Raw genomic sequence first — 56,223 nt, 5'->3', positions numbered from 1 at the left:
GACCGCCCTCCCCTCGAAGACGCCCTCGCGGCCCGGCTCGCTGAGGTAGCGCGCGTGGAACTCCGGCGAGACGACGGAGGTCTTCATGATGGCGAAATCGAAGAGGTTGCCCTTGAGGACGAGGAAGCCGGCCCGTTCCTTCAGCGGTTCGCCATAGGGGCGGATGACCTCGCGGTCGCTGGCCGCGCGTCCTTCGAGGTTTTCCGCCATGCTGCGGCCCGTCACGGTCGGACAGTCGCCGTCGAGCTTACCGGCGTCGAGCAGTTCGCGCATGATCGCCGGCACGCCGCCGGCCCGGTGGAAGCGTTCGCCGAGGAAGCGGCCGGCCGGCTGCACGTCGGCGAGCAGCGGGATGTCGTAGCCGTGCACCTGCCAGTCCTCCGGCGCCATCTCCACGCCGGCATGCTTGGCCATGGCCACCAGGTGCGGCTGGGCGTTGGTCGACCCGCCGATGGCCGAATTGACGCGGATGGCGTTGAGGAAGGCCTTTCGCGTCAGGATCGACGAGGGGCGGATATCCTCCAGCACCAGTTCCACCGCGCGCCGGCCGGTGCGGTAGGCCATCTGGCCGCGCTCGCGATAGGCGGCCGGAATGGCCGCGCAGCCGGTCAGCGACATGCCGAGCGCTTCGGCGAGCGCGTTCATGGTGGAGGCGGTGCCCATCGTGTTGCAATGGCCGATGGAGGGCGCCGAGCCCATCGCGGCCTGGAGGAATTCCTCTTCGTCGATTTCCCCGGCGGCGAGCTTGCGGCGCGACCGCCAGATCACCGTGCCGGAGCCGGCGAGCTCGCCGTCGTGCCAGCCGTCGAGCATCGGCCCGCCGGAAAGCACGATCGCGGGAATGTCGACCGTGGAGGCGGCCATCAGCGCCGAGGGTGTGGTCTTGTCGCAGCCCGTCGTCAGCACGACGCCGTCGAGCGGGTAGCCGTAGAGGATCTCGACGAGGCCGAGATAGGCGAGGTTGCGGTCGAGCGCCGCCGTCGGCCGCTTGCAGTTCTCGAAGATCGGATGGGTCGGGAACTCGATCGGGATGCCGCCGGCATCGCGGATGCCGTCGCGCACGCGCTCGGCGAGATCGACATGGTGGCGGTTGCACGGGGTCAGGTCGCTGCCGCTCTGGGCGATGCCGATCACCGGCTTGCCGGCGCGCAGCTCCTCCGGCGTGATGCCGTAGTTCATGAAACGCTCGAGATAGAGCGCCGCCATGTCGACATGCTCGCGGTTGTCGAACCAGTCCTGGGAGCGCAGCCGCCGCCCGCCCGTCTTTTCGTCCGTCATGAGATGAACCTCGTCACAAAAATGCCCGGCCGCACTCTTCCATTGTCGCCCCGCGCAATCAACCGGCCGGCGAGGTTGCGCGCCGCTTATGCAGCTATCAAAATTGCTGACTGGATCGGCCGGGCGGAATGTGTCACAGCGCATCCATCCCTGCTCTTCGAGTTCGCGCCATGACAGACATCACCGCCTCCTCCCCCGCCACGGGCGCCGCCCGCCTCGGGGTGCTCCTGATGCTGCTCGGCATGGTGATGTTCTCGCTGAACGACGTGCTCGGCAAATGGCTCGTCTCGACCTATTCCGTCGGCCAGCTCATGCTGATCCGCAGCCTTGCCGCGGCGGTGGTGCTCGCCCCCTTCTTCTGGAAGGTCGGCTGGCACCGGCTCGTCGATGTCGAGCGGCCGAAGCTGCACCTGCTGCGCTCCGCCCTCTTCGCCCTCGAGGCCTCCGGCTTCTACTTCGCCGTCGCCTACATGCCGCTCGCCGACGCCATGACCTACTGGCTCGCCGCGCCGATCTACGTTGCGGCCATGTCGCCGCTGCTGCTCGGCGAGAAGGTCGGCTGGCGGCGCTGGACGGCGATCATCGTCGGCTTCGTCGGCGTGGTGATCGCGCTGGAGCCCTCGAAGGACACGTTCACCCTGCCGGCCCTCGTCGCGCTTGCCGGCAGCCTCGCCTTCAGCCTCGCCATGGTGCTCGGCCGGACGCTGCGCGCGGCGCCGGACACGACGCTGGTGTTCTGGCAGGTGGCGGGCGCGGCGATCTTCGCCGGCATCTGGTGCCTTGTCGACCCCGCCGGCTGGGCACCGGTCAGCGGCGTCGACTTCGGCCTGCTCAGCCTGCTCGGCATCGTGGCGATGAGCGCGCACATGCTGGTCAACCGCTCGCTGAAGCTGGCGGACGCGGCGACCGTCGTGCCGCTGCAATATTCGCTGCTGCTCTGGGCCGTCGTCTTCGGCTGGGTGTTCTTCGGCGATGCGCCGCGCCCGGCCATGCTGGTCGGCGCGGGGTTCATCGTCGCCTCCGGCCTCTTCATCTTCTTCCGCGAGCAGAAGCTGAAGCGCCGCGCCTGAGCGGCCACCCGGGCCACTGTTTTCGCGAGGCGACCGCCGCCGCGGCGCGGCCGGACGGCGGGTCGGCACGCGAAAAACAATCTATACAATCTTTATAGAATGTGATCTTTTTAGCCGGTTAAGCCTGCACACCCTGAAACGCCAATCCGCGAGGAGCAGACGACATGGGTATGATTTCATCAGCGCTCGACCGTCCGCCGCGAACCGCCGCCGTCATCGGCAGCGAGGACGAGGCGTTGACCGTCGCCGGCACGCTTGCCGGCTTTTTTTCGAACGGCGATGCCGCGCAAACGGCGCAGGCCCGTCTCGATCTCCTGTCCCGTTCCGGCCTGTTCGGCATTTCCGTGCCGACCGAGCACGGCGGCATCGACGTGTCCAACACCGTGCTGGCGGATGTCTGTGCGGCCGCCGCCGCGCAGTCGGCGACGCTTGCCGATATCCTGGCCGCCCATTTCGTGGCGCTGGAGCACCTGCGCAGCGACGGCACGGACGGCCATCGCACGGTGGTGTTCTCCGCCGCGCTGGCCGGCGCCCGGCTCTGCCGCGCGACCGCCCGGCGCAACGGGCAGGATGCCGATGCGCTGCCGCTGGCGTCGAGCGGCCTTGGCTGGCGCCTAAGCGGCGAAGCGCTCTGTACGCCCTGCACGCGCCATGCGGACTGGCTGCTGGTGCCGGCGCGCGGCGATGGCGGCCGGGCGGCGGGCGTGCTTCTGGCGACGCGCGTCGAGGGCCTGCACTATGTCGCCAACAGTTGCGAGCCGGCGGACAGGGCGGCCCCGTCGGTCGAGCATGTTCTATTCAAGGATGTGGCCGTCGATGCCGACGCCGTGCTGCCGCTTTCCGCCGAGGCGGCGGTGCCGCAATCGCTCGACCTGCTTCTGGAGGCCGCCCGGCAGATCGGCGCCGGTCGGCGCCTCCTGTCGCGCCTGCTGGCGGCGGAGGCGGACGATCTCCTCGATGCCGGTCTGCTGGCCGCCCGGCTCGCGGCCGCCCAGGCCATGACGGCCGAGGCGGGCCGCGCCATCGACGCCGCCCAGATCGGCCTTGCCGAGCAGCACCGCACGAATGCCTTCCTTGCCGCCGCGGCCGCGCTCGCCGTGGCGCACGAGGCCGCAAGCCACCTGCGCCTTGCGACCGACCGCACAACGCAGCCGCTGCCGCCTGCACTGGCGGCAGCCCTAAGGGAAAGCGGCCGGCTGCGGCGCGAGGGGCACCCGCATCCGCCGGAGGAGGACGGTTAGGCGCATCTGCGAAGGCGGCCGGACTATCCGACGCGCTTTTTCAGTTCGTCCTCTTCGATCATCGCGCTGGCACCGGGCACGGCGACGAACTGTTCGAGCGTCATCGTGTCGAGGATGGCGGCGATGGCGTCGCGCACGTCGGTCATGGCGCGGCGGACCTGACAGGCTTCCGGATCGGCGCAGTCCTCGCAGGCCTCGTAGGCGGTGCGGCTGGCGCAGCGGATCGGCGCCAGCGGGCCGTCGAGCACGCGGATGGCGTGGCCGATGCGGATCTCGGACGCGGCATGCGACAGCGAATAGCCGCCGCCCGGCCCCTTCTTGGAGCGCAGCATGCCGGCATTGCGCAGTTCCAGGAGGATCGTGTCGAGAAACTTCTTCGGTATGTTGTTGCGAAGCGCGATCTCGCTGACGAAGGCGGTTTCGCCAGGCGCCAGCCGGGCCAGGTCCACCAGGGCCTTCAGTCCGTATTTTCCCTTTTTCGTCAGCATGTCGGCCTGCTTTCCATCAGCATATGTGCATCGCCGGATATGCCCGGCGGCGCGGACGCGCAGATCGCGTCCCGCTCGGTTTTCGTCCGTCGTCCTCGGGAAGATCGATCGGTGCACCCATGACGGGTGATTCTGGCTCATTCTTGGCACGGAAGTGCGAAAAACATATAAAAACAATATAATTTATTTTTCAGCGATCCGGCAAGGAAATTGGCATTTTTGCCAAATGCTTATGCGGATTTTCCAGCCATGCGTGCCCATTTGGCATCATTTTCCGCCATGGGGGCTTCTCGCCCCCTTCAGCCGCGATGGTCGAGGCGGGCGGTCAGGCGGTCGCCCAGCCACTGGATGCCGCAGACGAGGACGATCAGCACGGCGACCACCGCCACCATGACCGAGGTCTCGAAGCGCTGGTAGCCGTAGCGGATGGCGAGGTCGCCGAGCCCGCCCGCGCCGATCGCGCCGGCCATGGCGGAGGCGCCGATCAGCGTGACGAGCGTGACGGTGAAGCCCGTGACGATGCCGGGCAGCGCCTCGGGGATCAGCACCTCGCGCACGATCGTCCAGCGGTTGCCGCCCATCGCCCGCACCGCCTCGATCAGGCCGCGGTCGACCTCGCGCAGCGACACCTCGGCGATGCGCGCATAGTAGGGCGTCGCGGCGATGGCGAGCGGCACGATGGCCGCCCAGGTGCCGATCGACGTGCCGACGATGAAGCGCGTGACCGGAATGAGCGCGACGAGCAGGATGATGAAGGGCACGGAGCGGAAGCCGTTGATGACGGCGCCGAGCGCCCGGTTGATCCACAGGTTCTCCGCGATGCCGCCGCGCGCGGTCGCGACCAGCGCAAGGCCGAGCGGCAGGCCGAAGACGAGCGAGATGACGCCGGAGGCCGCCGTCATCACGATGGTCTCCCACAGCGAGCGGACGAGAAGTTCAAGCATGACCGGCGACATGGCCGAGGACCTCCACCTGCGCGCCGAAGCGCTCTGCCAGGGTTGTGAAGCGCGCGGCGGCCTCGGCCGGCACGGCGATGAAGAAACGGCCGACCGCCTGTTCCTGGATATGGTCGACGCCGCCGTGGACCAGCCGGTAGCCTTCCGGGAATTCGGCGGAAAGCTGCTGGAAGAGCGGCCCCGTGGCGGCCGGGCCGGCGATGTCGAGGCCGAGGATGGCCTCGCCCGTCACATCGGCCACGAGTTTTCGCGCGATGTGGCCGGGAAGCTGCGGGCGGATGCCGCTGAGCAGGCTTTTGGTCGTCTGCGCACGAGGCGTGGCGAAGACCTGCCAGACCGGCCCCTCCTCCACGATGCGGCCCGCATCGAGCACCGTCACGCGGTCGGCCACCGAGCGCACCACCTCCATCTCGTGGGTGATGAGGAGGATGGTGAGGCCGAGCTTGCGGTTGATGTCCTTCAAAAGGGCGAGGATCGCGCGGGTGGTCTCCGGGTCGAGCGCCGAGGTCGCCTCGTCGGACAGCAGCAGCGCCGGCTTGGCGGCAAGCGCCCGGGCGATGCCGACGCGCTGCTTCTGCCCGCCGGACAGTTCGGACGGATAGGCCTTCGCCCTGCCCGAAAGGCCGACGAGGTCGATGAGTTCGGCCGCGCGCGCCAGCCGTTCGGCCTTCGGCCAGCCCTCGATCTTCAGCGGCAGGGCGACATTCTCCTCGACGGTCTTGGCCGAGAGCAGGTTGAAATGCTGGAAGATCATGCCGATGCGCCGGCGCAGCGGCTGCAGCTCCGCCTCGCTGAGGCCGGTGATCTCGCGGCCTTCGATCGCGATGCTGCCGCTGTCCGGCCGTTCGAGGCCGTTGAGGCAGCGGATGAGCGTCGACTTGCCCGCGCCGCTGCGGCCAATGATGCCGAGGACCTCGCCGCGGCGCACCGTGAGCGAAACGCCGTCGAGCGCCGCGGTCGCGCCGAAGCGGCGGCGAACGTCCGCAAGGCGGATGACGTCGTCCTTAAGGGCGTCGGCCTCTCCTGTCACATGGGTATTCATCTGCGGTTCCCTTCCGGAAACGACGAGACAGCCCGCGACGGCCGAAGGCGCATCGCGAGCTGTCCTGGTGGTTGGATGGCGGCCCTTAGTAGGCGCTGATGCCGGTGCCCTTGTAAACCCGGTCGAACTCCGCCTTCACGGCATCGTTCTGGTAGGCCTCGACCAGCGGCTTGACCCAGGGCTCGTCCTTGGATTCCTCGCGCACGGCGATGAAGTTGCGGTACGGGTTGTCGTCGACCGGCTCCTGCGCGATGCGGTTTTCCGGGGTGAGGCCGCTCTTCAGCGCCCAGTCGGTGTTGACGATCGCCGCGTCGAGGTCGTCGACCGAGCGGCCGACGATGCCGGCGTCGAGTTCCTTGATTTCCAGGTTCTTCGGGTTTTCCGCGATATCGGCGATCGTGGCGAGGATGCCGGTGCCGTCCTTCAGCTTGATCAGGCCTTCGTTCTGGAGCACGCGCAACGCCCGGCCCTCGTTGGACGGGTCGTTCGGCACGCCGACGACGGCGCCGTCCGGAAGGTCGGCGACCTTGGCGTGCTTCCTGGAATAGAGGCCGATCGGCCAGACGGCGGTATAGCCGACCGGGACGATCTTGTAGCCGTGCTGGGCGACCTGGCTTTCCAGATAGGGAAGGTGCTGGAAGGCGTTCGCGTCGATCTCGCCGCGGGCGAGCGCCTCGTTCGGCTGGGTGTAGTCGTTGAAGACGACCGCCTCGATGGTGAGGCCCTTCTTGGCGGCTTCCGCCGTCACGACGCGCCAGACGTCCTCGTCCTCGCCCGAGATGATGCCGACCTTCAGCTCCTTCTTGTCCTCGGCAAGGCCGGGCGCGGGAAGCGAGACGGTGGAGACGGCGGCGGCTGCCACCGCGAGCGCCGCCAGGGCGGCGCGGCGGGTGAGGAGCTTCTTGCTGATCTTGGTCATGCGGGCCTGCTTTCGCGATTGGGAGGATCGACTGCGAAACATCGTTGTTTCTGCCCGTAAAATCGCAAATGCCGCTTGTCTGGACAACGAATGGCGGTTCATCGGCGAGGGGAAACGGGGATTTTCGCTCCCGGATATCCCATTCGGGCGGAAAATATTTTCTACTTAAATTGTGAACTATGCCCGCCCTAGAAGGTCGGCGGCGTGTTGATCCAGATCAGCACGGTCTCGCCGTCGTGGCGGTTGCGCCAGGCGTGGCGCCGGCAGCTTTCGAAATAGAGGCTGTCGCCGGGGCCGAGATCGTGGAATTCGTGGCCGTCGAGCACCATCTCGATGCGGCCGGCAAGGACGTGGACGAATTCCTCGCCCTCGTGCTTGTAGGCGCCGTCGGAGGAGGCGCCCGGCGCGAGCACGAAGCGGTGGCAATCCATCATGTTGCGCCCGTCGGCCAGCACCTGGACGGTGACGCCCGGCGAGGTCTCCGGCCAGAACTTCCACTCCCCCGCCCGCACGAGCGAGCGGTTCTGCTGCTCTTCCTCGCCGGAGAGTTTCGAGACGGTGGTGCCGTAATAGTCGGCAAGGTCGTGCAGCACGCGGAAGGTGACGCCCTGGGAGGTGCGCTCGAAGGTGGAGAGCACGGAGGTGGCGATGCCGATATCGCCCGCCACCTGGTCGAGCGTCTTGCCGGCGGCATGGCGCAGGCTCCGCAGCTTGCGCCCGACGCCCTGATGCGCCTCGCCCTCGGCGGGCGCGGTGTCGCCGGTGGGCTCCTCGGCTTCGAGCGCCTCGCGGATGGCGGCCGGGTTCAGGCCGCGCTCGGTCCTGTACCAGGCGATGCGCTTCAGGCGCGCGACGTCCTCAGTGCTGTACTGGCGGTGGCCGGTTTCCGAGCGGCCCGGCACGACGAGCCCCTGCGTTTCCCAAAGCCTGAGCGTGGAGGCCGAAACGCCGGCAAGCCGCGCGGCCTCCGCCACTTTATAGTGCACCGGTTCTTGCGAACCCATCGCGCCGATCCCTGATTCTGTGTAGGGTTCTTCTATAGCATCCCGGCCGCATCGCCGCCGTAAAATGCCCGTTGCATTCTTGCAGAAAAAATGTAGGAATTCCACTTGAGACTTGCAGAAAAAATGCAAGTTAATGCGGTTCCGGCAAAGGCGCGCAGCGGCTCTGCCTTGGCGGCCGCGTGAATGCCCCACCGATCGAAGCCTCCAGATTCAGGATAGCGCCATGACCGCAACGCCCCTCACAGACCGCAAGAACGCCGCCATCTCGCGCGGCGTCGGCATGACCACGCAGATCTACGCCGACCGGGCGGAGAATGCGGAGATCTGGGACAAGGAAGGCAATCGCTATATCGATTTCGCCGCCGGCATCGCCGTCGTCAACACCGGCCACCGCCATCCGCGCGTCATCGAGGCCGTCAAGAACCAGCTCGACCGTTTCACCCACACCTGCCACCAGGTCGTGCCCTACGAGAACTATGTCGAACTCGCCGAGCGCCTGAACGCCATCACCCCCGGCAACTTCGCCAAGAAGACGATCTTCGTGACGACCGGCGCCGAGGCCGTCGAGAACGCCGTGAAGATCGCCCGTGCCGCCACCGGCCGGCAGGCCGTCATCGCGTTTTCCGGCGGTTTCCACGGCCGCACCTTCATGGGCATGGCGCTGACCGGCAAGGTGGTTCCCTACAAGGTCGGCTTCGGCGCCATGCCGGGCGACGTCTTCCATGCGCCCTTCCCGGTCGAGATGCACGGCACGACGGTCGAGCAGTCGCTCTCCGTCCTGAAGAAGCTTTTCGCCGCCGACGTCGATCCGGGCCGCGTCGCCGCGATCATCATCGAGCCGGTGCAGGGCGAAGGCGGCTTCTATCCGGTTCCGGTCAATTTCATGAAGGCGCTGCGCGAGATCTGCGACCAGCACGGCATCCTGCTGATCGCCGACGAGGTGCAGACCGGTTTCGCCCGCACCGGCAAGCTCTTCGCCATGGAGCACTACGGCATCGCCGCCGACCTGACGACCATGGCCAAGGGTCTTGGCGGCGGCTTCCCGATCGCCGCCGTCACCGGCCGCGCCGAGATCATGGACGCGCCCGGCCCGGGCGGCCTCGGCGGCACCTATGCCGGCAGCCCGATCGGCGTTGCGGCGGCCCATGCCGTTCTCGACGTCATCAAGGACGAGGACCTGTGCAACCGTGCGGAAAACCTCGGCGCCCGCCTCAAGCAGCGCCTTGCCGCCCTGCAGGACAAGGTTCCGGAAATCGTCGACATTCGCGGCCCCGGCTTCATGAACGCCGTCGAGTTCAACGACGTTTCGACCAGGCAGCCAAGCGCCGACTTTGCCAACAAGGTGCGCCTGAAAGCCCTCGAAAAGGGCCTGATCCTCTTGACCTGCGGCGTGTACGGCAACGTCATCCGCTTCCTCGCGCCGATCACCATCCAGGACGAGGTGTTCGCAGAGGCGCTCGACATCCTCGAAAGCGCGATGATCGAAGCCCGCGCCGCCTGACACCGAAACACATCCCCTCAAGGCGACACCCGGAGCGAAAGCTCCGGGTGAACGGCCTTCCATGTCCGAAAGGAAGGACAGCATGGCTTTCTACGATGCCCTCACCCGGCACCTGACCTCGACGGCGTTCCTGCGCGATGCGGGCTATGTCAACGGCAACTGGATCGGCGGGAACGGCGCCGAAACCTTCGATGTCTTCAACCCCGCGACCGGCGAGAAGCTGGCGACGCTGCCGGAAATGGGCGCGGCCGAGACCGCCGCCGCCATCGACGCCGCCCATGCGGTCCAGCCGCTCTGGGCCGCCCGCCCCGCCAGGGAGCGCAGCGTGCTGCTGCGCAAATGGTTCGATCTCATGGTGGCGAATGCCGACGAACTGGCCGCGATCCTGACCGCCGAAATGGGCAAGCCGCTGCCGGAAGCCAGGGGCGAGATCCTCTATGCCGCCTCCTATGTCGAATGGTATGCGGAAGAGGCAAAACGCATCAACGGCGAGACGATCCCTGCCCCCTCGGCCGACAAGCGCATGCTCGTCATCAAGCAGCCGGTCGGCGTCGTCGGCACGATCACGCCGTGGAATTTCCCGGCCGCGATGATCGCCCGCAAGGTGGCGCCGGCGCTTGCCGTCGGCTGCACGGTGGTCTCCAAGCCGGCCGAGCAGACGCCGCTTTCGGCCATCGCCCTTGCGGTTCTCGCCGAAAAGGCCGGCCTTCCCGCCGGCGTCTTCAACATCGTCCTCGGCACGGACGGCCCGGCTATCGGCAAGGAGCTCTGCTCCAATCCGAAGGTCCGCAAGATCTCGTTCACGGGCTCGACCGAGGTCGGCCGCATCCTGATGCGCCAGTGCTCCGACCAGATCAAGAAGGTGAGCCTGGAACTCGGCGGCAACGCGCCCTTCATCGTCTTCGACGACGCGAATATCGACGCGGCCGTGGAAGGGGCCATGGCCTCGAAGTATCGCAATGCGGGCCAGACCTGCGTGTGCGCCAACCGCCTCTACGTGCAGTCGAACGTCTATGACGCCTTTGCCGAGAAGCTGGCGAAGAAGGTCGCCGAGCTTTCGGTCGGCGACGGCTTCGCCGAGGGCACGACCATCGGCCCGCTGATCGAGGAGGCCGCGATCGACAAGGTGGAGGCGCATATCGCCGACGCCGTCTCCAAGGGCGCCTCGGTGGTGGCCGGCGGCAAGCGCGTCGAGGGCAAGGGCACGTTCTTCCAGCCGACCGTACTGAAGGACGTCGCGCGCGGCATGACGGTGGCGAGGGAGGAGACGTTCGGCCCGGTCGCCCCCCTCTTCCGCTTCGACACCGTCGAGGACGTGATCGCGCAGGCGAACGACACCGAGTTCGGCCTTGCCGCCTATTTCTTCGCCGGCGATCTCAAGAAGGTCTGGAAGGTGGCGGAGGCGCTGGAATACGGCATGGTCGGCGTCAATACCGGGATCATCTCCTCCGAGGCCGCGCCCTTCGGCGGCATCAAGCAGTCCGGTCTCGGCCGCGAAGGCTCCGCCCACGGTGCCGACGACTATCTGGAACTGAAATATGTCTGCATGGGCGACGTCGCTTGACGATGAAATCGCCCCGCTCGGGCGGGGCGGTCCTCAGGCGGTCTCGATATCCGTCTGCGGAAAGTCGTCGCCCTTGTAGAGCAGGGGCATGGCAAGCTCTCTTGCACAGGCATAGGCAAAGCAGTCGCCGAAATTGAGGCCGGCGGGATGGCGGCCTTTGCCGAAACGCTGGTGGGCATCGACGGCCGCTGCTGCGATTGTCGGCTCGATGGCAATGACCTGGACGTCAAACAGCCGGATATAGGCCTCGACCTCGCGCAGCGCGGCATTGGGTTCAAGCCGGAAAATCCGGCTATACGCAACGGACGCTTCCCAAAGCGCCATGGCCGAGGTTGCCCGCGAACGCGCGGTCGCAAGGCGCGCGGAAAGCGATTTAGCATCGCTCTCGTCTGTCATCATGGCGACGATGGCTGACGCGTCGAGAAACATCAGTCCTCGTAAAGGCTGTCGATGAAGGCCTTGTCAGCCTTGAGGCCGGTGGGGGCGTATTTCCTGTTGAGTTCCCGCGTCATGGCGACGGCCTTCTCGACCAATGTCGGCTCGCTTTCCGCGCGCTGCAATTCATGCGCCAGCGCCTGCCGCACCGCCTCGGTCTTGCTGACCTTGCGCAGCGTGGACAGCCGTTCGGCAAGCCGGTCCACCTCCTGGTCCTTTACATAGAGCGGCATGGTATATCCTTCCTCGTTCGAAGGTATATATACCATGCCTGCGGCCTGCCTGAAAGATCAGGTCGGCTTCACCGCTTCCGGATGCGCCGCCTGGAAGGCGGGACGCGCGCGGCAGGTTTCGGCGATGCGCCGCACCCGTTCGAGGCCCGACAGATCGACCCCCCAGCGTTCCGCATTGTAGACCTGCGGCACGAGGCAGAAATCCGCCATGCCGGGCGCATCGCCATGGCAGAAGGCGCCGGTCGCCGGGTTGTCGAGCAGCTTTTCGACGGCGAGAAGACCCTCGCCGATGTATTTCTTCATCCAGTCGACGCGGACCTCCTCCCCTCCCCCGGTGATGGCCAGGACATGGTTGATGACGCCGGTGTTGCAGACGGGATGGATTTCCATGGCGATGGCGTAGGAAAGCGTGCGCACCCGCTGCCGGCCGAGCGGGTCGGCCGGCAGGAAACGCGCCTGCGGGCGCGTTTCCGCCAGATACTCGATGATGGCGAGCGACTGCGTCAGCATGTGCCCCTCGATCAGCAGGGCCGGGATGAGGCCCTGCGGATTGCGGGCACGGTGTTCCGGCGCGCGCTGTGCGCCGTCCAGAAGGTCGACGGATTCGCGCCGGTAGGCGAGGCCGAGGCTTTCCAGCGCGATGCGCACGCGATAGCTGGCGGACGAGCGCCAATAGTCGAAGAGGATGATCCCGTCGCCCATCATCGGCTCAGTCCTTGTCCTGCCGTTCCACGGTCTGCTCGATCGCCCCGAAGATGGAATGGCCCGTCTTGTCCTTCATCTCGATGCGCACGGTGTCGCCGAATTTCAGGAAGGGCGTTTTCGGCGCGCCGGAGGTGATCGTCTCGATGGTGCGGATCTCGGCGATGCAGGAATAGCCGGCCCCGCCTTCGGCGACCGGCTTGCCGGGGCCGCCGTCGAGCTTGTTGGAGACGGTGCCGGAACCGATGATCGAGCCGGCGACGAGCGGCCGGGTCTTCGCCGCATGGGCGACGAGCTGGGCGAAGTCGAAGGTCATGTCGACGCCGGCATCGGCCCTGCCGAAGGGCTTGCCGTTCAGCGAGACGAGGAGCGGCAGGTGCAGCCTGCCGCCGTCCCAGGCCCCGCCCAGTTCGTCGGGCGTGACCGCGACCGGCGAGAAGGCGGACGACGGCTTCGACTGGAAGAAGCCAAAGCCCTTGGCAAGCTCGCCCGGGATGAGGCCGCGCAGCGACACGTCGTTGACGAGCATGACGAGCCTGATCGCCTGCCGCGCCTCCTCGACGCTCGCGCCCATCGGCACGTCGTCGACGATGACGGCGATCTCGCCCTCCATGTCGATGCCGAAGGCCTCGTCGGCCGCACGGATCGGATCACGCGGGCCGAGGAAGCTGTCGGAGCCGCCCTGGTACATCAGCGGATCGGTCCAGAAGCTCTCGGGCATCTCGGCATTGCGCGCCTTGCGCACCAGTTCGACATGGTTGACATAGGCCGAGCCGTCCGCCCACTGGTAGGCGCGCGGCAGCGGCGAGGCGGCATCGTGCTCGTGGAAGCGGGCGGCGGGCTGCGAACCGGTTTCCAGCCCCTCGGCGACCCGTTCCAGCCGCGGGGCGACATGTTCCCAGTCGTCCAGCGCATCCTGCAGGGTGCGGGCGATATGCCCCACTTCCGAGCAGCGCGTCAGGTCGCGCGAGACGACGACCAGGCGGCCGTCGCGGGTGGAATTCTTCAGTGTCGCAAGCTTCATGCGTCCTACTCCCGATCTTGTTTGCGGCCGTGCGATCGTGTCATCTTCCGGCCACCTGTCTCCACCCTCGTGCGCCGGTCGTGCCGGCGCATCGCATTTTCGAGGAAATCCCGTCTTGAACCGTACGGTGCTGAATTCCCTGCTCCTGGCCGCCGGCTTCGTCGGCGCCACGGCCATCATCCTTTATACGATGGGTCAGCCACTCATCTGCAAGTGCGGATATGTCAAACTCTGGCATGGCGTGGTGATTTCCTCGGAAAACTCGCAGCACCTGTCCGACTGGTACACGCCGAGCCACATCATCCACGGCATCCTGTTCTTCGGTCTCTTCACGCTCCTCCTGAAGAAGGCGAGCCTCAACCTGCGGCTCGCCCTCTCGCTGACGCTGGAATGCGCCTGGGAAATCCTCGAAAACACCGACATGATCATCAACCGCTATCGCGAATCGACGATCTCGCTCGACTATTTCGGCGACAGCGTGATCAATTCGAGCGCGGATATCCTCGCCATGGTGGTCGGCTTCTTCCTTGCGGCGCGCCTGCCCGTCCGGGCCAGCGTCGCGATCATCGTCGTCTTCGAGGCGACGACGACCTGGCTCATCCGCGATGGTCTTGCGCTCAACATCCTGATGCTCGCCTGGCCGCTGGAGGCGGTGAAGGCCTGGCAGGGCGGCTGACATCCCCCGACGCCCGCGGCGGCAGATTCGGTCTCCTTCGGAAAAATGCGAACTTTCCGACTTTTCCCCAGCCGAATCGAGCGAGGCCGATAGGCGGCGAATGGTCAATAGGCTAAAGTCCGGTTTATCTGGTGGTAGCCCCGTCCCGCGGCCGGCGCGTTAACCCTTTTGGCCTTGCCCTCGAATCAGAATCGCGTCTAAATGCGGTTTAAACCTGCAAATGGGTTTGAAATCGCATTTTGAGATTCTCGATATGAATATGGCCGCAACGTTCGGACGGGCAATTTCCGAGGTCGATCAACTGATCATCGGACAGGCGCACGAACTGTCAGACAAGCTGAAGCAGCACCGGCTGGAGATGTTCCCTCCCGTCGCGCAGAAGAGCCTGCGCCAGTTCCAGCTGAGCGAGGCCGCCCGGTTCCTGGGCGTCACCAGCGGCTACCTGCGCAATCTCTCGCTGGAATCCAAGGGGCCGCTGCCGCAGGTCACCCCGTCCGGCCGCCGGTCCTATTCGGCCGAGCAGTTGCAGGAGATGCGCGAATATCTGGAGCAGAACGGCCGCGGCGGCCAGCGCTACGTGCCGCGCCGGCGCGGCAGCGAGCACCTTCAGGTCATCGCGGTCGTCAACTTCAAGGGCGGCTCCGGCAAGACGACGACGACGGCGCACCTTGCCCAGCATCTCGCGCTGACGGGGCACCGGGTGCTTGCCGTCGATCTCGATCCGCAGGCCAGCCTTTCGGCGGTGCACGGCTTCCAGCCGGAATTCGACGTCGATGAGAACGAGACGCTCTACGGCGCCATCCGCTACGACGACCAGCGACGCCCGCTGAAGGAGATCATCCGCAAGACGAATTTCCCGGGCCTCGACATCGTGCCGGGCAATCTCGAACTGATGGAGTTCGAGCACGACACGCCGCGGGTCCTCGCCCAGGGCGACCGGAGCGACTACGGCCGCATCTTCTTTGCACGGCTCGACGAGGCGCTGTCGTCCGTTGCCGACGACTATGACGTGGTGGTGATCGACTGCCCACCGCAGCTCGGCTTCCTGACGATGAGCGCGATCTGCGGCGCGACGGCGGTGCTGATCACCGTGCACCCGCAGATGCTCGACGTCATGTCCATGTGCCAGTTCCTGCAGATGCTGGGCGAGGTGCTGAACACGCTGAAGAGCGCGGGCGGCAACATGAACCTCGACTGGCTGCGCTACCTCGTCACCCGCTATGACCCGGCCGACGGGCCGCAGACCCAGATGGTCGCCTTCATGCGCTCGCTGTTCAAGCAGCATGTCCTGACCAGTCCGATGGTGCGCAGCGTCGCCATCGCCGATGCGGCGCTGACCAACCAGACGCTCTACGAGGTCGACCGGAGCCAGTTCACGCGGGCCACCTATGACCGGGCGCTCGAATCCCTGGAGGCGGTCAACGCGGAAATCGTCGAACTGATCCACAAGGCATGGGGGCGTTGACCATGGCGCGCAAGAACGTTCTTTCCAACCTGATGTTGCCGGCCTCGGAGAGGTCGACGCCGGTAAACCCCGTCAACGACGAGCCGCGCCAGCATGTGACCTACAAGGGTATCGGCGCGCTCGGCGCCGTCACGCGCAGCATCGATGCGCTGGCCGCCAAGGCGGATGCGGCAAAGGAGATCGAGGCGAAGCTGACGGCCGGCGACGTCGTCATCGAGCTCGAGCCGGACCAGATCGAGGAATCCTTCATTTCCGATCGCCTCGCCCATTCCGACGAGCAGTTCCGCGAACTGGTCGAGGCGATGCGCGTGCGCGGGCAGGACTCGCCCATCCTCGTGCGCCCGCATCCGGCGAAGGACGGCGTCTACCAGATCGCCTTCGGTCATCGCCGCGCCAAGGCGGCGCGCCTGCTCGGCCGGCCCGTCCGCGCCGTCGTCAAGGCGCTCACCGACCGCGACCACGTCATCGCGCAGGGCCAGGAGAACAGCGCGCGCGCCGACCTCTCCTTCCTCGAACGGGCGACCTTCGCCGGCGAGCTGGAGGCGCGCGGCTTCGACCGCGAGACGATCATGGCGGCGCTCAGCGCCGACAAGACGACCGTCTCCAAGATGCTCTCGGTGGTGAACCGCATTCCAAAGACGGTGCGGGCCGGCATCGGCCCGGCGCTCGCCATCGGCCGCGACCGCTGGCACGAACTGGCGACCCGCTTCGACGAGCCCGCCAACGAGGACAAGGCGGTGGAATTCCTGGCGCGCGAACGGGTGAAGGCCCGCGCGCCGGAGGATCGCTTCAACCTCGTCAGCAGCCATCTTGCCCGCAAGGAGGCGCCGGATGCCGTGGCCAGCAAGCCGGCGCCGGCCGAATGGGTGGGCAAGGACGGCCCCGCGCGCGCCAGCATCAAGGCCAGCGGCCGCCAGTACACGATCGCGCTGAAATCCGCCGATGCCACGGCCTTCGGCGCCTACATCACAGAGAACCTGGATCGTCTCTACGAGGCGTTCCGGACGGAAAATGCACGAAAATCAGGAGATTGATCCGCAAAAGAAAAAGGCCCCCTCAACGTTACCGTCGCGGAAGCCCTTCTCATCGTTTAGCAGCCTGAGAGTCGCACTTCCCCGAATCACAGTCAAGCCTTTTTGGCACCGGTTCCGGTGATGGGGTTTCTTTTGCCTGTTGAAAGGTGAAGAGACATGGAGACGGACGGCATAACGACGCCCTTCGGGCGGCGGGCGATGACGCTTGGCATGCTCGCAAGCCAGGCGATCGCAAGGACGGTCCCGCCGGATGCGTGCGTGGACAAATGGAAGCTGTACCGCTGGCTCTGCGAGGCGCGGCCGAAGCTGGGCATCAGCGACCGGGCGCTCTCGGTGCTCAATGCGCTTTTGAGCTTCTATCCGAAGGCCGAGCTTTCGGGGGCCGACGGCATGGTGGTGTTCCCGTCGAACGCCCAGCTTTCCCTGCGCACCCACGGCATGGCGGAGACCACGCTGCGCCGGCATCTCGCCGCACTGGTGGAGGGTGGCCTCCTGACGCGGCGCGACAGCCCGAACGGCAAGCGCTATGTGCGACGCGACCGGCAGGGCGCGATCGGCGAGGCCTTCGGTTTTTCGCTGGCCCCCCTGCTCGCCCGGGCCGAGGAAATCGAGCAGCGTGCCGCCGAGGTGGTCGCCGAGCGCCTGTTGCTGCAACGGCTGCGGGAGCGCGTGACGCTGGTGCGCCGGGATATCGCCAAGCTGATCGAGACCGCACTCGAAGACGGGCTTGCCGGCGACTGGATGCGCCATGAGGCGGATTTCCGCATGCTTGTCGGCGCCCTGCCGCGCGTTCCGACGCCGGAGACCCTGACGCCGGCGCTCGCTGCGCTCGAAGCGCTCCGCTCGCAGATCCTCAAGCATCTGGAACGGCAGATTATTTTTGAAAAATCGGCGGGCAATGCCGGCCAAACTGAGCGGCACAAACAGAATTCAAACCCCGACTCATCTTCTGACTTTGAACCTTGCTTCGAAACGAAGCCGGGCGGCGATGCCGAGCCAGAACAGGAACCCGATAGCGGGGGATACGGCAGGAAGGATGAAACGGCGGGCGGGCGGTATTCGCAATGGCCCGTGGGCACGCCGACCCCGGCAAAGGGGCTTCATCCACAGCCGGCAAACGCGTCGGATGCGCTCAAACCCTATCCGCTGGGGCTCGTGCTGCAGGCCTGCCCGGAAATCGTGGCCTTCGGGCCGGGCGGCGCGATTTCGAGCTGGCGCGATCTGATGACGGCGGCCGTCGTGGTGCGCTCCATGCTGGCGGTGAGTGCCTCGGCCTACGAGGATGCCTGCGCGATCCTCGGGCCGGAAAATGCGGCGACGGTCATTGCCTGCATTCTCGAGCGGGCCGGGCACATCAATTCGGCGGGCGGCTATCTGCGCGATCTCACCCGTCGGGCCGAACGCGGCGAATTCTCGCTCGGGCCGATGCTGATGGCGCTCATGCGGGCAAACGAGAAGCCGGCGCGGCAGGTGGGATGACCATGTCATGACGGCACGGGAAGCGCATTTCGGAAACCGGGCATTAACCATGCTTTCCCTAATCATGGGGGGAAGACAAGGAAGCCCGAATCAATGCCACCCTATGCCGCGATCCAGCCGAACCGCCACGCCGTTGCCAACGAGAACGGACCGGTCGTCCCCTTCCCTGCCGAACGTCGCACGGCCCATGTCCGCCGCTGCGCCGGCGAGCTTTCCGGCCTGCACGGCGACGAGGCGCGGCTTTACTGGCTGAAGGTGTGCCGCGAACTTGCGGCCGAATTGCAGAAGGTCGGTTCTTCCGAGAACCAGGCGCGCGCGGCGGTCTTCGCCTTCCAGGACGAGGTGCAGCAGGAATTGATGCGGCGCCACCAGGCCGAGGAGGCCTGATTTCAGATAAGGCCGGACGCGCTTCCGGCAAGGCCGAGCGAGAAGGCGCCGAGGCAGACCGCCGCGATACGGTAGACCAGTTGCGGCGAGAGCAACTGGGCGCGGCCGATCAGGCTTCCGAGAACCAGGAAGCTCGCGCCGGCGCCGGCGACCAGGAGGCTGAACAGCCCGATGGCCGGGGCGATCTGCGCCAGCGGACCATGCGGCATGATGACGAGACCGATGATCGGCGCCTTCGGATTGAGGAGCGTCGTCACGAAGACCTGGCCGATCGTCACGGACGATGCGCTGTCCGGGTTCTTCTGAACGGCCGAGACATGCCAGAGCCGGATGGCGAGGAACAGCACCCATGATGCGGCCGCAAGGCGAAGGGCGACGGCAAGAGCAGGTCGCCCTTCCAGAAGCGAAGCGGCGACCGTCGCCAGGGGCACGACGACGACGAGATAGCCGGCAAGTTCGCCGAGCAGCAGGGGAAGGCTGGCGCGGAAGCCGCGTGCGGCCGCCCCGACCGTCAGCAAGGTGTTTGTCGGCCCCGGCGTCAGCAGCAGCGCGAGAATGGCGAAGAGAAAAAGGCTGTCCGGCATGAGGATCCCATAGGCGGAATGGTCTGAACGGCTCCACCCTAGAAGCTTCCTGCACCGCGGCCTTGATCTCCGTCAAGGGCGGGCATCTTCCCCCGCGCGCGAAGTCCCGCTAAGGATCGTCCCGGAACCAAGCGCGGGAGAGCACGATGACCGAGATGATTGCGGACGACATTCGCCGGCTGGAGGAGCAGGAGCGTCTTCTGCGGTTCGGCCGGTTCAGCCCGGACGATGCCTGGGCGCTCGGCAACCGGGTGCGCGAAACGGCGCTGGCCCGCGGCGCCGGCGTGGCGATCGACATTTCCCTGCGCGACCGCACGCTGTTTCATTGCGCCCTGCCCGGCACCTCCACCGACAATGTCGAATGGATCCGCCGCAAGCGCAACACCGTGCTGCGGCTGTGGCATTCCTCCTATCTCGTCGGGCGGCGGCTGGCGCTGTCCGGCCGCGACCAGGGGGATGCGCACAATCTTTCCCTCGCCGACTTCGCGGTGCACGGCGGCGGCTTCCCGCTCTTCGTCGCGGACCTCGGCTGCGTGGGGGCGGTCACGGTTTCCGGCGTGCCGCAGCGCATCGACCATGCCATCGTCGCCGATGCGATGGCGTCCTTCCTGAACATCGACCTGGGCGACAGCCGGTTGCCGGACTGACCCCCCTCCCCTGCCCGCCCCTCTAGGAAAGAGGGAGCCGGCCCGGTAGGATGGAAGGCGGCCGGCCGGCCGAAGGAAAGCGGAGAGGAGCCGTCGTTCCCGTGAAATTGCGTCATGCCCTGGCCTTCGTGATGCTGCCGATCGTCGTGGTGCTCATCATCCTGCAGGGCGGCGCGCTGCTGACCCGCAGCTATATGGACGACGCCTCCCTGCAGGCCGGCACGACGCTTCGCCTCGCGGTCGCCGCGCTCGGCGGCCATCTCAGCCGCTACGAGCCCCTGCCCGCGCTGATCGCCGACCACGACGATATCGAGGCGCTGCTGCAATCGCCCTCGGACCCGGGCCTGCGCCGGACGGCCAATCAATATCTGAAAGAAATCAACGGCCTGCTGGAATCGTCCGATATCTATGTGATGACACCGGACGGCAATACGGTCGCAGCCAGCAATTATGAGGTGCCTGGAACCTTCGTCGGGCAGAATTTCGACTACCGCCCCTATTTCAAGGAAGCGATCGCGGGCCGGCAGGCGCGGTTCTATGCGCTCGGCACGACGTCGCTGAAGCGCGGCTATTACTTCTCCTCTCCGGTGGAAGCGGGCGGCGCGATCCTCGGCGTCATCGTCTTCAAGGTGGATATCGACACGATCGAGGCCTCCTGGCGCGGCGGGGAATACGAGATCTTCGTCGCCGATCCCGAGGGGATCATCTTCATGACCGGCAACGCGGCCTGGCTCTATAACGGCATCCTTCCGCTCGACGCCCCTCGCCTTGCCCGCACCCAGGCCTCGCGCCGCTATGCCGAAGCGGAATTGAAGCCCCTCCCCGTCGCCGAGAGTGTTTACCACGGTCAACACCTGATGCGGATCGCCAGCGCCGGCTCGACGCGCGAATATCTCCAGCTTTCGCAATACATGCCGCAGGCGGACTGGACGGTGAACGTTCTGCTCGACACGGCATCGGTGCGCGCGCAGGCCCGCACCACCCTCATCGCCATCCTGCTGTTCATCTGCCTTGCCGGGCTGGGGCTTGCCGTCCTCTGGCAGCGCCGCGCCCGGGTGGTGGAGCGGCTGCGCCTGCAGGAGGAGGCGCGCAACGAGCTGGAACGCCGCGTCGAGGAGCGCACCGCCGACCTTGCCCGGGTGAACGAGCAGATCGAACTGGAGGTCGCCGAGCGGCGGCTGACCGAGCAGGAACTGCGCAAGACCCAGGCCGACCTCATCCAGGCCGGAAAGCTCGCCGGCCTCGGCCAGATGTCGGCCGCCCTCTCCCATGAATTCAACCAGCCGCTCGCCGCCGCCAAGACCTATGCCGACAGCGCGGCCGTCCTGATCGACCGCGGCCGCGTGCCGGAGGCACAGGACAATGTCCGCCGCATCTCCGCCCTCATCGACCGCATGGCCTCGATAAGCCGCCACCTGCGCAACTTCGCCCGCAAGCCGAACGAGAAGCTCGGGGCGGTTCTCCTGTCGGAGGTTCTCGCCGACACGATGGAGATCGTCGCCCCGCGGCTGAAGGCGGCGGCCGCCGACCTTGCGGTCACGCTCGCGGACGAGGCCTTCGTCGTGCGGGCCGGTCCGGTCCGTCTCCAGCAGGTGCTCGTCAACATCATCAGCAACGCGGCCGACGCCGTCGAGGGGCTGGACGACCGGCGGATCCGGCTTTCCGCACGGTGCGAGGGCGATCATGTCGTCATCGAGGTGCGCGACCATGGGCCGGGCGTGCCGGCCGCGATCGCCGACCGTATCTTCGATCCCTTCTTCACGACCAAGGGCGTCGGCAAGGGGTTGGGCCTCGGCCTTTCAATTTCCTATAATATTATCAAGGACTTCGGGGGAAATCTCTCCGTCCGGAACCATCCCGATGGCGGCGCCGTCTTCCGCATCGTGCTCGATGTGGCGAGCCATGCACGGGAGGCGGCGCAATGAGCGGGCCGCGCATCCTGCTGATCGACGACGAGGAGGAGATGCGGCGCTCCTCGGCGCAGGCGCTGGAACTGTTCGACCTGCCGGTCGACACCTTCGCCAGCGCCGAGCCCGTGCTGGAACTCGTCGGCTATGCCTTCGACGGGGTGGTGGTCAGCGATATCCGCATGCCGGGCATGGACGGGATGACGCTTTTGCAGCGCATCCGCGAGGTGGATCCGGAGGTGCCGGTCATCCTGGTCACCGGGCATGCGGATGTGCAGCTGGCGGTCAGCGCCATGCGGGCCGGCGTCTATGACTTCCTGGAGAAACCGTTCACGGCGCAGCATCTCGCCGGCATCATCCGCCGGGCGATGGATCGCCGCAGCCTCGTCCTGGAGAACCGGCGCCTGCGGGCGGTCGCCGGCAAGCGGGACGATATCGAGGCCCGGCTGCCGGGGCGCACGCAGGCCATGGTGGACCTGCGCTACCGGCTGCGGGCCATCGGCGCGAGCGATGCCGATACGCTCGTCATCGGCGAGACGGGGGCGGGCAAGGAGGTGGTGGCGCGCGCGCTGCACGATATCAGCGCCCGGGCGAACCGCCCCTTCATCGCGATCAACTGCGCGGCCCTGCCCGAGACCTTGATCGAGAGCGAGCTGTTCGGCCATGAGGCCGGGGCCTTTCCCGGGGCCCTCAGGCCGCGCTTCGGCAAGTTCGAGCACGGCCGCGGCGGCACGATCCTCCTGGACGAGATCGGCTCCATGCCCTTCGACCTGCAGGCGAAGTTCCTGCGCGTGCTACAGGAGCGCGTCATCACCCGTCTCGGCTCCAACGAGCCCGTGCCGCTCGACCTGCGCTTCATCGCGACCAGCAAGGTGGACCTGGCACTGGAGGTCGCGGCCGGACGGTTCCGGGCCGACCTCCTCTACCGGCTCAATGTCGCGACGCTGCATGTGCCCTCGCTGGCGCAGCGCCGGGCCGACATTCCCCTCCTCTTCCTCCAGCTCGTGCGCGAGGCCGCGGCGCGCTACGGCCGCGCCGATATCGACGTGCCGGCGGAGTTGACGGCGGACATTGCCGGCCGGAGCTGGCCGGGCAATGTGCGGGAGCTGCGCAATTTCGCCGACCGGCTCGTGCTGGGGCTGGACACGGCGCCGGACGAAGCCGCGCCGGACGCCGGCCCGCAACGCCTCGCCGACCGGGTGGCGGCCTATGAGCGGGGCCTGATCGCCTCGGCGCTCGCCGCTCATGGCGGCAGCCTGAAGCCGGTTTACGAGCAGCTCGGCGTCTCCCGCAAGACGCTTTACGAGAAGATGCAGAAGTACGGGCTGGACAAGAATCTGAGGTCCGACCTGCTCCACGACGACGTCTAGCGCCCGGGATGGGTGGATTTCCACCCATCCTTACGTCCGTTTGTTCCCGTCTCCACCCATCCGGACGGGTTTACCGCCGTAAACTCACCCGTAAAGTCCCCTCGCCGCTTGCCTTCCTGCCGTCACGGCGGCCCTTCTAGGCCATCCAGAACCGGCGCGGGAGGAGCCACGCCGGCTGGTCATTTCATCGGGAGGATTTGATGAAGACCTTAAAAGCCATGTTCGGCGTTTCGGCTGCGCTCGCCGTGTCGCTGCTCGCCACCTCTGCGCTCGGCCAGACCTATCCGGAACGGACCATCACCATGGTGGTGCCCTTCTCCGCCGGCGGCCCGACCGACACGGTGACCCGCCTCGTCGCCGAGGCCATGTCGAAGGACCTCGGCCAGCAGATCGTCGTGGAGAATGTCGGCGGCGCCGGCGGCACGCTGGGCGCCGGCCGCGTCGCCAGCGCCGACCCGGACGGCTATACGCTGCTGCTCCACCATATCGGCATGGCGACCAGCGCGACGCTCTACCGCAAGCTCGCCTATGACACGCTGAACGCCTTCGACTATGTCGGCCTCGTCACCGACGTGCCGATGACCATCGTCGCGCGCAAGGACTTCGAGCCGACGGACCTCAAGGGCCTGATCGACTATATGAAGGCCAACAAGGACACGGTGACCGTGGCCAATGCCGGCATCGGCGCGGCCTCGCATCTGTGCGGCATGCTGCTGATGAGCGCCATGGAGACGCAGTTCGTCACCGTTCCCTACAAGGGCACCGGCCCGGCGATGACCGACCTGCTCGGCGGCCAGGTCGACGTGATGTGCGACCAGACCACCAACACGACGAAGCAGATCCAGGGCGGCACGATCAAGGCCTATGCCGTGACGTCCCCTGCCCGCCTCGGCAACCTGCCCGACGTTCCGACGGCGGAAGAAGCCGGCCTGCCCGGCTTCCAGGTCGGCATCTGGCACGGCATCTATGCGCCCATGGGCACGCCGGCAGACGTGACCGAGCGGCTTTCCAAGTCGCTGCAGCTCGCGCTGAAGGACCCGAACGTCGTCGCCCGCTTCGCCGAACTCGGCACGGCGCCCTCCGCCGAGGCCGAAGCGACGCCGGCCGCGCTCAAGGCGAAGCTCGAAAGCGAGATCGCCCGCTGGAAGCCCGTCATCGAGGCCGCCGGCCAGTACGCGGACTGACCGCCGCACGGATCGGCCCGGGACGGTGTTGACCGCCGTCCCGGGCCGTCACCGGCCAGCGCGGCCCGTCCGGCCGCCGGGAGAGGGGATCCCATGAAGCAATTGCAATTCGACCGTACCAACGCCATCTGCGGCCTGGCCTTCATCGCGCTCGGCGGCTTCTTCATCTATCAATGCCTCAACCTGGAACTCGGCACCGCCTTCCGCATGGGGCCGGGCTTCTTCCCGTTGATCCTCGCCGTGATCCTGGCGCTGCTCGGCGTCGTCGTGCTGGTCCAGGCGACGCGGGTGGAGGGCGAGCCCATGGGGCCGCTGGCGCTGCGCGGCATGCTGTTCATCCTGCCTGCGCCCGTCTTCTTCGGGCTCACGGTGCGCGGGCTCGGCTTCGTGCCCTCGCTGTTCTTCGCCGCGCTCATCGCCGCCTTCGCCTCCTCGCGCATGAAGCCGCTGATGGCGGTGCTGCTTGCCGGGGCGATCACGCTCTTCTCCGTCGTGGTGTTCAGCTACGCCCTCGGGCTGCCGTTCGAGCGCTTCGGCCCCTGGACGCGGCTTTAGGAGGCGGATATGGATCTTGTCAGCAATCTTGCCCTCGGCTTCACGACGGCGGCCTCGCCCGCGAACCTTGCCTTCTGCCTTATCGGCGTGCTGCTCGGGACGCTGATCGGCGTGTTGCCCGGCATCGGCGCGACGGCGACCATCGCCATGCTCCTGCCGATCACCTTCCAGCTGGAGCCGGTCTCCTCGCTGATCATGCTCGCCGGCATTTATTACGGCGCGCAATACGGCGGCTCGACCACGGCCATCCTGATCAACATGCCGGGCGAATCCTCGTCCGCCGTGACGGCCATCGACGGCTACCAGATGGCGCGCAAGGGCAGGGCGGGGGCCGCGCTCTCCATCGCCGCGCTCGGCTCGTTCTTCGCGGGCTCCGTCTCCACCTTCCTCGTCGCGATCTTCGCCATACCCCTGACGGGAATCGCGCTGAAGTTCGGCGCCGCCGAATATTTCTCGCTGATGGTCGTCGGCCTGGTCTCGTCCATCGCGCTCGCCCACGGCTCCATCGTCAAGGCGCTGGCCATGGTGGCGCTGGGCCTGCTGCTCGGGCTCGTCGGCACGGATATCTATACCGGCACGCCGCGCTTCAACCTCGGCATCCGCGAATATTCCGACGGGCTCAACTTCGTGGCGGTCGCCGTCGGGGTGTTCGGCATCGCGGAGATCCTGCGCAACCTCGAAGGCGAGAAGACGCGCAGCCTGGTGATGGCCAAGGTCTCCGGCCTGTGGCCGACCCGGGACGATTTCCGGCGCATGGTCGGCCCGGTGCTGCGCGGCACGGCCATCGGCTCGGCGCTCGGCATCCTGCCGGGGGGAGGGGCGATCCTCGCGGCCTTCGCTTCCTATACCGTGGAGAAGCGCGTTTCCGACCACCCGGAAGAATTCGGCCAGGGGGCCGTCGCCGGGGTCGCCGGTCCCGAATCGGCCAACAATGCCGGGGCGCAGACCTCGTTCATCCCGCTGCTGACGCTCGGCATACCGGCCAATCCGGTCATGGCGCTGATGGTCGGGGCGATGATCATCCAGGGCATCGTGCCCGGCCCGAATGTCGCGACCGAGCAGCCGACGCTGTTCTGGGGCATCATCGCCTCCATGTGGATCGGCAACCTGATGCTCGTCGTGCTGAACCTGCCGCTGATCGGCCTCTGGGTGAAGCTGCTGACGGTGCCCTACTACGTGCTCTTCCCGATCATCATGGCCTTCTGCTCAATCGGCGTCTACAGCGTGAACTCGAATGTCTACGACCTCTATGCGGTCGCGCTGTTCGGCCTCGGCGGCTACCTGCTGGTCAAGCTGCGCTGCGAGCCGGCGCCGCTGCTGCTCGGCTTCGTGCTCGGGCCGCTGCTGGAGGAGAACCTGCGCCGCGCCATGATCCTGTCGCGCGGCGACCCGACCACGTTCTTCACGCGCCCGATCAGCGCGATCTTGCTGGCCGTGGCGCTGGCCGTCCTCATCGTCGTCTTCCTGCCTTCGGTCAAGAAGAAGCGTGAGGAGGTTTTCCAGGAAGAAGACTGAAAACGGAAAACCCGGGGGGAGGGGCCGTCATGATCGGGCGGCCCCCGCTGTAACCTGAACTCTTCTCCCGATGTGGTGGGGCTGCTCATGCGCCCTGCCAAGCCCACCGGCATCGACCCGGCGAGGGCGCCTCGCCTGCTCATCGATAGGATGGGAGGAGCGGGTGAGACGCGCATTTCGCCAGCGTCGCGCAGACCAATAGTGACCGATCCGCTGCTACGCAGTTCGGCTGAATATGAACGCTTGACCAATCAGTTCTTGACAGGCCCGGGCTGGATCGCGGACAAAACCCGCCGGAGCGCGAACGCAGTCGCGCTCTGATCGATGCGGTGCTTTCGCGGAATTTGCTGAGCACCAGCGACATCGGGCCATTTGTCTGAAACGGGTAAACAACGGATAAGGCAATCCTATCCTTCTTTATCGTAACCAGACATGCGGTGCGGTTATTGGTATAATCCTGGTCGAAACCGCGCAGAATATGTATGCTTTCCGGCATGGGTTCGCATATCGCCACGGCTCTGCCGACCTCACCGCCGCAGGAGACGATCCCGGTCCCGCCGGGAAGGTGTTCCAGGCCTATAGAAGGCTCGCCGGCCGAAACCCGGCTTCCTTTCGAAAAACCTGGCCGAACTCGCAGACCTCATGGGACTGGCATGGGACGCACGGCTCGCCGCAGCCGTCAACCATGCCGATGCGGCGCTCCAATCCGGCCGGCCCGTGCCTTTCGCCGCGGCCGACCTTGTGGCGCGCATCTGTGCCGAGCGTCCCGTTCCGCTGCTGATGGCCGAGCGTTCCGGTGCGGTCTTCAAGACCCTGGAGGCCGGGGACGTGTCCGCCCGGGCGAGCCGGAATTTCCGCGCGTCGTCTGCCTTGCCCTGGTCGAAGGGGCGGGGGCCGCCTTGCGCTCGGCCGGTGAGATCGCGCGGCGTGCCGATACGCTTCTCGCCGTCGCGCCGAAGCTGCGCACCAAGGGGGCCGGGGCGGTGATGGCGAGGCTGCTCGAGGAGGACGCCGTTGCGGCCACGGCCCCCCGGCAGCAATCTTTCCCGCTGGGCGGCGACCCAGCGGTTCGAGCGGCTGGAGGGTTTTGGCGCCGTGCGGGAACTCTCCGGCCGCGCCTCCTTCCGCATTTTCGGATTGTGACCATGGTCGGATCGACCAGCACATCTGGTGGCCGCAGACCGAAGACGGAGGACGAGGTCCTCTTCGACCGGGAGCTTGCGGACATGCCGCCGGCGCTGCGCTGGCGCGAATGGATGCTGCGCGTCGAGGCGGTGCTGTTCACCGCCGCCGAGCCGGTCGGCCGCGAGGTGCTTGCGCGAGTGGTGGGCCGGGAGTGCAGCATCGACCTCTTGATCGACGACCTCCGGGAAGAGCTGGGCGGCCGTCCTTACGAGATCGTTGCCGTCGCCGGCGGCTGGCAGCATCGGAGCCGCTCGGCTTATGCCTCTGCAATCCGCGCCTCGCAGGTGCCGACGCGGGGCGCTGCGCCCGCGCTGTCGGACTTCGAGACGATGGTGTTGATGGCCGTTGCCTATTTCCAGCCGATCACCCGCGGCGACCTGTCGAAGATCTTCGGCAAGGAGGTCAGCCGCGACACGATCGGCGCGCTCCGCAACGCAGGCTTCCTCGGTTCCGGTCCGCGCAGCCCGACGCCGGGTGCGTCCTATACCTATGTGACGACGAAGCAGTTCCTGTCGGCCTTCGCCATGCAGACGCTGCGCGATCTGCCCGACATCGAGGCGCTGGAAGATGCCGGGCTGCTCAGCCGGCAGGTCGTGCAGGAGGAAGCACTGGCGGCGGCCGAGGGCGAGGAAGAATAGTTTGTGATCAGGACGCACGGACCGCGGATTGCCGAGGCCATCCGTGATGCAAGATTGCGAAACCTGCGATGACGGCGGCCAGTCTAGTAGAAACCTCTGCACGTGGAACCTGCAAACCGGTGCTACAGGCGAAACAGTCGGCGCGCGCCCGCATTTGCAAATACGATCATGCCGGCGGCAGCAAGGGCAAATGCGGCTGTCGGACATGCCTCAAGAGATTCGACCAACTCCGCACCAAGCATCATCACTCCGGCCAGCACAACCTTTTCGAAGGTCGGAAATCTCGCAGTACTTTGGATGGTAAAGAAGACGCTCCAGCGATCGCCGAACCGATGGATTCCGGCGCCTGCTCTCGCTCTCCAACACGCGTGCTGTGGAGACCTTACTTTGTTCGCTCGGGGGAAAATTGGTGTTCGCCGTCGATCAAGCCAATGTGGCGCGAATACCTGTACAATTCCGCAAAACGGTACAGAATCGAATTCTGTGCATCCATTGTATTTGCTGGAAACCTTCGAAGTCGCCAAACTGAAAGGACAACGGTTGGGTTCCGTCCTGTTTCCCACACGCCGATTGTCAACGGAAGATGTTCCGCGCGGAGAACGGCTTGCCTTCGTGCACGATTTCATGGCGCGTCATATCGGCGGGCGCCGGCTTGCCCCGGCCCCGACCGCGACAATGTCCGCATCGACATGGAGGCAATGCCCCTGCCCGGCGGCCTGACGGTGGCCCGGGGGCATTATAACCCGATGGGTGGCGCCCGGACGCGGGAACTGCTACAGGACGGCCGTGAACAATATCTGCTGCTGATCCACAACGAAGAGCATGAGATTTCGATCGACGGCAAGGCGCTGATCAAGATCACCCCGAGCGATATCGTTCTCCTGAACGAGGGAACCTGCCATGAATTCTGGTACGGCAAGCCGACGACCGTCGATCTCGTGTCGCTGGATCGCCAGATGCTTGCCGATCTCGCCCCCCGCATCGAGCTGGAAGCAAGCTACCTGATACCGGCAACGGCCTGCGGCATGCCGCTGCTGGCGAACTATGTCGAGACGCTGCGGCGTCATCCGCCCGCCTCGGCCAGGGACGGCGACATGGCGTCCCGCCATGTCTACGATCTGACGGCACTGGTGCTCGACGGCTTCGTGCGCGGCGGGGCGGAGCGGAACGAGCGCAGCAAGGCGGCCGCGCGTTTCCGGCTGGTGCAGAGGGTCGTTCTGGAGAACCTGTCCGATCCGGGGCTCCATATCGATCTCGTCGCCCAGCGCCAGGGCGTCACTCCGCGCTACATCCAGCGCCTGTTCGAAAGCGAAGGCACGACTTTCACGGAATATGTGCGCGACTGTCGGCTCGATCTCGCCTTCCGCCTGCTCAGGGAGCGCGATGCCGATTCCGGCATGATCACCGCCATCGCCTACGATGTCGGCTTCTCGGACCTGTCGACATTCAGCCGGGCGTTTCGCCGGCGCTTCGCCGCCACGCCTTCCGAGATCCGGCGCTCGTCCTTCTGAGTTCGGGCGGGCGCTTGCCGGCGAGGGCAGCAGCGTCACCGCCTCGCTGCACGATCTCGGGCTTGCCGCGCGCTGGCGCTCGCGGCTGATCCTGCGGGACAAGGGGCGGATCGTGGCCGACGGCCCGCCGAGCGCGGTGCTGATGCGGGAGCGCCTGCGCTCGGTCTACGCCGCCGATGCCCATCTCGGCGAGGCCGGGGGAAACCGATTGTCATGCCGCTCGACCTTGCGGATGGAATGTCTCGCGCTCGGGCGACATAGCCTGAGGCGGGCGAGTTGGTCAGCCAAGTATCCCTATACCGAAGCCTATCCGCGCCTTGAGGGCGCCGCCTCCAGCGGCGCCCTCTACCCTGAAATGGCAGTGCCTCTCAGTCGAGGTTCACCCAGACCGATTTCGTCTGCGTGTATTGCGTCAGGGCTTCCAGGCATTTGTCGCGGCCGTTGCCGGTCTGCTTGTAGCCGCCCCAGATCGAGGTCATGTCGCCGTGGTCGAAGCAGTTGACCCAGACGACGCCCGCCTCGATGTCGCGGGCGAAGCGGTGCGCCCTGGAGACGTCACGCGTCCAGACGGAGGCGGCGAGCCCGTAGATCGTGTCGTTGGCGATCTCGATGGCATCATCGATCCCGTCGACCGGGATGATGGCGGCGACCGGGCCGAAGATCTCCTCGCGGGCGATGCGCATCGTGTTGTCGACGCCGGTGAAGAGCGTCGGCTCGACGAAGGCGCCGGCGGGCGAGGCGGCGAGCGTGCCGCCGCCGAAGCGTAGCGCCGCCCCTTCCTTTCGGCCAATGTCGATATAGTCCAGCACCCGCTTCTGGTGCGAGGCGGTGACGAGCGGGCCGATGGTCGTCGAGGGATCGAGTGGATCGCCGAGTACGAAGTTCTCCCTTGTGCGGGCGGCAAAGCGCTCGACGAAATCGTCGTGGATGCGCTTTTCGACAAGGATGCGCGAGCCGGCGTTGCAGACCTCGCCCTGGTTTCCGTAGATGCCGTTGACCGCATAGGTGACGGCGGTGTCGAGATCGTCATAGTCGCCGAGCACGATCTGCGGTGTCTTGCCGCCGCATTCCGTCGAGATGCGCTTCATGTTCGATTGACCGGCATAGATCATCAGGAGCTTGCCGACCTCGGTGGAGCCGGTGAAGCCGATCTTGTCGACATCGTTGTGCAGCGCCAGCGCCTTGCCGGCCTCTTCCCCGAGCCCATGCACCACGTTGAGGACGCCGGCCGGCCCGCCCGCCTCGATGAAGAGTTCGGCAAGGAGATTGGCCGAGAGCGGCGATTGCTCTGCCGGTTTCAGCACGACGGAATTGCCGGTGGCAAGCGCCGGGCCGAGCTTCCAGGCGGCCATCATCAGCGGATAGTTCCACGGCACGATGAGGCCGACGACGCCGAGCGGCTGGCGCAGGATATAGTGCAGCGCATTCGCCGCGGTGGCGGTCACCGCGCCCTCGATCTTGTCGATCGTCTCGGAGAAGAACTTCAGCGACATGACGGAGCCCGGAATGTCGATGTTCATCATGTCCATCACCGGCTTGCCCATGTCGAGGCTGTCGAGCACGGCGAATTCCTCCGCATGGGCCGCGACGAGGGCGGAGAATTTCTCCAGCACGGCCATGCGGGCGCGCGGATCCATGCGCGACCAGGCGCCGGAGCGGAATGCCTTGCGGGCGACAGTGACGGCCCGGTCGATCTCGGCCGCGCCGCCGCGCGCCACCTCGGCGATGGTGCCGCCCGTCGCGGGGTTGATCGTCGGGAAGGTGCGCCCGTCGGCGGAATCGACATAGGCCCCGTCGATGAAGTGCTTCGTGCGGAATTTCAGCGATCCGGCCTTGTTGCGCCAGAAATCGTGCGTGTAGGTCGAGGCATCCATGCTTGTTCTCCCTTCCATGGATCAGGATTGGTCGCGGTCGCGCAGGAGCGTGACCGAGAGGACGATGAGGACGAAGGACACGGCGACGATCACCGTGCCGATGGCGTTGATTTCCGGCGTGATGCCGCGCCGGAGCGTCGAATAGATGTAGATCGGCAGCGTCACTTCCCGGCCCGTCAGGAAGTAGGTGACGGGGATCTCGTCGAAGGAGAGGGTGAAGCACAGCAGCGCCGAGCCGAGCATGGCGCTGCGGATGGCCGGAAGCGTCACGCGGCGGAAGGTCTCGAAGGGCGTCGCGCCGAGATCGGCGGAGGCCTCGAACTGGCGGCGGTTGATCTTGGCGAGCCGCGCCATGACCTGCGAGACGACGACGCCGAGCAGCGCCGTCGCATGGCCGATCACCACCGCCGTCAGGCTCTGCGGAATGCCGATCTGCTTGTAGAAGTTCAACATGGCGATGCCCGTGACGATGCCCGGCAGACTGAGCGGCAGGAGGATGACATTTTGGAAGAGGCGCTTTCCGGGGAAATCGTAGCGGTCGAGCGCAAGGGCGGCCGTCACGCCGATGACGACGGAAAGCATGGTCGCGAACAGCGCAACCTGAAGACTGTTGGCGAGCGCCCGCAGCATCTGCCCGTTGGAAAGGAAGGCCTCGTACCAGTGCAGCGTGAAGCCGGCGAGGGGGAAGGACGTCACCTTGCTGTCGTTGAAGGAGAACATCACGAGGATGACGATCGGCAGGTAGAGGAAGGCGAGCACGCCGAGGCTGACGCCCACCATGCCCTTCTGCCACCATCTCAAGCGCAGCATGGCGGCCTCCTAGGAAAGGTCGACCCGGCCGGCCCGGTCGAGACGGCTGGAGAGTTGGAGAAGGATGAGGACGAGCGCCAGCACGAGCGTGGCGAGTGCCGAGCCGAGCGGCCAGTTGAGCGCGGCGCCGAACTGGGTCTGGAGCAGGTTCGCCACCATCGTGCCGTCCGGCCCGCCGACGAGCACGGGTGCGACGAAATCGCCGAAGGAAAGGCAGAAGGTCATGGTCGCACCGGCGACGACGCCCCCCAGCGACAGCGGGAAGATCACCTTCCAGAACGTCATGAACGGGCCGACGCCAAGGTCTTCCGAAGCCTCGATCAGCCGGCGCGGGATATTGTCGAGCACGGTGAACAGCGGCATGACCATGAAGGGCACGAAGATATAAACGAGCGTCACCACCATGGCGGTCTGGTTGTAGAGGAAGATGTCGAGCGGGGCCGAGACGATGCCGGTGGAGACCAGGAGCGAGTTCAGCGCGCCGTCCGTGCCGAGGATGATCTTCCACGTATAGGCGCGCAGCAGATAGGACACCCAGAGCGGCACGATCACCGACATGTAGAGCAGGTTGCGCAGCTTGCGCGAGCGGATGGTGAAGACGAGGAAATAGGCGAGCGGATAGCCGAGCAGCAGCGCGGAGACGGTGACGCAGGCGGCGATCTTGAGCGTCCTCAGGATGACGGTTGTATATTGCGGCTCGGCAATGATCTGCGCGTAGTTGCCGAACTGGAAATCCGGGTAGAACAGCGGGAACTGCCGCGACCAGAAGCTCACCGCCACCATGATCGCATAGGGCACGACCATCAGCAACAGAACCCAGGTGAGGGGCAGCGAGAACAGGGCGGCAAAACCGGGGAAGGTGCGGCGGGTGAGGCTCATCGCGTGCCTCCCCCGGCGAAGACCAGCACCTCGTGCGGGTCGATGCCAATCGCCACGCGGCCGCCGGACGCAAGGTCCGCGGGCACGGCGCTGCGCGCCAGCTCCGCGAAGATCGGCCCCTCGATCCCCTCGGCCACGAGTTCGAGGCGCAGCCGGTCGCCGTGGAAGAGGCGCTCCCGTACGGTGCAGGAAAGCGCGTTCTCCGTCTGCGCGGCGGCGACGTGGAGATGTTCCGGGCGCAGGCCAAGCTGGACGCTGCCCTTTGCGGCGGCAGCACCGTCGCGCCGGCTATGCAAGACCTGCCCACCGGCAAGCCGGAAGGCGTCGCCGCCGAGCGCTTCGGCTTCAACGAGGTTCGCCCCGCCGATGAAATCGGCGACATAGGGGCTCAAGGGCCGGTCGTAGAGTTCGGTCGGCGAGCCGACCTGTGCGATGCGGCCCTGGTTCATGACGACGATGCGGTCGGAGAGCGCCAGCGCCTCCGTCTGGTCGTGCGTGACCATCAGGAAGGTGATGCCGAGTTCGCGGTGCAGGCGCTTCAGTTCCACCTGCATGCCCTCGCGCAGCTTCACGTCGAGCGCGGAAAGCGGCTCGTCGAGCAGCAGCACGCGCGGCCGGCGCACGATGGCGCGCGCCATGGCGACGCGCTGGCGCTGGCCGCCGGAGAGCGCGCCGGGCCGCCGGCCGGCCATGCCCGAAAGCCCGACCATGGCCAGCGCATCGCCAACGCGCCTGTCGCGCTCGGCCTTGTCCACCCGGCCCGATTTCACCGAGAGGCCGTAGCCGATGTTCTCCGCCACGCTCATATGCGGGAAGAGGGCATAGTCCTGGAAGACTGTGTTGACCGGCCGCCGGTAGGGCGGGCGCTCCGTGACGTCCTCGCCGGCAATGGCGATGCCGCCGGCGCTCGCCTGCTCGAAGCCGCCGATCAGGCGCAGCGTCGTCGTCTTGCCACAGCCCGACGGGCCGAGCAGGGTCACGAATTCGCCCTCGGCGATCGTCAGGTCGGTTTCGTGCAGGGCGACGAATGCGCCATAGCGTTTCGCGACGCCGTCAAGCGTCACAATCGGGTTGGAGGTCATCGGGTCCCCGTCTGTGTTGTGCTTTATCGTCTCGTGGCGGAGGGCGCGGCGGCGGCCGCGCCCTCCGTCCGGCCTTACGGCGCCGCCTTCACGGCGTTCCAGGTTTCGAGATACTTGTCGAGGCGCGCCGGCTGCTGCCACATGACGAGGCTCTTGACGAACTCGACGTTGTCGACCTGCCGGTCCTTCTTCGTCTCGTCATCCATGCAGGCCTGGACAGCCTTGGGATTGACCGGGAAATAGCCGGTGGCTTCGGCGATGCCGCACTGGCCTTCGGCCGACTGCATGAAGCTCATGAACTTGTAGGCGCAGTCCTCGTTGGGGGAATCCTTCACCAGCATCATGGAATCCATCCAGCCCTCCGCCTTTTCCTTGGGCGTGAACTCGACGACCTCGAAGCCCTTCTTGAGGTTGTTGACGTCCTTGCTGGTCAGGCCCGTCCAGGCGTTGGAGACATAGACCTCCTGGTTGGCCATCAGCTCCGTCAGCTCACCGGCCGAGGCCCAGTATTTGCGGATGAGCGGCTTCTGTTCGATGAGCTTGGCCTTCACGGCCTCGAGCTGCTCGTCGGTAAGGTCGAAGATATTGTCATAGCCGAGATAGCGTGCGGTCCAGTAGAGCGCCGACTTGTCGTCCCACATGGAGATCTTGCCCTTGAGGGCCGGGTCGAACAGGACGGAGATGGAGTCCGGCTTGGTCGCCAGCTTGTCGGGGCGGTAGATCAGCGAGACGGAACCCCAGATCAGCGGCACGGCCCAGGTTTCCCCGTCCGCGACCACGTCGCTCTCCTTGGAAAATTCCGGATAGATGCCGCCGAAGCCTTCCACCTTCGCCGTGTCGATCGGCGCGACGAAACCGGCCTGGCGCATCATCGGCACGGTGTCGAGCGAGGGGGTGATGACGTCATAGACGCCGCCGCCTGCGGCGAGCTTGGCGGCGAAGTCATCGTTCGAGCCGACATAGGAGGCCGTCACCTTGCAGCCGGAGGCCGCTTCGAACTTCGAGATGAAGCCGTCGACGGCATAGCCTTCCCAGGTGAGGTAGTTGAGCTCGCCGGCCTTGGCGGCCAGAACCTGCGGCATGAAACTTGCGGCGGCAAGGGCGAGAATTGCGGATCTGCGCAGTATGGACATGTTTGTTCCCCTTCATGTCTTGGTTGGTTATCTCGTTCGTTTCGTCTTTCGCACGAGCGTGGCGATATCGATGCCGAGCGCCTTGGCGGCGCTTCTTTTGCTTCCATGTTCTGCGATGGATTTTTCCAGGACCCAGCTTTCGAAGGCTTGCACCAGGTCCCTGAAGTTCTGCGGTGCGGCCTCCCCGCCGCTGGCCGCAGGAGCCGCAGAAGGACGGGGCGCGGCATCCGGGGCCACGACGAAATGCTCGGCGAGTGCGATGTCCTCGGCTCCGGCCGCGGCGCGCTCGAGGATATTGGTGAGTTCCCGCACATTGCCGGGATAGGCGTGGGCGGCGAGCCGCTTGACGAAGGCCGGGGAGAGCTGGAGGGCCGGCGTGCGCCCGGCATTCAGCCGCCTGAGGACGTGCTCGGTCAGCGCGGTGACGAGTTCCGGCTGGTCTCTCAATGGCGGCAGGTCCAGCGTCACGACGGCGATGCGGTAATAGAGGTCCCGGCGGAAGGCGCCGCTTGCCACGAGGGCCGGCAGGTCGGCATTGGTGGCGGTGACGAGGCTGAGGCGCGCCTTGCGGCGCTGCATCGAGCCCAGGCGGCTGAAGGTGTTGTTTTCGAGGAAGGCGACGAGCTTCATCTGCGAGACCGGCGAAAGGTCCGTCACCTGGTCGAGGAAGAGCGTTCCGCCGTCGGCCGCCTCCACGAAGCCGAGCTTGCCGCGCGTGGAGGTGTCGAGAGCCGAGCCGGGCTCGATGCCGAACATTTCCGCGTCGAACTGCGTGTCGGTCAGCATGCCGCAATTGACGTGGACGAAGGGCGGCGCGTCGGAGGCGCCGGCCTTGCCGACGAAGCAAGCAAGCTCGGTCTTTCCGGAGCCGGTCTCACCCGTCAGGAGCACGGCGCTGCCGCGCTCGACGGCGGTTGCCGCCCGGCGAGCGATGGCGCTGAGGCGCTGCGTGAGGAGCGCGCCGCCCGTGGCCGGCAGCGGCTCTGCCTCGAAACGGAAGTGATCGCTGCGTGCATGGCCGCGATGATGCCGGCCTGTCTCGCGCATCGTCAGCAGCGCGCCATAGGCCCCTCCGTCCGGCGTCCTGAGAATGCCGATGGAGGCCGTGACGTTGCGTTGTGAATTGAGGGTGCCGGAAACCTCGATGCGCTTGAGCTGCCGCAGGGCGCCGGCGAGCTTCTGCACCAGCGGGCCGGCCGTCTTGGCATGTTTTGCAAGGTCCGAGCCGACGAGGTCGCTGCGCGCGAGGTTGAGGAGCAGTTCGAGCTTGCCGTTGACGAGCTTGATTGTGCCGTCCGTTTCCAGAAGGGCGACGCCGTCGGGAAAGGCATCGAGGAAAGCGCCGAATTGCGGTTCGTCGATGAAGGAGGGCCGCAGGCGGCGCTGGCCGGGTGCCGCGATGTCGTTGGCGTAGAACTTCACGATGCGGCCTCCTGTTGTGCGAGGCTGCGCGCCCTGCGGCGGCTCTTGCGCCGGGCGGTGAGCACGTAGCGGCGCATCTCGCCCTCGATGCAGGCGACGCGGAAGCGCCAGGTGTCCCGGCTCGCATCCTCGGCGATGACGGCAAGATCGCACTCGCCGTCGGTCTCCTCCCCGGCGAGGGCCGCCTGCCGGAGCTTGTCGAGCGCATTGCGGGTTTCGACGAATTGCTGGAAGGGCCGGCCGAGGACCTGTTCGGCGGTCCCGCCCCAGAGGTTTTCGGCCGCCGGGTTGGTCGCCAGCAGAAGGCCGTCCTCGGAGATCACGAGGATCGGGTCCGGTGCGGCGCTCAGGATGTCCTGCATGATGTCCGCGCGGTCGGCGAGCTGCTGCTCGCGCTGGCGATGCGCGCCGATGTCGCGCGTCGTGCCCCAGAGGCGGATGAGGAAGCCGTCCTTGATCGCCGCGCGGAAATCGTTCTCGACCAGCATTTCGCTGCCGTCGTGCCGGCGGTCGATGGCGGCGGCCCGGTCGAGCCGGTAGCCGGAGCGCACGAGGTCGCGCGCCATGTGGCGGTTGATGTCGGTTGCCGGGAAATAGCGCGAAACCGGCTGGACGTTGAAATCGAGTCCCTCGGGCACGCGGTAGAGCCGCGCCATCGCCTCGTTGCAGGCGCGCCACCGGCTCTGGTTCGTGAATATCCGCTCGACGATCTCGTCTTCGGCAAGCGCCGTGTCGACAGGTTCGAGGAATTCGATGCACCAGCAGGCCTCCGTCGCCGCGCCGATCATCTGCGAGAGGATCTCCACGCGCTCGGCAAGCTCCGGCCCGATGCCGAGCACGCTTTCCGGCAATGGCTGCTTGATGACGGCAAGTCCGCGACCCGGATCGGAGACCACGGTGGCGATCATGGGGACTTCGCTATATTGGGGCGAATTCACCCAAACGGTGAGCCCGGACACGAACGGCTGGCCGTCGCGTGCGATGCCGCGCAGCATCTGCGCCGAGGTGCTGCTATAGATGCGCTCCAGCGGCACGCTCTCGCCCTGCCCGAGCGTGATGGTAAGCTCGTGCGCCTCCATCACGTTGACCGCGCAGATACGACCGTCGTGATCGATCCAGTCGACCAGCAGGGCGTCGAGATTGGCGGTGCCCGGTACGTGTACTTTCATTCCCATCCCGATCCGAATGGCGATCCCCTTCCTGGGGATCTGCACAAGAAGACATGCGCAATCCCGCCACAATCGCAGGCGGAAGCAAGCCCTATTCGGGATGAAAGTGTGAAAACGCGCCGGAACGCAGTCCGGATTGCGCATTATCGCATCATTCGCTGCGATAATGCGCAACAAGGCGACTTTGGCGAGCCGCTACCCTGAACGTATTGATGTCAGTATCCAGTGGCTTGGCCCGCTGGTAACGCTGCGGTGCAGGTAGCACATCGCCGGTCAATCGAATTCGGCACTTAAGGACGTGATCGCTGGTTCGAGCCGCTCAAGAGCCCGACCTCCTTCATTTTTCGCCTGCCGTCGTCTCCCCGAGGCCGAGCGTCTGCCAAAGCCGTCGACGCGTGCGATGATCTCGCGCGACATGGTGAGGGGCGGCCCCATTCGCGGTCGGTCTCCGCGCCGATCTTGTTGGTGGCGTCAAGGCCGAGCTTGCCGCCGAGGCCGGATTTGGGCGAGGCGAAATCGAGATAGTCGATCGGCGTGTTGTCGATGACGACGAGATCGCGGCTCGCGTCGAAACGGGTGGAGAGCGCCCAAATGACATCCGGCCAGCTCTTGACATCGATATCGCCATCCACCGCGATGACCAGCTTCGTGCAGCTGAACTGCGGCAGCACGGACCACAGCCACACCGCTCGGGCGATGATTTGCGGTGAAAACCGGTGGTTCTTGTAACTGATCGTCGTCGAGCGCATCATCGCCCAACTATCCGTCAACCGTTAAACTGAAGACAACGTGACATCGCCAGGGAGGGCTATGGATAAATCCGGCCGACCAGTCCGTTGCTGGTGATTGCCGTTGATGAGATTATCCATAAGCCTTTAACCCAAGTGGAGAAGCCGCAGCCCTGTGCCATGAAGGCCGGCATTTGCCACGGCTCGCCAAGCCCTGTTATGCCGTGAACCACCATTTGCGGGATAGTCGACCGTCATCGAGCTTGCGGGTGGATCCGATCTCACCATGAACGAGCTTGTCCGTTGAGCCGATCAGGAAGGAGACGAAGGAGTGCTTCAGGTCATGAGCATATCCGCATCGATCCCAAGTCCGGCCAAGGAACGAAATCGCGGTGGGCTAAGTGTCCGATTGCGCGCTTTAGATCCTGATAAGGTTGTATGCTGATACAAGCGGCGGCGCGACCAGCGGCATCGCCGCACACACAATTATCTGATCAGATATCAGTTTTGTTGACATGTGTGGCCAACTCGCGTAGCTAGCCCTCAACAGGGTGTTGTTCGAAACCACGGATAGCTGCCCTCAGGTTTAAAGAGACTGGCGAAGACGATCCTGAAGACAGACGACGGCATGGCGCGCCTCCGGGCGCGCCATCTTGGCCGATGAAAAAGTGTGTCTTCGGATCCGCCGAATGGCCGATGTTCAAGAATTTTCGCACGAGGAACAGCGATGGAATTTAAATCAAAAGCGGACGTGGTCATTGTCGGCGGCGGCATTACCGGATGTTCGATAGCCTATCACCTGACGAAGATCGGCATGTCGGATGTCGTTCTCTGCGAGCGCAAGCAACTGACGTCGGGCACGACGTGGCATGCGGCCGGTCTGGTCACGCAGCTGCGCGCCACGCGCCAGATGACCGAGCTTGCGCAGTATACGGGTGAATTGTTCGGCAAGCTCGAGGAGGAGACGGGGCAGGCGACGGGTTTCCGCCGTTCCGGCTCGCTGCGCGTCGCCACGACGGAAGCCCGCTACGAGGAGCTTGCGCGCGGCGCTTCGATGGGCCGCAATTTCGGCCTTCCGGTCGAGGCGGTGAGCGCGGGCGAGATCAAGGAGCGCTGGTCGCCCATCTCCACGGAGGGTATAGTCGGCGGCTTCTGGTTCCCGCATGACGGCCAGGTCAATCCCGCCGACGTCACCATGGCCTATGTGAAGGGCGCGCGCTCCGGCGGCGCGAAAATCTACGAACACACGGCGGTCACCAAGATCCTTGTTGAAAACGGTCGCGCGACGGGCGTACTCACCGACAAGGGAAAGATCGAAGCGAAGACGGTGGTGATCTGCGGCGGCATGTGGTCGCGCGATCTTGCAGCCGATGTCGGTGTGACGATCCCGTTGCATGCGGCCGAGCACTTCTATGTGGTGACCGAAGTGATGCCCGGCTTGCCGCGTGACCTGCCGGTACTTTTCCTCGGCGACGAATGGACCTATTACAAGGAAGATGCCGGCAAACTCCTCGTCGGCTTCTTCGAGCCGGTAGCCAAGCCGTGGGGCCAGAAAGGCATTTCCGAAAGCTTCTGCTTCGATACGCTGCCGGAGGACATCGATCACATCGCGCCCCATCTTGAGGCCGCCACCCGCCGCGTGCCTTCGCTCGAGACGACGGGGATGCAGCTCTTCTTCAACGGACCGGAAAGCTTCACCCCGGACAACCGCTATCTCCTGGGTGAGACGCCGGAAGTCGACGGGCTGTTTTGCGCGACCGGTTTCAACTCGGTCGGTATTCTCTCGTCGGGGGGCGTCGGCAAGGTCATGGCCGACTGGATTCGCGATCGCCGTCCACCGGTCGAACTCATCGACGTCGATATCCGCCGCACCCAGAGCTTCCAGCGCAACAAGCGCTACCTGGAACACCGCACCGTGGAATCCCTCGGCCTCAATTTCGACATGCACTGGCCGGCCCGTCAGCTTGTCACGGCCCGTGGCGTGCGCCGTACGCCCTATCACGACCGACTTGTCGCAGCCGGCGCCTTCATGACGGAGCTTGCGGGTTGGGAGCGCCCCGGTTTCTACGGCACGCCCGAAGAAGTAGCCAATATCGAATATTCCTATTATCGCCCGAGCTGGTTTGAAAACACCGCCGCCGAATGCCGCAACACAGCTGAAAACATTACGGTCTTCGACCACTCGTGCTTCGTCAAGTACCGCGTCGAGGGACTGGATGCGCTCAAGACGCTGAACTGGCTTTCGACATCGGATCTCGACGTCGAGATCGGCAAGATCGTTTACACCCAGTGGCTCAACGAGCATGGCGGCATTGAAGCCGACGTGACGATCACGCGCCTCCAGGCGGATGTCTTCCTGGTCGTGACTGTTGCCGTTTCCCAGCGCCGCGACATCGCCTGGTTCCGGCGCAACACGCCGGAAGGCGCTCAGGTCACCATCACCGATATCACTTCCGGCCTCACCATGCTTGCCGTCATGGGACCGAAAACCCGCGAGCTGATGGAACGCCTCTCGCCGGACGACTTCAGCAACGAAGCTTTTCCTTTCGGCACCAGCAAGGAGATCGACCTCGGCTACGCCCGCGTCCGCGCCAGCCGGCTCACCTATGTCGGCGAGTTCGGCTACGAACTCTACATCGATACGGATTTCGCACAGCATGTCTATGACGAGATTGCGAAGGCGGGCGAGGACCTTGGCCTGAAGCCGGGCGGTTTCTTCGCGCTCAGTTCGCTGCGCATGGAAAAAGGATATCGCAGCTGGGGTCACGATATCGGCGAGGAGGACACGCCCTACCAGAGTGGTCTCGGCTTTACCGTCGCCCTGGACAAGGAAGGCGGTTTCCTCGGACGCGAGGCACTCCTGAAGCAAAAGGCGGAAGGCCCCGTCGCGCGGCGGCTCGTTCAGGTCAAGGTGCTCGGCGGTCCGGAAGCGCCGATGCTCTATCATCACGAGCCGATCCTGCGGGACGGCGTCATCATCGGCTCCGTCATGTCCGGCGCCTACGGCCACCGTGTTCAGGCCTCTCTTGGCCTCGCCTATGTCACCAACGCAGGCGGTATTACCAGCGACTGGTTGAAAAGCGGAACCTGGGAGGTCGAAATCGCCATGAAACGCTATCCGATCGAGCTGCAGTTCGGGGCCTGGTACGACTCCAAGAACCTGCGCATCAAGGCGTGAGCCCGGCCATCCGACCACCGAAACGAAAGATCCCCCGGGCGGCGGCACGAAACCGCCCGGGGGACCTGGCCTGCTTTCTGAGCGAAGACTTTAAGCTGCGGGAACGGAAATGAACGCCGAACGAACAGATGACGCTTTCACCAACAGCTGGACGCCGCTTGATGGCAGCCAACAGCGGTCTATCCTTGCCGATCACTTCGGTCTTTCCGGGGGGGTCGTGCGTTTCAACAGTGAACGCGACGAGACATTCCTCGTCACCGCGACGGACGGCGCGCAATACATTCTGAAAGTCGCCAATCCGCAGGAAGATCCCACGCTTCTTGCCTTCCAGACCGGCGCATTCCTGCATCTCGCCCGCGTCGAGCCGAAACTTCCTGTTTCGCGGCTGATCGAGGCCCGCGACGGCAGGGTCATGCCGACGATCGAAACTGCTGAAGGCAACCGCACAGCGCGCCTTTTCACCTATCTTGCAGGCGAACCGCTCTTCAAGGTGGCTTCGTCGGCCCCCCAGCTCGAGCAGCTCGGCAGGGTCTGCGCAATGCTTGGACGCGGTCTTTCGACCTACCAGGCGGACCCTCCTTCGGACAGGATTTTGTGGGACATGGCAGGCTTTTTGGAGCTGGGCGCGCGTCTGTTCAGCTATGTCGATCCCGCGCGGCAGGCCCTTGTCCGACAATGCCTTGGCAGCTTCGAGAGCGACTACCTGTCTGTGGCAGACACGCTGGCGCGGCAACCGATCCACAACGATTTCAATCCCTATAACATTCTCGTAGACCCGGATGACGCCAACGATGTGCGGGGGGTAATCGATTTCGGCGACATGGTGATCGGCACAGTGGCGAGCGACGTGGGAGTGGCCCTGTCCTATTTAGTGAGCCGGGTGGGATCTGTCGACGAGCTGTCGCATTTCCTTGAAGCCTATTGCCATATCCGACCTCTCTCCGAACCGGAACTCACCGTTCTGCCGGTGCTCATGCGCGCCCGCCTTGCCATGACGATTCTCATCACGGAATGGCGTGCGGCGATTTTTCCAGAAAACCGGGACTATATTTTGCGTAACCACGGCAATGCCGTAAACGCGCTTGGCGATCTCAATGCGCTATCGTCGTCGGCACTCCGCTGGACCAGCAAGAAATCTTGAAAGGCTAGCACCATGGCAATGACAAATGCCTTCAGTCAATCGGACATGAACAACCTTTCTGAGCGCGACCGAACCCTGGTGGAACGGAGAGCCCGCATCCTCGGTCCGGCCTATCGGCTTTTTTACCAGAACCCTGTCAACATCGTACGGGGCGAAGGGGTCTTCCTCGAGGACGCCGATGGAAAGCGCTATCTCGATGCCTATAACAACGTGGCATCCGTCGGCCACTGCCACCCGGCGGTGGTCGAGGCGATCACCCGCCAGACGGCCGTCCTCAATACCCATACCCGCTATATCTATGAACCGCTTTTGGATTATGCCGAGGACCTGATTTCGACTTTCCCGGTGCATTTAGGTCAGATAATGCTGACCTGCACGGGCAGCGAGGCGAATGATCTTGCCTTCCGTCTGGCCAAGAGTGTCACGGGCGGAACGGGCGTCATCGTTACCGATCTGGCCTATCACGGGCTGACGAACGCGGTATCGGAATTTTCGCCTTCGCTCGGTGCCTTCGTTGATCTCGGTGCTCATGTCCGCACTGTCCCGGCGCCGGATGCCTATCGGACATCCAGTGCATCGCTAGGCGAAACCTTTAAGGCCGATGTCGAGCGCGCCATCGCCGGCATGAAGCGGCATGGCATCAAGCCGGCAATGCTGATCGTCGATGCGATCTTCTCCAGTGACGGCATTTTCGCCGAGCCGGCCGGCTTCCTGAAGGGCGCGGTAGACGCGATCCACGCAGCAGGCGGCCTCTTCGTCGCGGATGAGGTGCAGCCCGGCTTCGGTCGAACGGGCGATTCCATGTGGGGTTTCGAACGCCACGGCATCCTGCCCGACCTCGTCACGCTGGGCAAGCCGATGGGCAATGGATACCCTGTCGCCGGTCTCGTCGCTCGTCCCGAAATTATTGCCGATTTCGGCGAGAAGGCGCGCTACTTCAACACGTTCGGCGGAAATCCGGTCGCGGTCGCCGCCGGCCATGCGGTCCTGAAGGTAATCCGCGACGAAAGGCTGATTGACAATGCCAAAAATACCGGCGCCCTGATCCGGAAGGGCATAGCCGAGATCGCGACCCGACGAGCCTCGATCGGTGACGTACGCGGTGCCGGCCTCTTCATCGGGATCGAGATTGTCAGCGATCGCGAGAAAAAAACGCCGGACGGCGCGATGACGACTCGGATCGTCAATGAGCTTCGCCACCGCGGCGTACTGATCAGCTCGGCGGGGCCGAAAGCCAATGTTTTGAAAATCCGCCCGCCGCTACCCTTTGGTCCGGCGCATGCGGGACAGTTGCTGACCATTCTTGATGAAACAATCGGCGCGCTCGAAGCGCGGTAAGCTCCGGGATTTCGCGATACAAGGGCGGGAGGCTATGCCTTCCCGCCCCCGGTTCGAAGGCGCGTTGTCAGCGGGAATTCGGAGCCGTGTTTTCCAGTATGACCTGGCGGATCGGGCGGGCCGCGTCCTGAATATCGGCGCGCATAGCCGCCGCGGCTGCTTCGGGGTCTTCAGCCCGGAAAGCCTCGATTATCTCAACATGGCGCTGGTCGCCAGACTTTGTCAGGACGCCGCTTCGTACGATGTTGAGCATCGGCGCGTAGCGCATCCACATCAGCTCTATCAGGTCAACGAGATCGGAGTTGCCGCTCCCCCGGTAGATTTGAAAATGGAATTTCTGATTGAATTTCAGGTAGCCTTTGATGTTCTCAGCCGGCACATGCGCTTGCATCTCAGTGTTGATCGCTTCGAGTTTGCGCACGAGCGACGAACCTTTTGTGATCACCGCGAGACGTGCCGCTTCACCCTCGAGCAGCAGTCGGACGGGGAGTAGCGAGTCCATCAAATCGACTGTGGCTTCCGGCACGCAGAGCGACCGACGGGGAGGGGACTGCAATGCGCGAGCGGAGATCAGCCGGTTTGTTGCCTCGCGGATCGGCATCTGGCTGGTGCCGAATCCCTCCGCGAGCTGCGGCAAGGTCAGGCGTTGGCCCGGCACAAACTCGCCCATCATGAGCATCTGTTTCAGCTCAGTATATATATATTCGGCATCCAGAATGGGCCGTCTCGCTGTAAACTGGGGCAGATTGTCTCCGCGCATCGTGGGTCCTGCAATTGATGTCGGCAATGCATGATCGCGCAAACCAGCGATCGTGACAGCCGCGGGATAATTATATTTGGATCACTGATAAAGCCAGGATACAACCAAGAATATCGCTGACAGGGCAAGGACGGCGTTCCGCACCGTATCGCCTTCTATATCACTTTAGCCAAACCTAACCGATTAGGCGATGGCGGTCAATCTGATCAAATATCAAATAACGCTTTTGGCGGACTATTCGTTGCAAAAAGACTGCAACCCTTTCCCGTGCACGTAAGGCCAGTACCAGCAATGAAAATTCACAGAAAAAACTTGATCAGATATCATAAATGTGGTTGGTGAAGGCATTATTGTTTTCAACCATGTCGTGGCCTGTTTGTCAGAGGTCCACATGCGATGGCGTCCCACGAGCGGGCTAGGGCTATAGTTGGCCGGAAGAAGGATGGACATGAACAAGCATACCGCTAAAGGTCTATATGTTGCGACCACCACGCCGTTTAAAGCCGATGGAACGATCAACGGCACTGCGATCCGTACGCATGCGGATTATCTGATCTCTTGCGGCATCAGTGGTCTTGTCCCGGTTGGCGGGACGGGAGAGGCGCTTGCCTTGTCCTTCAAGGAGCGTGTCGAGGCCGTTGAGGCAACGGTCGACGCCGTTGGTGGGCGCGTGCCGGTGGTCGCCGGCGTGACGCTGCCCGGCCTTAGGGATGCGATCGCCCTGGGTCGTGACTTTCTGAGCGCAGGCGCAAACAGCCTCATGGTGCTGACGCCCTATGGCGTGCTGCCGACGCAGGAAGGCATTCGCGACTACTACAAGGGCATAGCCGACGGCGTGGGCCAGGCGATCCTTCTTTACGACATTCCCTACATGACCGGCACGACGATCCAGCCCCAGACGGTGCGGCAGATCGCAGACGACGGCTCCATTTTTGCGATGAAGGCCTCCAATCCCGACCAGGCTCTGTTCGGCGAGCTGATGCGTGCAGTGGGTGGTGATATCGCGATTTTCGCCGGCGACGAGGACTATTTCGTCGAGGAGGTGGCGCTCGGGGGCGTTGGCGGCATCCTTGCATCGTCGGCTGTCTTGCCATGCAGCTGGCTGGAGATCTTCAATCTTGCCAGTGCCGGCAATGTCGCTGACGCCAAGGAGCGTCTTGCTCGTTTGGGCGATTTTATCGCAACCGTATATTCCGAGCCCAATCCTGGGCCTCTGAAGGCGGCGCTTAGGATTGCCGGCCACGACATGGGCTCCGTGCGCACGCCCTTGCGTGAACCCGCAGCCGCCCTCATCGAGCAACTGCAGGGCCAGCTGGCCACATTGCTTGCTTATGAGAGCGAGCTTTTCCAACAGAGACAATAGCCGGCAGCTGCGCTGACACGACGGCTCCACATCGGTCATCGCAGAAGAATGCAGGCGATAGGAACATGGCAATCCCGCGAGACCATCATGGCGTTCTGCGTTAACGGCGTTTTGAACCAGTGAAAAGCTGATCCGCGGCTACAACGAGGTATAAAGATGAAGTTCCAGACCAAATTGCTCATTGATGGCAAACTGGTTGAGGGCGAAGGCACTGCTCTTTCCATCCTGGATCCCGCCACGGGGAAGACGGTTGCCAACGTCGCCGAGGCCTCGAATGCTCAGGTCGATGCAGCCGTGAAATCGGCTGCAGACGCCTTCGAGACATTCTCGCGCACGACGCCAGCGGAGCGGTCTGCTTTTTTGTTGCAAATCGCCAACGTCTTCGAGATGAACAGCCGCGAACTCGCGGGGATGGAGAGCATCGACGTCGGCAAGCCCTGGCCGTCCGCCCATGACGACGAGATGCCGCTGACAATTGACACGTTCCGCTTCTTCGCAGGCGCCGCGCGTACGATGACGAGCGCTGCCGCTGGTGAATATATCGCCGGCCATACCAGTATGCTGCGCCGTGACCCCGTCGGTCCGGTCGCCGCCATCACGCCGTGGAACTATCCGCTGATGATGTTCTCGTGGAAGCTTGCCGCCGCGATTGCCGCGGGCTGCACAGTGGTGCTGAAGCCGTCCGAGATCACCCCGCTCGCGACGCTGAAAGTCGGCGAACTCCTCGCCGATGTCCTCCCGAAAGGTGTGCTCAACATCATCCACGGAACCGGTGCGACGATCGGAGATCGGCTCATCAATTCGCCCGAGATGGAGGCGATCGCCGTCACCGGGTCGCCCGCGACCGGTATGGCCGCGATGCGCGCGGCTTCCAACCAGATCCGTCACGTTCATCTCGAACTCGGCGGCAAGGCCCCGGTTATCGTCTTTAACGATGCCGACATCGACACGCTCGCCCAGACGATCCGCGCCGGCAGCTATTTCAATGCCGGCCAGGATTGCGCCCAGCCCTGCCGCCTCCTCGTGCAGGACGGCATCTATGACAAGGTCGTCGCTGCCGTCGCGAGCGAAGTCGCGGGCATCAAGGTCGGCGCGCAGAAGGCGGAAGGCACGCAGATGGGTCCGGTCGTCTCCGCGGTGCAGCGCGACCGTGTCGCCGGCTTCGTCGATCGGGCGCGCCTGAACGCCGAGATCGTGACCGGTGGAAACCGCATTGACGGCGATGGCTTCTTCTATGAGCCGACCGTCGTCGCCAACGTCAACCATGATGCCGAGATCGCCTGCAACGAGGTGTTTGGCCCCGTCGTCACGATCTCGCGCTTCTCCGAAGCCGAAGATGCACTCAAGGTTGCCAATGCCGGCCGCTACGGCCTAGCCTCCTCCGTCTGGACGAAGGATATCGGTCTTGCCATGAGCATGACCAGCGAACTGCGCTACGGCTTCACCTGGGTCAACACCCATGGCGCAGCAACCGCCGAAATGCCGTGGGCAGCCATGAAGGGCTCCGGCACAGGATGTGATATGTCCATCCATGCGCTCGATGCCTATACGTCGGTGCGTCACGTGATGTTCGCGCACGCCTGATCCTTTTAGGCGTCCGCTACAACGTCCGGCCGTCAGACGGCGGCCGGCGACCATCTATCATGCCCTTTCTTCGAGGTAATCCCATGAAAATCCTGGTCCCCGTCAAGCGGGTCGTCGACTACAACGTGAAGATCCGCGTCAAGGCGGACGGCTCGGGTGTCGAGCTTGCGAATGTGAAGATGTCGATGAACCCGTTCGACGAGATTTCCGTGGAAGAGGCGCTGCGGCTGAAGGAAGCCGGCAAGGCCGAGGAAGTGGTGGTGGTGTCGATCGGCCCTGCGAAGGCAGAAGAGACACTGAGGACGGCACTCGCGATGGGCGCCGACCGCGCCGTGCTGGTCGAGACGGACGACGCCGTCGAGCCGCTCGCCGTCGCCAAGATCCTCAAGGGCGTGGCCGAGGCCGAACAGCCGGGGCTGATCATCGTCGGCAAGCAGGCGATCGACGACGACAGCAACCAGACCGGCCAGATGCTCTCGGCGCTGCTCGGCTGGGCACAGGCGACGTTTGCCTCGAAGGTCGAGATCGGTGATGGGTCTGCCCAGGTCACCCGCGAGGTCGACGGCGGCCTGCAGACCATCGAGGTCAAGCTGCCGGCGGTGGTCACCACCGACCTTCGCCTCAACGAGCCGCGCTATGCCTCGCTGCCGAACATCATGAAGGCGAAGAAGAAGCCGCTCGACAAGAAGACACCCGGCGATTTCGGCGTCGACACGGCGCCGCGCCTGAAGGTGCTGAAGACCGAGGAGCCGTCGGGCCGCAAGGCGGGCGTCAAGGTCAAGTCGGTCGCCGAACTGGTCGACAAGCTGAAAAACGAAGCCGGCGTGCTCTGAGACCGGAAAGGGAGACAAGACATGGCCATTCTTCTTCTGGCAGATCACGACAACGCCCACCTTTCCGACCAGACCGCCAAGGCGCTGACGGCGGCAAGCAAGATCGGCTCGGATGTGCATGTGCTCGTCGCCGGCAGCAATGCGAAGGCCGCCGCCGAGCAGGCGGCAAAGCTGGCAGGCGTCTCGAAGGTGCTGCTCGCCGACGACCAAACCCTTGCCAACAACCTCGCCGAACCGCTGGCCGCGCTCATCGTCTCACTGGCCGGCAGCTATGACGCCATCGTCTCGGCCGCGACTTCGGTCGGCAAGAACGTGCTGCCGCGCGTGGCCGCCCTGCTCGACGTCGCGCAGGTCTCGGAAATCGTCGAGGTGGTCTCTTCCGACACGTTCAAGCGTCCGATCTATGCCGGCAATGCCATCCAGACGGTGCAGTCGACGGACGCCAAGAAGGTGATCACCGTCCGCACGGCCTCCTTTGCCGCAGCCGGCGAAGGCGGAAGCGCGGCCATCGAGACCGTCTCGGCCGCAGCAAACCCGGGCCTTTCCACCCACGTCTCCGACGCCCTGTCCTCGTCGGACCGTCCGGAACTGACGTCTGCCAAGATCATCATCTCGGGCGGCCGTGCGCTCGGTTCGTCGGAAAAGTTCCAGGAAGTCATCCTGCCGGTCGCCGACAAGCTCGGCGCCGCCGTCGGTGCGTCCCGTGCGGCCGTCGATGCGGGCTATGCGCCGAACGACTGGCAGGTGGGGCAGACGGGCAAGGTGGTCGCGCCGCAGCTCTACATCGCCTGCGGCATCTCCGGTGCGATCCAGCACCTTGCCGGCATGAAGGACTCGAAGGTGATCGTCGCCATCAACAAGGACGAGGAAGCCCCGATCTTCCAGGTCGCCGACTACGGCCTCGTCGGCGATCTCTTCGAGATCCTGCCGGAATTGCAGAAGGCCGTATAAGCACGCACCTGCCTGATATTCGCCTCCCAAGCGACGGATGGCGCGGCTCTGAGGGCCGCGCCATTCTTCTGATATTCATGACCTTGGAGATACGCCGAATGAAAAGCTACGCCCTGACCGTAACCTGCCAATCGACCCGCGGCATCGTCGCCGCGATCACCGGCTACCTGGCCGAGAAAGACTGCAACATCGTCGACAGTTCGCAGTTCGACGATCTGGAGACGGGTCTGTTCTTCATGCGCCTGACCTTCAAGAGCGAAGGCGGCGCGAAGCAGGACGATATCGATGCAGGCTTTGCGCCGGTAGCCAAGGCCTTCGCGATGAGCTACGAGTTCCACAACAGCGACGAGCGCATGAAGGTGCTGCTCATGGTCTCGCGCTTCGGCCATTGCCTCAACGACCTGCTCTACCGCTGGAAGATCGGCGCCCTGCCGATCGACATCGTCGGCGTCGTCTCCAACCACTTCGATTACCAGAAGGTCATCGTCAACCACGACATCCCCTTCCATCACGTCAAGGTGACGAAGGAGAACAAGCCGCAGGCCGAAGCGCGGCTGATGGAGATCGTCGAGCAGTCCGGCGCCGAACTCATCGTGCTCGCCCGCTACATGCAGGTGCTGTCCGATGCCGTCTGCAAGAAGATGTCCGGCCGCATCATCAACATCCACCACTCGTTCCTGCCGTCCTTCAAGGGCGCCAACCCGTACAAGCAGGCCTTCGAGCGCGGCGTGAAGCTGATCGGTGCTACGGCACACTACGTCACCGAGGATCTGGATGAAGGTCCGATCGTCGAGCAGGACGTCGCGCGCATCACCCATGCGCAGTCGGCGGACGATTACGTCTCGATCGGCCGCGACGTGGAGAGCCAGGTGCTGGCCCGCGCCGTGCACGCCCACATCCATCACCGCGTCTTCATGAACGGCAACAAGACCATCGTCTTCCCGCCTAGCCCCGGTTCCTACAAGTCTGAACGTATGGGCTGAGCGATGGTCACCATTATCGATGGAAAGCAGGTTGCCGCTTTCGTGATCGACGTCGTGAAGTCTGCGACCGCCTCGCTAGAACAGGATGGCGGTTGCTACGCGACATGGAACTCAAGGCCGGAAGCAAGGCTGCGCGCAGCCAAAAGGGAGCCGCCCACGCCTACAACATCAAGAGCCGCCGGGAGCAAGAGCGCCGCTGGGTCGAGCAGGCCGAAGGCGCCTATGCCCGCTTCGTTGCCGGCTGGAACCCGCAAGGTCCGAAGAAGGCGCGCACGGATGCCGCAAATGAGGTGCGACGATAGAGGCTGCGCGGCAGGACACTCACCTCGGACCCCTGCTCTTGCCACGCGGTCACCCATGCGCAACAGGAGAATAGCGCAAATCCGATCAAAAAGCCCTTGTCGATCACATCAGTCGTCCATGGATGATTGGGCTTTGTCAGGCGGTGTTCGATATCGTGGGCCTGGCAGGCTCGATCGAACGGATGCCCGCGCCAGATAGCTGTCGGCCCAAAGCGGTTTTTCGGCAGATCGGCAAACTGGATGCCGTTGTCAGTCAGAACAATCTTGATCTTGTAGGTAACGGCTGCCACCAGAGCACCGAGGAATGCACGTGCTGTCGCCGTGTTGACAAGCTCAGCGAAGGCGAACTTCGAGGTGCGGTCGATGCCAACGTACAGATATAGCTTGCCGTCCCCCGTCTGCACTTCGGCAATATCGATGTGGAAGAAGCCGATCGGGTACGTTTTGAACTTCTTCCTGGCAGGCTTGTCGCCCTCGACATCTGGCAAGCGGGAGATGCCATGGCGCTGCAAAGCAGCGGTGCAAGGACGATCGCGTCAGGTGCGGGATTGTCGCTTGCAAGCTGTAGAGACAATCGTCGAGCGGCAGAAGGGTATGGCGGCGGAAGGCAATGATAATCGCCTTGTCGTCACCGGACAGGACCGTGGACTTCGGTTGGCTTGGACCGGTCGGCAGATCAGCGACCGAGGTTCGCTTCTTCCATTTGGCAACGGTCTTCTGGTTTATGCCGTAGCGCTTGGCAAGCGACCTCAGGCTCTCTTGACTATGTTGTATCGCTCGACGGATTGCCTCTGTCGTTGTGGCGCTCCCGTGAAGAACCTGCCCCATAGCCCTTCCCTCTATTCAATGGATAAGATTGCACCATCAAAGCCCGCGATCAAACAGCTGAGCGGGATCGTTCATGCGCTGCGTTGCGGTGGGCGCTGGGCCGACTGCGCGGATGTCTACGGGCCGAAGAAGACGCTCTACAACCGCTTCGTCTGCTGGTCCGAGCGCGGCATTTGGGAGGGCATCTTCAGTGCGCTGGCAGGTGCCGAGGATGCATCCGATCGGCTGTTCATCGACAGCAGTTGCATCAAGGTCCACCGCTGCGCGGGCGGAGGAAAAGGGAGGCCTTGGCTCATGGTATCGGCCGCACCAAAGGTGGGCGCAACACCAAGCTCCATGCCGTCTGCGACGCGAAAGGCCGTCCTGTCGTCCTGCTCCTGACACCGGGAAACGTTCATGATTGCAAGGTCGCCCAACGCTGCATCGAAGCCACGCCGCCGTCCAGCGAACTCGTCGCCGACAAAGGTTATGACAGTCAGGCCCTGCGCGCGTGGCTTGACGAGCGCGGCACCCAGGCCGTGATCGCGCGTCCCGCAAGGTCTGGCGCAATTGGCCAGGACCGGCTTCTACAAGGAGGTGTATGACAAATCCCCGCCGCCCATGGCGTGCGGAGCGTCATCACGACCCGCAACCCCCTGGTCGGATCCCGGGTGCGGCTCGACAACATGATCGGCGGCCTGTGCGCGACCTTCGGCTTCAAGCCCGGTCCCGGTCAGGGCAAGGCTTTTATCGACCGCGTCATGGAGGCCGCCAACATCCCCGGCCTCGGCCAGAGCATCACCGCGCTGCTTGCCGTAAGAACTGGGTTGATGAAGCAGATCAAGGAAATGGATCTGGTGCTGCGTGAGTTCTCCCACCGATCTTAATCCTGCAGGCAACTCATGAGCATCCCCGGTGTCGGCGTTCAAACCTCTGCTGCTTTTGCCGCGCCAATCGATGAAGTTGGCCGCTTCCGACAATCTCGCACCACCGGCGCCTACTTCGGCCTTGTCCCCAGACGTCACCAATCCGGAGAGATCGATTGGACAGGTCGCATCACCAAGCAAGGCGGCAGCATGGTGCGAAAACTACTCTACGAAGCGGCTAACTCGATCCTGACGCGCAGCCGCGGCAGCTTCGCCAGGGGTGGGCCATGAAGATCGCGAAGCGGTGCGGTTTAAGAAAGGCACGCGTGGCGCTTGCTCGCCGTCTTGCCGTCATCATGCACGCCATGCTGCGCGATGGCACTTTGTTCGAAGCATGAGGTGAGATGGAATCTGATTGCCAGTGGTGAAGCCGGAAAGCTGATCCGAGGGCGGTGTCCCCAGAGGGAACGCAGGGACAGCGATCTGCGAAGGTTTTCTCCGCAAGCGAGCCGGAAAGCCGCGCGTGCGCCTGTTGCTCCGGCACGCTCCATCGCATTGGAGAGACGACGAGCGAGGCACTCGATGTCGTTCCGGCCATTTTGCGCGTCAAACGAACCATTCGCCCTCGCTATGCCTGCCGGGCATGCGAGAATGGCGTCGTCCAGGCTCCCGCGCCAGCCCGCTTCATGGATGGCGGCATGGCGACGACAGCATTGGCGGCCCATATCGTCGTTTCCAAGTTCGCGTGGCACCTGCCGCTCTGCCGGCAGACTCAGATCTTCGCGGGCCACGGGATAGCCCTCGATCGTGGAACGCTCGGCGCCTGGGTTACGCGCGTTGCCTGGTGGCTCAAGCCACTCTACGACAGGCTGCTGACCTTCATTCGCTCGCAGCCAAGGGTTTTTTCCGACGAGACCCGATTGCCGCGGCTCGATCCGGGGCGAAAGGGAACGAAAGTCTGCCAGCTCTGGGCGCAGGCCGTGGACGATCGCCCCTGGAAAGGACCGGCTCCACCGCGGTCGGCTATATCGTCTCCGAGAGCCGCAGCGCCCGTGAAGCGGAGCGCCAATTGGTATCCTTCAACGGCGTGCTTCAGGTGGACGGATATACCGCCTACAAGACGCTTGCCAGACATCGCGGCAAAAGCAATTCCGGCGTAAATTCGTCGATGTGGTCAAGCTGACCGGATCGCCGGAGGCGCTCGATATCGTATCGATCCTCGCCGAGGTCTACCAGATCGAACAGGAGATCAGGGGGCAAAGCGCCGAGGATCGTCACAATACCCGCCAACTCCGCTCAGCTCCCGTCATGCGCCAGTTGAAGGCGCGCCTGCTCGACCTGAAGGACGACATCTCAACACAGTCCGCCCTTTCCAAGGCCATCAAATACACGCTCACCCATTGGGCGGGCCTGAACGCTTTCCTCGACGATGGGACGATAGAGATCGACTCCAACATCATCGAGCGTTCGATGAAGTCCGTTGCCGTGACGCGAAAGAATTCGATGTTCGTCGGCAATGTCCAGGGCGGCGAGACCTTCGCGATCCTGGCATCGTTGATCAACTCGGCCAAATTGAACGGGCTGGATCCATACATCTGGCTTGCCGATGTTCTCGAACGGATCGTATCGGGCAGCATGACGATCAACCAGCTCGATACGCTGCTGCCTTGGAACTGGAAAGCTGATCAGGTCGGTCAAGCCGCATGACCCGGCCCGCCGTTTCCTATGACGAGCTCGATGAGTACCTTCGGGGCGATGGGCACAACGACTATGTCGGCGTGAGCGCCATCGATGGGCTGATTGCGGCCGTCGTGGCCGGCCCGGTGAAGATCCCTGCGCATACATGGTTGCCGCACGTATTCGGCGGCTCAATACCGCAAACCAGGCCAGGCTCGATCGAGGAGCGCCTCGTCAATACCGTGCTGCACCGTCACGACGAAGTGGAAAGCCTGCTGCGCGACGCCCCGGGCACTACTATCCCATTTTCATGAACCACAAGGGCGAGACTATCGTCGGTCCCTGGGCGATCGGATTTTCCCTTGGCCTCAGTCTGGACGGTGAAGCGTGGGCCCCGATCCTCCTTGCCACGCCGAAGCCGGTGATCGCCCTCATCATGGCCGTCAATCCGCAGCTCGCCAAACTCCTCATCCGGTTTACTCCGCAGGAGCGGCGCAAAATAAGGGCGACGGCCCACCACCATATCTCATCCGCAGTCCTGCAATTGCACGCCATCACAAGACAGGCCCGGTAACAACGCGGCCAGCAGCATAAACCCAGCCTACAGGCAAGGTGACGTGTTTATCGCGCTTGCACACGGTCTGATGAGAAACGATGATGCCACGTGCTGCTAGCATATCCTCGACCATACGCAAACTGAGCGGAAACCGGAAATAGAGCCACACCGCATGGGCAATCACATCTGCTGGAAATCGATGACGGCAATAAAGGGGATCACGGGCGAGTCTGGTCATGCCGCCAGATCCCACATTTTGATCGACGCCGGGTTAACGTTACAGTGCCCAGCATCATGCGATCCGTTTCACGTAGGTTGGCGGTGTAGAATCTGATGTTCGTGCCGGGGTCTCACGCAATTGGAATTGCCCTATCGTGGAATTCAAATTGGCCGTCACAGACATCAGGTTGGTTGCGACTGCGGCTGCCTCCTCCGCCATTGCGGAATTTTGCTGCGTCGATCGATCGACCTCGCCGATAGCGCCGTTCACGCCATGCAGCCCTGCTAACTGGTCTTTTGAAGAGTGAGCGACGGCGTCGATATGGCCGTGAATGGCCGAGATAGATGCGGTGATGGATGACAAGGCCGACGTCATGCTCTCCACAAGTTTGACGCCACCGGATATCTCGGTTCTCGATTTGTCGATCAGCACCTTGATCTCGTCGGCTGCCGTCGCCGAGCGCTGGGCAAGTTCGCGAACCTCATGCGCCACCACCGCGAAGCCTTTTCCGGATTCGCCCGCACGCGCTGCCTCCACACCGGCATTCAGCGCCAGGAGATTGGTCTGGAAGGCAATCTCGTTGATGACGCTGAGGATCGTGGCGATCTCTTTCGAGCAGCTTTCTATCCTCCGCATTGCGGCTTGCGTGTCGGTCGCCACGACTGTCGTGGCGACCGCGTCGTCTTTGGCCTGGTGCGTCAGCAGCCGCGCGTCCTCGATACGTGTCACCGACTGCCGAACGTGTTCGACGATCTGGTTGAGAGCGGCGGCGGACTCCTCAAGGCTGACCGCCTGCTGCTCCGTACGTTGCGAGAGCGCGCCGGAAGCAGCCGACATTTCCTGTCCGCAGCTGTCGATGGCGGTCGCGCCGCCCGCAATGACCGCAAGCGTTTCCCCGAGCTGCCGGATGGATGTGTTGAAGTCGCTCCTCAGTGCCTCGAATTCGTTCGAGAACGGCTCCTCGAGGGAGAAA

Annotated in this window: 51 protein-coding genes and 5 pseudogenes (2 of these 56 cut by a window edge); 33 read left to right on the top strand and 23 right to left on the bottom strand. The window is 64.6% G+C overall.

Annotation, left to right across the window (positions count from 1 at the left end; all coding sequences use genetic code 11):
* Positions 1-1,278 carry the 5' portion of an IlvD/Edd family dehydratase gene (locus tag AB3G45_RS06420; RefSeq protein ID WP_367829768.1) on the bottom strand. The gene continues 507 nt to the left of window position 1, outside the view, so the window shows 1,278 of its 1,785 coding nt (coding positions 1-1,278); its start codon is at positions 1,276-1,278; its stop codon lies off the left edge, out of view.
* A 170-nt stretch (positions 1,279-1,448) separates the two neighbouring features.
* Between AB3G45_RS06420 and AB3G45_RS06415 the strand changes: the two genes are divergently transcribed.
* Together AB3G45_RS06415 and AB3G45_RS06410 are read left to right on the top strand one after the other, a co-directional pair.
* Entirely contained in the window at positions 1,449-2,348 is a 900-nt protein-coding gene (locus AB3G45_RS06415) for a DMT family transporter (protein ID WP_367829767.1), read from the top strand.
* A 164-nt stretch (positions 2,349-2,512) separates the two neighbouring features.
* On the top strand, positions 2,513-3,589 hold the full coding sequence (locus tag AB3G45_RS06410; protein ID WP_367829766.1) for a hypothetical protein: 1,077 nt from the start codon (positions 2,513-2,515) through the stop codon (positions 3,587-3,589).
* 23 nt (positions 3,590-3,612) lie between these two features.
* Here AB3G45_RS06410 and AB3G45_RS06405 read toward each other — a convergent pair whose 3' ends face one another.
* The 5 genes from AB3G45_RS06405 to AB3G45_RS06385 all read right to left on the bottom strand — a co-directional run bounded on the left by AB3G45_RS06405 (position 3,613) and on the right by AB3G45_RS06385 (position 7,998).
* Positions 3,613-4,077, bottom strand: coding sequence for an Rrf2 family transcriptional regulator (locus tag AB3G45_RS06405; RefSeq protein WP_367829765.1), 465 nt, complete (start codon positions 4,075-4,077; stop codon positions 3,613-3,615).
* Positions 4,078-4,376: 299 nt separating this feature from the next.
* Positions 4,377-5,033, bottom strand: coding sequence for a methionine ABC transporter permease (locus AB3G45_RS06400; RefSeq protein ID WP_367829764.1), 657 nt, complete (start codon positions 5,031-5,033; stop codon positions 4,377-4,379).
* Complete coding sequence (locus tag AB3G45_RS06395) at positions 5,014-6,075, bottom strand: methionine ABC transporter ATP-binding protein (protein ID WP_367829763.1); 1,062 nt, start codon at positions 6,073-6,075, stop codon at positions 5,014-5,016. Before AB3G45_RS06395 ends, AB3G45_RS06400 begins: the two co-directional genes overlap by 20 nt.
* Before the next feature lie 85 nt (positions 6,076-6,160).
* Complete coding sequence (locus tag AB3G45_RS06390) at positions 6,161-6,994, bottom strand: MetQ/NlpA family ABC transporter substrate-binding protein (protein ID WP_367829762.1); 834 nt, start codon at positions 6,992-6,994, stop codon at positions 6,161-6,163.
* 188 nt (positions 6,995-7,182) lie between these two features.
* Positions 7,183-7,998 (bottom strand): MerR family transcriptional regulator, encoded by an 816-nt coding sequence (locus AB3G45_RS06385; RefSeq protein WP_367829761.1) that lies wholly within the window; start codon positions 7,996-7,998, stop codon positions 7,183-7,185.
* Between the two features lie 223 nt (positions 7,999-8,221).
* Between AB3G45_RS06385 and AB3G45_RS06380 the strand changes: the two genes are divergently transcribed.
* Positions 8,222-9,499: a 4-aminobutyrate--2-oxoglutarate transaminase gene (locus AB3G45_RS06380; protein WP_367829760.1), complete on the top strand. Its 1,278-nt coding sequence runs from the start codon at positions 8,222-8,224 to the stop codon at positions 9,497-9,499.
* 82 nt (positions 9,500-9,581) lie between these two features.
* On the top strand, positions 9,582-11,063 hold the full coding sequence (locus AB3G45_RS06375; protein ID WP_367829759.1) for an NAD-dependent succinate-semialdehyde dehydrogenase: 1,482 nt from the start codon (positions 9,582-9,584) through the stop codon (positions 11,061-11,063).
* A gap of 33 nt (positions 11,064-11,096) precedes the next feature.
* Here the strand turns inward: AB3G45_RS06375 and AB3G45_RS06370 are convergent, their stop codons facing one another.
* Genes AB3G45_RS06370 through AB3G45_RS06355 form a run of 4 tightly spaced genes read right to left on the bottom strand, consistent with a single transcriptional unit; the run spans position 11,097 to position 13,457 of the window.
* Positions 11,097-11,492, bottom strand: coding sequence for a type II toxin-antitoxin system VapC family toxin (locus AB3G45_RS06370; protein ID WP_367829758.1), 396 nt, complete (start codon positions 11,490-11,492; stop codon positions 11,097-11,099).
* Positions 11,492-11,731: a type II toxin-antitoxin system VapB family antitoxin gene (locus tag AB3G45_RS06365; RefSeq protein WP_367829757.1), complete on the bottom strand. Its 240-nt coding sequence runs from the start codon at positions 11,729-11,731 to the stop codon at positions 11,492-11,494. Before AB3G45_RS06365 ends, AB3G45_RS06370 begins: the two co-directional genes overlap by 1 nt.
* A gap of 57 nt (positions 11,732-11,788) precedes the next feature.
* Positions 11,789-12,433: a maleylacetoacetate isomerase gene (gene maiA, locus AB3G45_RS06360; protein ID WP_367829872.1), complete on the bottom strand. Its 645-nt coding sequence runs from the start codon at positions 12,431-12,433 to the stop codon at positions 11,789-11,791.
* 7 nt (positions 12,434-12,440) lie between these two features.
* Positions 12,441-13,457 (bottom strand): fumarylacetoacetate hydrolase family protein, encoded by a 1,017-nt coding sequence (locus AB3G45_RS06355; protein ID WP_367829756.1) that lies wholly within the window; start codon positions 13,455-13,457, stop codon positions 12,441-12,443.
* Positions 13,458-13,572: 115 nt separating this feature from the next.
* Here AB3G45_RS06355 and AB3G45_RS06350 point away from each other — a divergent pair, with 115 nt between their 5' ends.
* The 5 genes from AB3G45_RS06350 (at position 13,573) to AB3G45_RS06330 (ending at position 18,498) form a co-directional block, all read left to right on the top strand.
* A complete protein-coding gene (locus AB3G45_RS06350) occupies positions 13,573-14,133 on the top strand; it encodes a DUF2585 domain-containing protein (RefSeq protein WP_367829755.1) in 561 nt (186 codons plus the stop codon).
* A gap of 253 nt (positions 14,134-14,386) precedes the next feature.
* Positions 14,387-15,598, top strand: a complete 1,212-nt coding sequence (gene repA, locus AB3G45_RS06345; RefSeq protein ID WP_367829754.1) for a plasmid partitioning protein RepA — start codon at positions 14,387-14,389, stop codon at positions 15,596-15,598.
* Between the two features lie 2 nt (positions 15,599-15,600).
* Positions 15,601-16,632, top strand: coding sequence for a plasmid partitioning protein RepB (repB, locus tag AB3G45_RS06340; RefSeq protein ID WP_367829753.1), 1,032 nt, complete (start codon positions 15,601-15,603; stop codon positions 16,630-16,632).
* Between the two features lie 156 nt (positions 16,633-16,788).
* A complete protein-coding gene (repC, locus tag AB3G45_RS06335; protein ID WP_367829752.1) occupies positions 16,789-18,111 on the top strand; it encodes a plasmid replication protein RepC in 1,323 nt (440 codons plus the stop codon).
* A gap of 93 nt (positions 18,112-18,204) precedes the next feature.
* Positions 18,205-18,498 carry a DUF6074 family protein gene (locus AB3G45_RS06330; RefSeq protein WP_367829751.1) on the top strand — a complete coding sequence of 98 codons (294 nt, stop codon included), beginning with the start codon at positions 18,205-18,207 and terminating at the stop codon, positions 18,496-18,498.
* Positions 18,499-18,500: 2 nt separating this feature from the next.
* On the opposite strand, the gene AB3G45_RS06325 is transcribed toward AB3G45_RS06330, so the two are convergent.
* Positions 18,501-19,082 (bottom strand): LysE family translocator, encoded by a 582-nt coding sequence (locus AB3G45_RS06325; RefSeq protein WP_367829750.1) that lies wholly within the window; start codon positions 19,080-19,082, stop codon positions 18,501-18,503.
* A 146-nt stretch (positions 19,083-19,228) separates the two neighbouring features.
* On the opposite strand from AB3G45_RS06325, the gene AB3G45_RS06320 reads away from it, so the two are divergent.
* The 9 genes and pseudogenes from AB3G45_RS06320 (at position 19,229) to AB3G45_RS06280 (ending at position 29,594) form a co-directional block, all read left to right on the top strand.
* Positions 19,229-19,729 carry a heme-degrading domain-containing protein gene (locus AB3G45_RS06320; RefSeq protein ID WP_367829749.1) on the top strand — a complete coding sequence of 167 codons (501 nt, stop codon included), beginning with the start codon at positions 19,229-19,231 and terminating at the stop codon, positions 19,727-19,729.
* Between the two features lie 131 nt (positions 19,730-19,860).
* A complete protein-coding gene (locus tag AB3G45_RS06315) occupies positions 19,861-21,654 on the top strand; it encodes an ATP-binding protein (protein ID WP_367829871.1) in 1,794 nt (597 codons plus the stop codon).
* Positions 21,651-23,006, top strand: a complete 1,356-nt coding sequence (locus AB3G45_RS06310; RefSeq protein WP_367829748.1) for a sigma-54-dependent transcriptional regulator — start codon at positions 21,651-21,653, stop codon at positions 23,004-23,006. The genes AB3G45_RS06315 and AB3G45_RS06310 overlap by 4 nt, the downstream gene beginning before the upstream one ends.
* A gap of 200 nt (positions 23,007-23,206) precedes the next feature.
* Positions 23,207-24,190, top strand: coding sequence for a tripartite tricarboxylate transporter substrate-binding protein (locus AB3G45_RS06305; protein WP_367829747.1), 984 nt, complete (start codon positions 23,207-23,209; stop codon positions 24,188-24,190).
* 93 nt (positions 24,191-24,283) lie between these two features.
* Complete coding sequence (locus AB3G45_RS06300) at positions 24,284-24,745, top strand: tripartite tricarboxylate transporter TctB family protein (RefSeq protein WP_367829746.1); 462 nt, start codon at positions 24,284-24,286, stop codon at positions 24,743-24,745.
* Between the two features lie 9 nt (positions 24,746-24,754).
* Positions 24,755-26,260, top strand: a complete 1,506-nt coding sequence (locus AB3G45_RS06295) for a tripartite tricarboxylate transporter permease (RefSeq protein ID WP_367829745.1) — start codon at positions 24,755-24,757, stop codon at positions 26,258-26,260.
* Positions 26,261-26,786: 526 nt separating this feature from the next.
* Positions 26,787-27,403, top strand: a pseudogene (locus AB3G45_RS06290) (DUF1403 family protein); the annotation flags it as partial.
* 2 nt (positions 27,404-27,405) lie between these two features.
* A complete protein-coding gene (locus AB3G45_RS06285; protein WP_367829744.1) occupies positions 27,406-28,083 on the top strand; it encodes an SMC-Scp complex subunit ScpB in 678 nt (225 codons plus the stop codon).
* A gap of 698 nt (positions 28,084-28,781) precedes the next feature.
* Positions 28,782-29,594, top strand: a complete 813-nt coding sequence (locus AB3G45_RS06280; RefSeq protein WP_367829743.1) for a helix-turn-helix transcriptional regulator — start codon at positions 28,782-28,784, stop codon at positions 29,592-29,594.
* A 368-nt stretch (positions 29,595-29,962) separates the two neighbouring features.
* On the opposite strand, the gene AB3G45_RS06275 is transcribed toward AB3G45_RS06280, so the two are convergent.
* The 8 genes and pseudogenes from AB3G45_RS06275 to AB3G45_RS06240 form a co-directional block, all read right to left on the bottom strand.
* Positions 29,963-31,468, bottom strand: coding sequence for an aldehyde dehydrogenase (locus AB3G45_RS06275; RefSeq protein WP_367829742.1), 1,506 nt, complete (start codon positions 31,466-31,468; stop codon positions 29,963-29,965).
* A gap of 21 nt (positions 31,469-31,489) precedes the next feature.
* Positions 31,490-32,278 (bottom strand): ABC transporter permease, encoded by a 789-nt coding sequence (locus tag AB3G45_RS06270; protein WP_367829741.1) that lies wholly within the window; start codon positions 32,276-32,278, stop codon positions 31,490-31,492.
* Positions 32,279-32,287: 9 nt separating this feature from the next.
* Positions 32,288-33,157: an ABC transporter permease gene (locus tag AB3G45_RS06265; RefSeq protein WP_367829740.1), complete on the bottom strand. Its 870-nt coding sequence runs from the start codon at positions 33,155-33,157 to the stop codon at positions 32,288-32,290.
* Positions 33,154-34,239, bottom strand: coding sequence for an ABC transporter ATP-binding protein (locus AB3G45_RS06260; RefSeq protein ID WP_367829739.1), 1,086 nt, complete (start codon positions 34,237-34,239; stop codon positions 33,154-33,156). Before AB3G45_RS06260 ends, AB3G45_RS06265 begins: the two co-directional genes overlap by 4 nt.
* Before the next feature lie 74 nt (positions 34,240-34,313).
* Positions 34,314-35,372, bottom strand: a complete 1,059-nt coding sequence (locus AB3G45_RS06255; protein WP_367829738.1) for a PotD/PotF family extracellular solute-binding protein — start codon at positions 35,370-35,372, stop codon at positions 34,314-34,316.
* A 27-nt stretch (positions 35,373-35,399) separates the two neighbouring features.
* Entirely contained in the window at positions 35,400-36,794 is a 1,395-nt protein-coding gene (locus AB3G45_RS06250) for a sigma 54-interacting transcriptional regulator (RefSeq protein ID WP_367829737.1), read from the bottom strand.
* On the bottom strand, positions 36,791-37,963 hold the full coding sequence (locus AB3G45_RS06245; RefSeq protein WP_367829736.1) for a PAS domain S-box protein: 1,173 nt from the start codon (positions 37,961-37,963) through the stop codon (positions 36,791-36,793). Before AB3G45_RS06245 ends, AB3G45_RS06250 begins: the two co-directional genes overlap by 4 nt.
* Positions 37,964-38,300: 337 nt before the next feature.
* A pseudogene (locus AB3G45_RS06240) lies at positions 38,301-38,649 on the bottom strand (UbiD family decarboxylase); the annotation flags it as partial.
* A 769-nt stretch (positions 38,650-39,418) separates the two neighbouring features.
* Here AB3G45_RS06240 and AB3G45_RS06235 point away from each other — a divergent pair.
* The 3 genes from AB3G45_RS06235 (at position 39,419) to AB3G45_RS06225 (ending at position 44,348) form a co-directional block, all read left to right on the top strand.
* Positions 39,419-41,869, top strand: a complete 2,451-nt coding sequence (locus tag AB3G45_RS06235; protein WP_367829735.1) for an FAD-dependent oxidoreductase — start codon at positions 39,419-39,421, stop codon at positions 41,867-41,869.
* A gap of 109 nt (positions 41,870-41,978) precedes the next feature.
* Complete coding sequence (locus tag AB3G45_RS06230; protein WP_367829734.1) at positions 41,979-43,010, top strand: phosphotransferase; 1,032 nt, start codon at positions 41,979-41,981, stop codon at positions 43,008-43,010.
* 12 nt (positions 43,011-43,022) lie between these two features.
* On the top strand, positions 43,023-44,348 hold the full coding sequence (locus tag AB3G45_RS06225) for an aspartate aminotransferase family protein (RefSeq protein ID WP_367829733.1): 1,326 nt from the start codon (positions 43,023-43,025) through the stop codon (positions 44,346-44,348).
* 67 nt (positions 44,349-44,415) lie between these two features.
* Here AB3G45_RS06225 and AB3G45_RS06220 read toward each other — a convergent pair whose 3' ends face one another.
* On the bottom strand, positions 44,416-45,108 hold the full coding sequence (locus AB3G45_RS06220) for a GntR family transcriptional regulator (RefSeq protein ID WP_367829732.1): 693 nt from the start codon (positions 45,106-45,108) through the stop codon (positions 44,416-44,418).
* Between the two features lie 448 nt (positions 45,109-45,556).
* On the opposite strand from AB3G45_RS06220, the gene AB3G45_RS06215 reads away from it, so the two are divergent.
* From AB3G45_RS06215 to purU, 5 genes are all read left to right on the top strand, one after another.
* Positions 45,557-46,471 (top strand): dihydrodipicolinate synthase family protein, encoded by a 915-nt coding sequence (locus AB3G45_RS06215; RefSeq protein WP_367829731.1) that lies wholly within the window; start codon positions 45,557-45,559, stop codon positions 46,469-46,471.
* 156 nt (positions 46,472-46,627) lie between these two features.
* The gene (locus tag AB3G45_RS06210; protein ID WP_367829730.1) at positions 46,628-48,055 is read left to right on the top strand and encodes an aminobutyraldehyde dehydrogenase; all 1,428 of its coding nucleotides are present in this window, start codon (positions 46,628-46,630) and stop codon (positions 48,053-48,055) included.
* An 83-nt stretch (positions 48,056-48,138) separates the two neighbouring features.
* Positions 48,139-48,888, top strand: a complete 750-nt coding sequence (locus tag AB3G45_RS06205) for an electron transfer flavoprotein subunit beta/FixA family protein (protein WP_367829729.1) — start codon at positions 48,139-48,141, stop codon at positions 48,886-48,888.
* A gap of 21 nt (positions 48,889-48,909) precedes the next feature.
* The gene (locus AB3G45_RS06200; protein ID WP_367829728.1) at positions 48,910-49,839 is read left to right on the top strand and encodes an electron transfer flavoprotein subunit alpha/FixB family protein; all 930 of its coding nucleotides are present in this window, start codon (positions 48,910-48,912) and stop codon (positions 49,837-49,839) included.
* A 98-nt stretch (positions 49,840-49,937) separates the two neighbouring features.
* Complete coding sequence (gene purU, locus AB3G45_RS06195; protein WP_367829727.1) at positions 49,938-50,822, top strand: formyltetrahydrofolate deformylase; 885 nt, start codon at positions 49,938-49,940, stop codon at positions 50,820-50,822.
* A gap of 397 nt (positions 50,823-51,219) precedes the next feature.
* Here the strand turns inward: purU and AB3G45_RS06190 are convergent.
* Positions 51,220-51,952, bottom strand: a pseudogene (locus AB3G45_RS06190) (DDE-type integrase/transposase/recombinase); the annotation flags it as partial.
* On the opposite strand from AB3G45_RS06190, the gene AB3G45_RS06185 reads away from it, so the two are divergent.
* The 7 genes and pseudogenes from AB3G45_RS06185 (at position 51,890) to AB3G45_RS06155 (ending at position 55,048) form a co-directional block, all read left to right on the top strand.
* Complete coding sequence (locus AB3G45_RS06185; RefSeq protein WP_367829726.1) at positions 51,890-52,333, top strand: transposase; 444 nt, start codon at positions 51,890-51,892, stop codon at positions 52,331-52,333. The pseudogene AB3G45_RS06190 and the gene AB3G45_RS06185 sit on opposite strands and share 63 nt — an antisense overlap.
* Complete coding sequence (locus AB3G45_RS06180) at positions 52,240-52,536, top strand: transposase (protein WP_367829725.1); 297 nt, start codon at positions 52,240-52,242, stop codon at positions 52,534-52,536. The genes AB3G45_RS06185 and AB3G45_RS06180 overlap by 94 nt, the downstream gene beginning before the upstream one ends.
* Before the next feature lie 66 nt (positions 52,537-52,602).
* Positions 52,603-52,818, top strand: coding sequence for a hypothetical protein (locus AB3G45_RS06175; RefSeq protein WP_367829724.1), 216 nt, complete (start codon positions 52,603-52,605; stop codon positions 52,816-52,818).
* Between the two features lie 15 nt (positions 52,819-52,833).
* Positions 52,834-53,088, top strand: a complete 255-nt coding sequence (locus AB3G45_RS06170) for a transposase (protein WP_367829723.1) — start codon at positions 52,834-52,836, stop codon at positions 53,086-53,088.
* 215 nt (positions 53,089-53,303) lie between these two features.
* A pseudogene (locus AB3G45_RS06165) lies at positions 53,304-54,504 on the top strand (IS66 family transposase); the annotation flags it as partial.
* Complete coding sequence (locus tag AB3G45_RS06160; RefSeq protein WP_367829722.1) at positions 54,501-54,788, top strand: UPF0149 family protein; 288 nt, start codon at positions 54,501-54,503, stop codon at positions 54,786-54,788. The pseudogene AB3G45_RS06165 and the gene AB3G45_RS06160, both read left to right, overlap by 4 nt.
* Complete coding sequence (locus tag AB3G45_RS06155) at positions 54,785-55,048, top strand: hypothetical protein (protein WP_367829721.1); 264 nt, start codon at positions 54,785-54,787, stop codon at positions 55,046-55,048. The genes AB3G45_RS06160 and AB3G45_RS06155 overlap by 4 nt, the downstream gene beginning before the upstream one ends.
* 61 nt (positions 55,049-55,109) lie before the next feature.
* On the opposite strand, the pseudogene AB3G45_RS06150 reads toward AB3G45_RS06155, so the two are convergent.
* Positions 55,110-55,268 (bottom strand): annotated as a pseudogene (locus AB3G45_RS06150) (IS6 family transposase); the annotation flags it as partial.
* Between the two features lie 54 nt (positions 55,269-55,322).
* Positions 55,323-56,223: the final stretch of a methyl-accepting chemotaxis protein gene (locus tag AB3G45_RS06145; protein ID WP_367829720.1), read on the bottom strand. The gene runs 938 nt beyond the window's last position; the window shows 901 of its 1,839 coding nt (coding positions 939-1,839); its start codon lies beyond the right edge, outside the window; it ends in the stop codon at positions 55,323-55,325.

It is taken from the genome of Shinella sp. S4-D37, from assembly GCF_040812195.1.
In the GTDB taxonomy this organism is placed as follows: Bacteria; Pseudomonadota; Alphaproteobacteria; order Rhizobiales; family Rhizobiaceae; genus Shinella.
Note: the sequence above shows the minus strand (reverse complement) of the source record. Positions and strands in the feature narration are given on the sequence as shown.

Excerpts from the sequence above, each read along its gene's own strand:
- AB3G45_RS06415 (WP_367829767.1), top strand. The coding sequence starts at position 1,449 with ATGACAGACATCACCGCCTCCTCCCCCGCCACGGGCGCCGCCCGCCTC.
- AB3G45_RS06410 (WP_367829766.1), top strand. The coding sequence starts at position 2,513 with ATGGGTATGATTTCATCAGCGCTCGACCGTCCGCCGCGAACCGCCGCC.
- AB3G45_RS06405 (WP_367829765.1), bottom strand. The coding sequence starts at position 4,077 with ATGCTGACGAAAAAGGGAAAATACGGACTGAAGGCCCTGGTGGACCTG.
- AB3G45_RS06400 (WP_367829764.1), bottom strand. The coding sequence starts at position 5,033 with ATGTCGCCGGTCATGCTTGAACTTCTCGTCCGCTCGCTGTGGGAGACC.
- AB3G45_RS06395 (WP_367829763.1), bottom strand. The coding sequence starts at position 6,075 with ATGAATACCCATGTGACAGGAGAGGCCGACGCCCTTAAGGACGACGTC.
- AB3G45_RS06390 (WP_367829762.1), bottom strand. The coding sequence starts at position 6,994 with ATGACCAAGATCAGCAAGAAGCTCCTCACCCGCCGCGCCGCCCTGGCG.
- AB3G45_RS06385 (WP_367829761.1), bottom strand. The coding sequence starts at position 7,998 with ATGGGTTCGCAAGAACCGGTGCACTATAAAGTGGCGGAGGCCGCGCGG.
- AB3G45_RS06380 (WP_367829760.1), top strand. The coding sequence starts at position 8,222 with ATGACCGCAACGCCCCTCACAGACCGCAAGAACGCCGCCATCTCGCGC.
- AB3G45_RS06375 (WP_367829759.1), top strand. The coding sequence starts at position 9,582 with ATGGCTTTCTACGATGCCCTCACCCGGCACCTGACCTCGACGGCGTTC.
- AB3G45_RS06370 (WP_367829758.1), bottom strand. The coding sequence starts at position 11,492 with ATGTTTCTCGACGCGTCAGCCATCGTCGCCATGATGACAGACGAGAGC.
- AB3G45_RS06365 (WP_367829757.1), bottom strand. The coding sequence starts at position 11,731 with ATGCCGCTCTATGTAAAGGACCAGGAGGTGGACCGGCTTGCCGAACGG.
- maiA (WP_367829872.1), bottom strand. The coding sequence starts at position 12,433 with ATGGGCGACGGGATCATCCTCTTCGACTATTGGCGCTCGTCCGCCAGC.
- AB3G45_RS06355 (WP_367829756.1), bottom strand. The coding sequence starts at position 13,457 with ATGAAGCTTGCGACACTGAAGAATTCCACCCGCGACGGCCGCCTGGTC.
- repA (WP_367829754.1), top strand. The coding sequence starts at position 14,387 with ATGAATATGGCCGCAACGTTCGGACGGGCAATTTCCGAGGTCGATCAA.
- repB (WP_367829753.1), top strand. The coding sequence starts at position 15,601 with ATGGCGCGCAAGAACGTTCTTTCCAACCTGATGTTGCCGGCCTCGGAG.
- repC (WP_367829752.1), top strand. The coding sequence starts at position 16,789 with ATGGAGACGGACGGCATAACGACGCCCTTCGGGCGGCGGGCGATGACG.
- AB3G45_RS06330 (WP_367829751.1), top strand. The coding sequence starts at position 18,205 with ATGCCACCCTATGCCGCGATCCAGCCGAACCGCCACGCCGTTGCCAAC.
- AB3G45_RS06325 (WP_367829750.1), bottom strand. The coding sequence starts at position 19,082 with ATGCCGGACAGCCTTTTTCTCTTCGCCATTCTCGCGCTGCTGCTGACG.
- AB3G45_RS06320 (WP_367829749.1), top strand. The coding sequence starts at position 19,229 with ATGACCGAGATGATTGCGGACGACATTCGCCGGCTGGAGGAGCAGGAG.
- AB3G45_RS06315 (WP_367829871.1), top strand. The coding sequence starts at position 19,861 with ATGCTGCCGATCGTCGTGGTGCTCATCATCCTGCAGGGCGGCGCGCTG.
- AB3G45_RS06310 (WP_367829748.1), top strand. The coding sequence starts at position 21,651 with ATGAGCGGGCCGCGCATCCTGCTGATCGACGACGAGGAGGAGATGCGG.
- AB3G45_RS06305 (WP_367829747.1), top strand. The coding sequence starts at position 23,207 with ATGAAGACCTTAAAAGCCATGTTCGGCGTTTCGGCTGCGCTCGCCGTG.
- AB3G45_RS06300 (WP_367829746.1), top strand. The coding sequence starts at position 24,284 with ATGAAGCAATTGCAATTCGACCGTACCAACGCCATCTGCGGCCTGGCC.
- AB3G45_RS06295 (WP_367829745.1), top strand. The coding sequence starts at position 24,755 with ATGGATCTTGTCAGCAATCTTGCCCTCGGCTTCACGACGGCGGCCTCG.
- AB3G45_RS06285 (WP_367829744.1), top strand. The coding sequence starts at position 27,406 with ATGGTCGGATCGACCAGCACATCTGGTGGCCGCAGACCGAAGACGGAG.
- AB3G45_RS06280 (WP_367829743.1), top strand. The coding sequence starts at position 28,782 with ATGCCCCTGCCCGGCGGCCTGACGGTGGCCCGGGGGCATTATAACCCG.
- AB3G45_RS06275 (WP_367829742.1), bottom strand. The coding sequence starts at position 31,468 with ATGGATGCCTCGACCTACACGCACGATTTCTGGCGCAACAAGGCCGGA.
- AB3G45_RS06270 (WP_367829741.1), bottom strand. The coding sequence starts at position 32,278 with ATGCTGCGCTTGAGATGGTGGCAGAAGGGCATGGTGGGCGTCAGCCTC.
- AB3G45_RS06265 (WP_367829740.1), bottom strand. The coding sequence starts at position 33,157 with ATGAGCCTCACCCGCCGCACCTTCCCCGGTTTTGCCGCCCTGTTCTCG.
- AB3G45_RS06260 (WP_367829739.1), bottom strand. The coding sequence starts at position 34,239 with ATGACCTCCAACCCGATTGTGACGCTTGACGGCGTCGCGAAACGCTAT.
- AB3G45_RS06255 (WP_367829738.1), bottom strand. The coding sequence starts at position 35,372 with ATGTCCATACTGCGCAGATCCGCAATTCTCGCCCTTGCCGCCGCAAGT.
- AB3G45_RS06245 (WP_367829736.1), bottom strand. The coding sequence starts at position 37,963 with ATGAAAGTACACGTACCGGGCACCGCCAATCTCGACGCCCTGCTGGTC.
- AB3G45_RS06235 (WP_367829735.1), top strand. The coding sequence starts at position 39,419 with ATGGAATTTAAATCAAAAGCGGACGTGGTCATTGTCGGCGGCGGCATT.
- AB3G45_RS06230 (WP_367829734.1), top strand. The coding sequence starts at position 41,979 with ATGAACGCCGAACGAACAGATGACGCTTTCACCAACAGCTGGACGCCG.
- AB3G45_RS06225 (WP_367829733.1), top strand. The coding sequence starts at position 43,023 with ATGGCAATGACAAATGCCTTCAGTCAATCGGACATGAACAACCTTTCT.
- AB3G45_RS06220 (WP_367829732.1), bottom strand. The coding sequence starts at position 45,108 with ATGCGCGGAGACAATCTGCCCCAGTTTACAGCGAGACGGCCCATTCTG.
- AB3G45_RS06215 (WP_367829731.1), top strand. The coding sequence starts at position 45,557 with ATGAACAAGCATACCGCTAAAGGTCTATATGTTGCGACCACCACGCCG.
- AB3G45_RS06210 (WP_367829730.1), top strand. The coding sequence starts at position 46,628 with ATGAAGTTCCAGACCAAATTGCTCATTGATGGCAAACTGGTTGAGGGC.
- AB3G45_RS06205 (WP_367829729.1), top strand. The coding sequence starts at position 48,139 with ATGAAAATCCTGGTCCCCGTCAAGCGGGTCGTCGACTACAACGTGAAG.
- AB3G45_RS06200 (WP_367829728.1), top strand. The coding sequence starts at position 48,910 with ATGGCCATTCTTCTTCTGGCAGATCACGACAACGCCCACCTTTCCGAC.
- purU (WP_367829727.1), top strand. The coding sequence starts at position 49,938 with ATGAAAAGCTACGCCCTGACCGTAACCTGCCAATCGACCCGCGGCATC.
- AB3G45_RS06185 (WP_367829726.1), top strand. The coding sequence starts at position 51,890 with ATGTTGTATCGCTCGACGGATTGCCTCTGTCGTTGTGGCGCTCCCGTG.
- AB3G45_RS06170 (WP_367829723.1), top strand. The coding sequence starts at position 52,834 with ATGAGCATCCCCGGTGTCGGCGTTCAAACCTCTGCTGCTTTTGCCGCG.
- AB3G45_RS06160 (WP_367829722.1), top strand. The coding sequence starts at position 54,501 with ATGACCCGGCCCGCCGTTTCCTATGACGAGCTCGATGAGTACCTTCGG.
- AB3G45_RS06155 (WP_367829721.1), top strand. The coding sequence starts at position 54,785 with ATGAACCACAAGGGCGAGACTATCGTCGGTCCCTGGGCGATCGGATTT.